This is a genomic window from Alteromonas lipotrueiana (assembly GCF_019249245.1).
In the GTDB taxonomy this organism is placed as follows: Bacteria; Pseudomonadota; Gammaproteobacteria; order Enterobacterales; family Alteromonadaceae; genus Alteromonas; species Alteromonas lipotrueiana.
Genome location: NZ_JAESDK010000018.1, coordinates 57,672 through 100,603, shown reverse-complemented (window position 1 = coordinate 100,603; position 42,932 = coordinate 57,672). Strand labels below are relative to the sequence as shown.

Here is a 42,932-nt window from a genome sequence, read left to right as displayed (position 1 = left end):
TGTCATCGTAAAACTCCTTTCAAATAGTTTAAAAGAAATTCTACGAATAAGCTGTTTCATTTTAGGGGGTAGTTACAGCTATCCTCTACATCAGTTACTTTCTTATTCGCTATTCTTTCAGGTCAGGTTTACAAAGTGTGCGGTTACACGCCACTGTTTAGAGGCGAATACCCGCGTAGTGAGAGACCAGCCAAGAGTAGGGGTCCCGCTTCTGCCATCTTGGAGGCGATATTTTTAGCACCCGCCAGATTGACTAACTCCACCACAAAATTTACTTTGCGCAAGACACACAAAAATATCAAAGTGTATCCGGCCGACTGATATTCGTAATTCTGTCAAAAACGCGCTTTATGTACAGTTTTGTAAATACAAAATCCTATGTATTCTGGAACAGAACTTTTAAATATAAAGGCTAGGTTTAGGTGGTTTGTGAGTTTTAGTCTTCTTATATTTCATAAGTTCTTCCATTTGTAATTTTTGTGGGGCGTTTATTTAACTGTCTCACACAATAAGGTAATTTTAGGTGAAGTAACTATGTATGAACTAAATATAAATGAAATAGAAAGTGTTAATGGTGGAGTTCTGGCTAATATTGGAATGGGTGTAGTAGGAGCTGCTTCTTCTATGGCTGGCTATGCCATGAGCAGTTGGGGCTCAGGCTTGAGTGGATCAGGATTTGCGGGTGCAGCTGCTGGAGGTTTTGTATGGGGCCCAGGTGGCTTTAATGCGGTCAGTGCTACGGCTGGGGCCGCCACGGCAGGCTATGTTACGTATCGCTTGAGATAGCGCAATTAATGATAAAATAAAGTTCTACTTAAAGAACTTTATTTTATCAAGGAGAAAAAATGACTAAAACAAAATATAAAAAGATAGCAGCTATACTAATTTCAAGCCTATCGGCGGTTTTAATAAATTCACTTATTACGTTACTCATTCCTGATTTTGATAATAATTTAAGTGTTGTTTTTGTTGCGATCATAGCTGCCAGTATAATGGGAGAGTTTTGGCCTGATGACTTTCAACACATAAGATAGTCCCGAATTCAGATAATAAGTGCACCATTCATTGTTAAACGGTGAGAAGAGATCAACTGCCTGTTGGTGGTACTCTGTAATCGCCAAAAAACATGAGTAGTTACCATGAGGTACAAGCAGTTGATCGAAGGACAACGATACCAGATCGAAGCCTAATTACGCGAGGGTTTCAGCTATCGGGAGATAGGGAAGCGGTTAAAGGTGAGTCACAGCACGATTAGTCTTGAAGTGCGTCGCAACAGAATTCGGAACAACCACTACCTGCCTGAAGCTGCTCAGGCTAAGGCAGTCAAACGACGATGTCAGGCTGCGAAATATAGTGTATCAGCGCTGACTATTAATTTCGTCGAGTTCGGGCTGAGCCAGAAGTGGAGCCCCGAACAGATTGCAGGCGTGGGCAAAATTATTGGTCATATCGTCAGTCATGAGTGGATTTACGGCTTCGTACAGCGCGATAAATTGCGCGGTGGAAAGCTCTACAAGCAGTTACGACATGGCCACCGTAAATACCGTAAAGGCAGCTACGCGAAGCGCGTTATTATTCCGAATCGGGTTGGCATTGAATGCCGTCCTGCCATAGTAGATAAGAAGAAACGGTTCGGTGACTGGGAAGCCGATACGGTATTAGGCAAGAACGGCACAGGTGCCATCGTGAGCCTGGTTGAACGAAAAAGTAAGCTGTACCTGATACGCAAAGTGCCAGCGAAAAGCGCAGAAGACGTGAGCAGGGCCATGATTGCCATGTTGTGGCGCTACCGTTGCCACGTTCGCACTATTACAGCGGACAACGGCAGTGAATTCTGTGACCATGAAATGGTTGCAGAGAAGTTGAAGACGGACATTTACTTCGCCAACCCGTATTCATCATGGGAACGCGGCCTGAACGAAAACTTCAACGGGTTGCTGCGGCAATATATCCAAAAAGGCACGGATTTATGGACAGTAACAGACAAGCAAATTGCAGACGCTCAACGGGCACTTAACCTTCGGCCAAGAAAGTGCCTGGGATATAAACAGCCAGCAGTGGTGTTTGATAAATTACGTGGTGCGGCTTAATTTAGCGAGTGGTGCACTTCGGGGTTGAATCCGCGAGTCACTTTTCATACCTCGTGTCTTACACAATAGCCAAAATGTTGCCTGCACGCGCACCTGTGCCTGTATTCGGCTCAGGGCTTCATGTCTGGCTTTCCCCGAATTACATTAAAGTGAGTGTTAACATACGAACACAGTATGGGGCTGGCAGCTCTGTAGCTATTCTTCAGCCTCTTTGAAATCCCCGAAAGCCGAACCCCCACGTGTAGGAAGACTTTAAGCTGCTGTGTTTGCCATTTGATCATCTGCCTGTAACGCATGGTAAATACTTCAGTTTATCTGGCAGCCAGAAAGTACTATCTACCGCCAACTGATCCTTTTTTAACCGTTATGCATTTATTAATGTAACTGGGATTATACGAAGTCGTTAACACGCTATGTATCTTTCAACGATAAAAAATCCCTGCGCAGAGTGCTTAAGGAGTAAAAAATGGAAAACTGGACTACAACCCCGTTTGAACCATGGGCGGGCTTAGCAGGCGGTATTCTTATTGGGTCGGCAGTGGTATTGCTACTGCTGACTCTTGGGCGTATCGCGGGGATATCGGGTATTTCTGCCGGCGCAATGACAAAAAGCGGATTCGAACGACATTGGCGGTTAGCATTTTTAGCCGGAATCATTTTGTCAGCAATACTCTACATTGCGCTAATGGGCGGCTTTGCGGTCCAGACTCAGTTAGGCTCAGGTTGGATGATAATTGCAGGGTTATTGGTAGGCTTCGGTACCCGATTGGGTAGCGGCTGTACTTCTGGTCATGGTGTGGCCGGAATCGGTCGGCTATCGCCGCGTTCGATAGTTGCCACGATGATATTTTTTGGTGCGGCGGTGATCACCACTAATCTCATAAGACACTTTTAAAAGTAACCGAGGAGCAAATTTATGAAAGCACTTGCCACCTCCCTGTTTTGTGGATTTATTTTTGGATTAGGCCTCATTATATCTGGGATGAGCAATCCGGCGCGGGTCTTAAATTTTCTAGACTGGAGTTCTAACTGGGACGCGACCTTAGCGTTTGTTATGGGAGGTGCGATTGCTATCGCAGCCCCGGGAATTTATTGGGTCCGTAAAAGACAGGGACCGGTATTCACAGATAAGTTTGATATCCCCTCGAGCACCAAAATCGACACAAAGTTAGTTTTAGGCGCCGCTATTTTTGGAATAGGCTGGGGCATTGGTGGATTTTGTCCTGGCCCGGGGGTCGTAGCATTGGCGACGTTACAGCCTGATGTAGTGTTATTTGTGGTTGCGATGCTTGCCGGTATGCTGGCCCAGCATTGGTTAAAATCGAAATCGTCTACATGAGACGGTTAAAACTCTTTTCGACGAAGGCATAGGAGAAAATAATGAAACTCAAACGCATCGAAACACCCGGGATTGCGCATTATGCATGGCTACTGGCTGACGAAGGCGAAGCCATGTTGGTGGATCCGGCTCGCCATGTACAAGATTATGTTGATGCAGCACGTTTGTTGGGAACGCGCATAACGCATATCGTTGAAACCCACCGTCAGGAAGATTTTGTGATGGGGTCGGCGTGGTTGGCCAGGCGCACCGGCGCAAAAATCTACAATGGTAATTTTGAAACCTTTGGTCACGGTGATGTTCGGTTAAAAGATGGCGATACTTTTCGTGTAGGTAAACTACTTATTCGTGCTTTACACACCCCCGGCCATACTCCTGAAAGTATGAGTTATGCGGTGTATGAAGACGAGAATGCCGAGACAGCCTGGGCTATATTTACCGGCGATACGTTGTTTTTTGGGGATACCGGACGCTCAGATCTCCCGGCTGAAGACAAATCGGTTGAAAATGCAGCTTGTATCTATGACTCGGTGCATAAAAAACTGGCGGGTCTCGGCGATACAGCATTAGTTCTACCTGCCCATGGTCCAGGCTCAGTGTGCGGTAGCGGCATGGCAGAGCGATCGTGGTCAACATTAGGCGATGAAAAAACTTACAATAATGTATTTACTCTCTCACGTGACGAATTTGCACAGAAGAAAGGAGGAGAGCGCATCCCCCGTCCACCATACTTTCGCACGATGGAGAAAGTTAATTTAGATGGCGGGCTGCCGCCTAAGCTCAGAAGCGGTGATGTGCCCCTACATACTGTTGACGATTTTGACAACGCAAGTAGGGGCGAGCGAATTTATGATACACGCTTGCCTGAAGGTTTTGCGGGAGGCCATATTAGCGGTAGCTATAGTATCTGGGAAGGCGGTTTGCCGGTATTTGGAGGATGGCTGGCCGAAGCCGACAGTCCTATTTATCTGGTTACCGAGGGAAATGTGAATATCGACTCTGCAGTGCGTCATTTGAGTAATATCGGATTAGATAATGTTCGAGGAGCATTGGCTGGCGGGTTTGAAGCGTGGCGGGATGCCGCACGTGAATGGGAATCGAGTGGATCAATTTCGCCACGGGCATTAAAAGACATGGACAACCCACAAGTATTAGACGTGCGAGAAAGTGATGAATTCGATAGCGGCCACATTCCCAATGCAAAACATTGTTATGTGGGATACCTGGAAGATAAGCTGGACGAACTTTGCTTAGATAAAAATCAACCGGTAATAGTGACCTGCGGTGTAGGCCACCGGGCCGGGGTGGGAGTGAGTATTTTATTAAGAGCAGGCTTTATGGATGTACGAAATTTGTTAGGTGGAATGAAAGCATGGAAAGGGCTTGATTTTCCAACCGAATAATAAGTACGACTGAAAGGGTAAGGCTAAGGTAACGTCCTATGGATAGGATAGCCTTTGTCTTGGCTGTCGGCTCTTGTCTAATGCTTTATCTACGTGAGTATTTCAGTTAAAAATCAATACGGCTTTAAATAACAGTTAACTGGCCATTAGCAGAATTTCTGCTTTTGGCCATGTCTAATAACTTATAACAATTTAGGACTGTTTCCTCCCATACATCGATGGGATACGTATCATTTTATCATCGATGCCAAACAGTCTGATCTAATCTGAGTTTTAGAATGAACACACATTATTAATAACAGTGAAAAAAAGGAAATTGTAAAATGTAATTTTCGATTTCTTTAAATCAGATGTTGACATTAAAGGGGGGCGGTGGAAAGCTGATTTGATCGATAGTTTATATAGGGATATATTATGAATATCAGATTATACTTAGTCATCGCTTGTGCCGGCTTTCTTTTTTCATGCGGCTCCTCGTCAGACGATAACCCCGCACCTCCACCTGCCGAAAAAGAACGAATACCTCTCTTGTTCAGTTTTTCAGAGAGCGCTCAAGGCTTTGAAATTGAAGTCGCGGATTATCAGGTTGAACATGAAGATAACGATAAAATAATTTCAAAAATATCTCAGCTGCCAGAACCATACGAATATAGAAAGGGGATTGAGTTTGGTTGGTTCAATTATTCGGCCGATATCAAAGGTTATATAAAAAAGCGTATTGATGTTTTGAGTCCATCAACTATGTACGACGTCAATTTCAAAGTCGACATTTTGACCATTGAATCCGAAGAATGTTCTGGAGCTGGCGGTGGTCCGGGTTCTTCTGTTCAAGTTAAGTCTTCCATATTACCAAGTGAACCTAATCGATTTATTTCAAATGAGGGCGACGTAGGCACCTACAGGGTCGATATTAATGACGGTCAAGGTGGCGGCGAGGATGTAGTTTACCTGGGAAGTATCGGGTTGCCAATTTCCTGTGAAGCTCATATAGAGTCCCCTACATGGGAAATTAAGACATTAAGTAATAGTGAAAGTTTTTCAATGAGTACGGGAAGCACCGGTGAAGCCTGGATATATGTCTCAATTGATTCAGGGTTTGAAGGTGCTACAACAGTGTATATTACCGATGTGGAAATTGAGTTTGAAGAGCGTTAAAACATGAGGGAATAAAAAACTGAGAAGAAGCACGGGACAGTCCTTCCTTGCATTCCTGTAAATACACAACAATTTGTTTTAAAAAAGATTTGTTCTCTTTATTTGCAGCGCTATGGCATTGACTATTAATACCTATAGGAATAGCTCGATAGGTTAATTAACAGGTAAGCGGTGAACACAAAAGTGTGTATGTTCAGCGCTTGACCTGGGCAAGTAGGGTGAATGGAAAACCAAGTCGTGCCGTAAACATACAAACACTGAAGCCTAAAAAAAGCTTCAGATAATTGTGGATGTCAGTAGTTATAAGAAGCTCGTCGAAAAGGAGCCAGGCGGGTACACCCAAAATACAGGTTGCGAGTACAGCTGAAAAAATACTGACAGTTAACGAAGTGCCACAGGTTTGGCATGTAATTGTTTCGTGTATTAATAGCTTTGTTTTCGTAGGCATCCCTATAGTACTTTTGCAACAAGGGCAGCGATTTTCATTTATACACATGGTTACGCTCCAAAAAAATGAGCGGACAGCCTGGCCGTACGCTATTATAGCTAGCGGATGACTAATTTGGCAGCGTCGTAAGGCTCCGCCAGCCATGGCTTGCGAAGCAAACCTTACCGTTTTATATGAGCGATACGCCTATACTGCTCCTACACCTACCCAGTAAAGCGCTACTATTCCCCCACTAATATCATTCGTTTTCGCAACAGTTAGATCTCTTACTTTATGTTTCTTTCATTAAAATTACCTATTCCGCTAATTATATTATTGGTTAGTGAAATATAATTTACAGCGGCTTATGGTCAAAAGTAACTGGACTCATGTTCAATATTTTAGTTAATTCTGGTGCTAAATCGCTTTGCGATGATAGCTATCGTAAAGTTCACGCAGATTTACGTGATATTGATGAAAACACAGTGTTAATAGAGGCTCATAACAGGAGCATGGGCAAGCTCATGAGACAGACCCTCCTTGCATCTGCTATCAGCTTCTTAGCTTCTGAATGAAGTTCTTCAGACCGTTTAATGTAGGGGGGGCCGCAAAAAACATAGGAAGGGGAAGTGCCTGTCCTAGTTACTCGTTATTTACTCCAGTTTCGCCATTTCCTATTTAGTCCCTGTCCTCACTGTACCCATGTGGCGGCCAGCTACAGTAAACTTTTTCTCTTAAGCAGCTTTTATATCAGTTAACCACGAAGCTGTAGCCGCAAACGGGTCGAACTATACGTTGCAATTGCAAAGCCAACGCAAGGCGAATTTTTTTCAAGTGATTGTGTTGTTTAACTGCTTATTTTGTTAACTTCATGTAAAGCAGTTTGGTGAGTGGTGGCTGCTAACGAAGTATTTTGTTGCTCTTGGATCGTCGTATTCGGATTTACTCACAAGGAAACTATCAATGACAATCACTAAAAGTACCAATCCTACACGGACTTTACTTGCACTTTCTATTGCCGCCTGTCTGGTAGGGTGCGGTGACAACGACAGCGACTCTTCAGATGAGCAGGACGGAGGCACGCCACCATCACCGCCAATAGTAAGCGGGCCAGTGCCTGCTTTTGATAGCGATGGTACGTTAAATGCCGATATCACATGGACCACCTATGGTGTGCCTCATGTTAAAGCCGATAATCTTGAAAGTATGGCTTACGGTGTAGGCTACGCATTTGCTCGAGACAACATGTGTGTCCTTGCTGATCAAATTTTGAAATACAATTCTCAGCGCGCAAAGTATTTCGGGCCCGACTTGCTGCCAGGTAGTGGTGACTCAGAGCACCTCATCAACGACTTTGGGTATCTTACTTTAGGCATCCGAGAGTTGGCCGAAGATAATTTACCGAGCCTTTCAGATAATTCGCAAGCTATGTTTCAAGGGTACGCAGCTGGCTACAACCGGTATTTAAATGACACCCCAATAGAAGAACAGGATCAAAGCTGTGCAGGACAGCCGTGGGTTCAGCCTATCGATAGCGTAGATTTGCTGACCTATTCTTTAGGTGTTGCCCTATTGCCCGGCGCGTCTAACTTTTTAGCGCCGATGTTCCTGGCGGCGCCTGAAGGCGAAAATTACCTACCAACCCCTGCGTCTGCTGCATCAAGTCAAACTACATCTGCAAAAACCGTGTCTGGTACACCACGTACTACGTTGAACATGACGCCAACCGTTACGCTGCCAGAAAGAAATCCCCAGGAAATGGGGTCAAACGGGTGGGGATTAGGCAGCGATAAAACCACTAACGGGAAAGGAATGGTCTTAGGTAACCCTCACTTTCCTCACACGGGTAACTTACGTTTTTGGAACTTCCATGCGCAAATTCCGGATTATCTGAACGTAACGGGTAGCTCGTTAATGGGATTACCTGGTGCAGTGAATATTGGGTTTAATGAAAATGTAGCCTGGACTCACACCTTTTCAACAGCCGAGCATTTTGTGGTTTATCAATTAAGCCTGGATGAAAACGATACATCAGGAATGAGCCATGTGGTAGATGGCGATAAAGAAATAATTCATGAAAAATCATTGCAAATCGAAGTCGCTACCGGCGATGGTCAAACCATAGCCCTCAACAAAACATCCTATTACACCAATTATGGGCCAATGATAGAAATTCCGGGTAACTTTGGGTGGGATAACGAAAGTGCGTTTGCCATTAAAGATGCGAACTTACCTAATTTTGATGTAGTGGATCATTGGCTGGCAATGAATATGGCGTCGTCTATGGACGAGTTTAAGCAAGCATTTAAAGATTATGATGGCGTAATTTTTAATAATACGATGGCAGCCTCAGACGATGGGCAAGTTTTTTATATCGACGACTCAACCGTGCCAAACCTTAATGAAACGGCCATCAATGAATTAACGACCAATCCTCGTCTTATACAAACCAAAGCTGCGGCGGGCTTTACCGTATTGCCCGGCAATAGCTCACAATTTGATTTTGATGGGCCTGTTCCGTATGAACAAGCACCAAAATATGAGGGTGCCGATTCGGTACAAAACTCAAACGATAGTTTTTGGTTAACAAATTTATCTTCGCCTATAACCGGTGTAAATCCGCTTTACGGAAATACTGAAAATCAACAATCACTGCGCTCAAGAATGGGACAAAAGTTTATTGAGACTGAAGCGGGAAGCGATGGCACCTTTACCCCACAAGAAGTAGAAGATCTATTGTTAAACAATCGCAGTTACCTGGCCGAAGACATTCTACCCAGTCTTTTACAAACGTGCACCGAGCAAAGCAATGCGCCAGTGAACGTTGATGGAGAAGATGTAGATATTTCTGATGCATGTGATGCCCTTGCGATGTGGGATAGTACAATGAACACATCAAGTGTGGGTGCACATGTGTTTAGAGAGTTTGCCTTTCAATTTAGTCAGGAACCTCAATGGGAAGTCCCGTTCTCTCCAGATGCTCCGGTCACAACGCCTTCTGGATTAGAGCAAAACGGGACTACCTTGCAGCAACTCGCAAAAGCAGTGCAGGTGATTGAACAAGCGGGCGTTGCTTTTGATGCCACTTTAGGTGAGGTTCAGTTTGTAGAGCGCAGTTTACCCGATGGTACTGCGTCGGGCGAAAAACTACCGTGGGGTGGTGCACACAACATTGAAGGTGGGTTTAATGTATTTGATAGCATCAGAGGCCGTGATGAAACGCTGCTTCCAAGACATCGTTATGAGCCAGTAAACACCGATACCATTATGAGTGCAGAGGGTAACGGCTACCACATTAATTATGGAACCAGTTGGGCAATGGTGATTAGTTTTACTGATGAAGGTCCGCAAGGACGGGGAATATTGACGTATTCACAATCTCGTCAATTTGGTAGCGAACACTTCTTAGATCAAACCAGATTGTATTCTGAGCAACCCACACTGCGAGATATTTACTTCACGGATGAAGAGATTGAAGCAAATACCATTGAGAAAATTACTCTGTCGTCACAATAAGAGGTTCACGTTGCCATAAACTAAGGCCAGACATAACCCGACACGCTAAGCAACGGGATGGTAAATGCCAGGGAAGGCAACTGTTCTGTTGGTGCTCTATTGGCGCTGCGGGGTTACCTGGCCGGTGACGCCTGGCCGGATTCTGATAAGGCTTGCGCCAGATCATAATTGCCCTGGGACAGCGCGATATCAGAAACAGAATTACCAGATGCATCCTGGTGCCGGGGGTTGGCCCCGCTGGCGATAAGCTCATTCACCAACTCCTGGCGATCAAACAGGCTGGCAAACATCAGCGCTGTCTGGCCTTGCTGGTTTTGTGCATCCACATTGCAATCGGTAAACATCAACTGCTTTGCTACGCTTAAATGGCCTTTAAATATTGCACCCATTAATGCGGTATTGCCACGCTTGTCTTCCTGACACGCATCGGCATGTGCAGACTCTATTAAATAACCCACGGTATCTTTGTGGCCATGGTAAGCCGCCAGAATAAGGGCTGTATAGCCTTTTTCGTCGGTAACATTCACATCCAGACCTGCGTTGTAAAATGCAGCAAGCAGTGGCTGATTGCCTGCCCGTGCAGCATCAAAATAACGGGCTTTTAATGTTTGCGCATCGGGCTCAGCGAAAGCTGTGGCTGATATGAATAACAGGCTAAGTGTCAACATTACGCTGCTTAAAAGACGGCTTTTCATTGTCGGTTACTCCAGGTTTTATCAAAAACAGGCCCTGCCATAAACAGCAGGGCCAAACGGTGTTACTTGTGCATGGCAGCCAGGCTTTCAGCTACCTTTTTAGCATGCTTGGCACGCTCAGCCTGTTCTGACATAAGCGCTTTCGCTTCTGCCTTCACATCACTCATCGAAACCTTAGCCAATTTTGCTACACCGGTACCGTACGCCTCATCGGCGTTGTACATGTAAGCACTGATAATGACGCGGATTTCTTTGTTATCCACACCGGCCAGTGTGCCACCCATATTTTCAATTAAGTGCTGCTGACCTTCTTTAGACAGGTTGCGATAAAAATCACCAGCCTGTTTGAAGTTTTGTTCCTTATAAAAAGGTATTTGCTGGGTCATACCTGCAAGCGGCTTCCTTGAGTAGCGGTATTGGCTATCTTCGTTCAAATCGACCAGACGGCTTGGCTGATAGTTCACATCGCGTTTGGAGTGCGTGGTGCGCAACTGGCCATGCTGTTCGTGGTTATTGATGCTCGCGTTTTTTGGTGTATTCACCGGAATACGGTAAGCATTTACACCTAAACGATAACGTTGTGTATCAGCGTAAGAAAACAAACGTCCCTGCAGCATACGGTCTTCTGATGGCTCGATACCAGGGATCAGGTTGCTTGGCGCAAAAGCAGCCTGTTCGGTTTCTTCAAAGAAGTTGTCAGGTACGCGGTTAAGCACCAGGCGACCGATTTTACGGGCTGAAACCAGCGATTCAGGCCAGATTTTGGTGGTGTCTAAAGGGTTAAAGTCGAAGTCGTCTAACTGCTCTGGCTCTAACTCCTGCAGATACAAGTCCCACGATGCGGTTTCGCCTTTTTCACCAATACGGGTATAGATATCAGTCGTATGTGGCTGGAAATCTTTGCCCTGCATTTTCACCGCTTCATCGGCGGTAAAGTTTTTAATCGGCTGGTTGGCCTTCCAGGTAAATTTCACATATTTGTAGTCGCCTGACTTATCGACAAATTTAAATGCATGAACACCCGAGCCATTCATGTTCAGATAGCTGGCCGGCGTACCAAAGTCAGAAAACAGCATGGTTAACGCATGAGTCCCTTCTGGCACATGAGAAAAGAAATCGAAAATTCGGCTGCCCTGCTGCACGTTAGTTACCGGTGAAGGCTTGAACGCGTGCACCATGTCAGGAAACTTCATCGCATCACGGATGAAGAACACCGGAAAGTTATTACCAACCAAATCCCAGTTTCCTTGTTCGGTATAAAACTTCACAGCAAAACCACGGGGATCGCGTAGCGTTTCAGGTGATTGATGGCCATGAATTACCGCAGAAAAACGAACAAAAACATCGGTTTTTTTACCTTTTTCCTGAAACGGTGCGGCCACAGTATCATCAGATAAATCTTCGTAGTTTTCATAATAACCATACACACCGGTTCCACGGGCATGCACCACACGCTCAGGGATCCGCTCACGGTCAAACGATGCCAGTTTCTCGATTAAGTGAGAATCCTGAAGAAGCACAGGCCCCCAGGGCCCGGCGGTTTGTGAATTTTGGTTGTCGCCCACAGGGGCACCGTTTTGTCGGGTCAGGGTATCGGCCTGAGCTGACATACTTAATATCCCTGCGGTAACGCAGGTAAAAAACAATTTTGAAAACACGGTCTTCATGCGAAGCTCCTCAATCAAGTGTTTATCTGTACGGTGAAAACCAGTCAATCCGCGTATCTTCCAAACTACTGATGCGCTTACATCCAGTGTTGTTTTATCGTTAGTCTGTTTGGAAAAATATATTAGGAAAAAGGTTTTTAATCTAAAAATTCTGTTTTTAGATGGACTGGATTATTGCTGATAAAAAAATTTGTTAACATCGGGAAAATACTATCCTTGTAATCTGTTTTCCGTATCAGGCTTATTCGCAGTATTGAACAATACCCTCATTGACCCGGTGAGCCGTGCACTACAAAGGCGTTCAGAGTTGTTTTTAACCCGGGGCCCGGGCGGGGGTTTTAGCCAGAGGGAAAGTGGCTGCCCTACTTGCAATTCCATTTGTGATTCGATTAGCGATGCAGTTCTAAACCCAACTTTTTCATACCAAAAATGGTTTAAAATCATCTGATTATAAGACTGTAAATTTTTTGTAATTATTACTAAATAAATAGTAAGTGTTGCGTAACTCTGCGCGCTGAGCTCAATTGGCTCATTTTGAAATGAGACTGGTTGTCCCTTGTACCCTATAGAGTTAAAAGCTTTCAATTATAATTCACGAATTTGCACGAGCTGGCTTAAGTTTTGCCATTTATATGTTAGCTGCATGCTGAACACACAATCAGCGACGTAATTTAGAACGCAAATTTATTGTTTAATTGAGGATTTGATTATGGAAAGAGAAGTGCGTGGAACACCCGCAGCTACAGCGGGTAATTTAACGACTCTGGATGGAGTGCGTGTTAGCTGGGGTGCCATATTTGCCGGGGTTGCCTCAATGATTACATTAAGTTGGCTCATGCTATTGCTGGGTTCAGCCATTGGGGTTGGTATTGCCGATGCAACGGATCTATCAGCAATGGGCAATGGGCTAGGTATAGGTTCGATTATATGGATCTTGCTAAGTACTATTATTGCAACATTCGCAGGCGGGCTAATTGCAGCAAAAATGGCTGGAATAATAGATGACCGTATTGGCGCGCTACACGGTCTGACTGTGTGGTCAGTTGGTACATTACTTATCGTACTGTTGAGCGCTTCTGGTATTGGCGGCGCAATGAACGCTATCGGAAATGCACTGGGTACAGCCAATGATGCCAGCGCATCGATTGTAAAGAGTTCTAGCGAAGGAAGCCTGATCCCCGAGTCTGTGAAAACAAGCGTGGCGGCGATTGTTAAGCGCCAGGCGGGTAGCATACTTAGCGAAACAGGTAAGGACGGAAGCGCGCCAAATTCAGGTGAAGTCACATCGGCTATCGAATCATTGAATGCTGAAGACTCAGCGGCTATTTCAAGCGCGCTTATCCAGGGTGATACTGAAAAGGCTCGGGAACAATTAACCCAAAGAACAAACCTTTCAGATGATGAAGTAGATTCAATCATCCAGGGAGCTGAAGATAAAATCGAGAGCTGGAGCAACAGTGAAAATGCTGAAGAAGCACAGAAGTGGGTGAGCCAACAAGTTGCTAGTATCAAAAGCTCTGTAAGCCAATCGGTAAGTGAAATGGCTGGTAGCGAAGTTTCGGCACAAGAAGTTAGCCAAACAGTAAATAACCTAGACTCAGACACTATGTTTGAAGCAGGTCAGTATCTTATTACTGGTCAACCTGAAATGGCTAAAGATGTGTTAGCAATCAACACTAACTTGTCTGAAAGCGAAATTGAAGCCGTTGTAAAAGGCGCTGAAAAAGAAGCTAAAGAACTGGTAGATGAAGCTAAAGCTGAATTGAACAAAGCTTCAGAAACCGCCGCTACCTATACGCAGGCAATCTTATGGTCAGCATTTATTGCTGCCGCCTTAGGCTTAATTGCTGGTTTAGTGGGTGGTCACCTGGGTGCCGGCACCGTACGCCGTGTATATTCAGTGAAATAATTATTTGCCCCCTGATTTAAGGGGGCATCTGACATATTGATAATTACGAGGGAAAAACATGAAAGTAGGTCTCTTAGGATTAGTTGTATTACTTTTACTAGTAGGTGCACTAGTGCAGAACGTTTTTGTAGGCGGGTTTGGCGGGGTTTTATTACTGGTCTTACTGATTTTGTTCCTGACCGGACGTTTATAAAATAAGTACTTAATGCAAAAGCCGTTTACACATGTAAACGGCTTTTTAGCGTTCAGGGCCTGTAAACACCAGCGTCAGGAAGCTAGAAATGGGTGTTCAGTTGCTCAGGCCTGATATAAGTAATAGTTTTTCCCCCGCGCAGCACCAAATAGGACAGTCACTCGTTGCAATAATAGAGCACCAAGTAGGAGCACCAAGTAGGACAGTCACTCGTTGTATTTTCAATTAGTTCAGGCGCTTGCCACTTGTTCATCTCCTGTGCCAGGAAGCCGTCCACAAACCCTCTTCAGCGACCACTATTTGGCTCATTTTTCAGGAATATAGGTAGGGAATATAGATAGGACAGTAAGATAGAATATCATCACCAAGAAGTCATACAAGTAGCACACAAGTAGGACAGTCACTCTCAACTAAAGAATAGGGCGGTAATACAAAGCAAAGAAAGTGACTGTCCTATTTGCGCTTTTTCGGTTACCGGCTATCTAATACTGGTCAGGTCAAGGTTCAGGTCAAGGTTCAGGTCATACCGCGTACTGCGTCCACCACCGGGCCGTTGCACAAGGCAACCTAACTCCACCAGCGCCGCTAGGTCGCGGGTGGCGGTGGCTTTACTGGTCGAAGCAATGCTTTTGTATTTACCGGCATTGATCCCGTGCTCAAACTCGTCAGGCGCTGCATCAAATAGCCTGTTGATGACCTTACGTTGCCTGTCATTTAAACCGGCATCCTGAAACACCTGCCAGAACCGGGCTTTGTCCAACGTACGCTGGAACTGGACGATGTTGCGTTGTACCGCTTCGGCCAGTACTTTTAAAAACCACTGAAGCCACGCCGTGACCTCGAGGCTGCCTTTTTGTGTAGACTCCAGCGTATCGTAGTAGCTGCTGCGGTGGCGCATGATAGCCGCGCTCATACTGTAGAACCGTACGCTGTTATGTTCATCCTGTGCCAGTGCGCGGTCAGCCACGGCGCGGGTGACCCGGCCATTCCCGTCTGAAAAGGGATGCAGCGTGACCAGCCACAAATGAGCCAGCCCGGCTCGCAGTAACCCATCTATGTCCTGTGACTCATGGTTAAACCAGTGCAGGAAAGCGTCCACCTCATACGGTAGCAGGTCGCTGGGCGGCGCTTCAAAGTGAATGATTTCCCGGCTGCCTCTTCGCGAGGCCACAACCATAGGGTGGCCGGGTTCATCTTCACACAACGCGCCTATGATCGCTTCTTTTGGCATGAACAGTGGCCGGGTAGGGAACAAGCTGACCTGCCAGTCAAACAGCGTTTGCTGAGTTAAGGGCGTATCGACATTCGCAACGGCGTCAGCCAGCATCGCCACCAGCTGGTCCGTTTCTTCGGTACCCGGCTCAACGCCAGAGTTATCCAAACCTAACCGCCGGGCAGCCGATGAGCGAACCGAAGATACATTTAATGTCTCACCCTCAATGGCACTGGTTTGGATGGCTTCCTGTACCAGTGTGTTCATCTGCGTTTCGAGCGCATCTTGGTGGTTAAGGTGCTCGGCATGGCCGGTGAGTTTTCCTTGTAACAGACGCACTTGTTTCAATAACGGTCCAAGTGTTTTACTGTCGTATCGAAAGTGTGGCCAGTCTGATTGTTGCCAGATGTACATAAGGTGACACTCAATGATTTCGATAATTGAGCCGATTATAAATCATTATTCGGCTCAAAAGTAGCCTTTGAATATCAATTTTTGAGCCGATTGTCGATTGTTATTCGGCTCATCGTATTTTTAGTTGTTCATTCAAAAAATATACAGCGAAATATACAGGACAGTCACTCCTAGCATTTCTCTTAGCAATGACGCCTGGGACTTAAACCGTCCTTCCCTTAAATGCCCGGTGTAAGCATCTTCTTTATTAGCCTGCCGGACAATGTATTCGTTGAGAGCGGGATATATAGGACAGTCAATCAACGTTAACGTATACAGAGGTAATTCAAAGCAAAGAAAGTGACTGTCCTATTCGCTTTGCCTTTTAATTTTACGGCAGCGCACAGGCTGCATCGATAACCAAGTATTATGTTTGTGAATATCATATCAGGACGTGACGACATTAGGTCTTGCATCAGACTTGCGTAAGATTCTGAAAAGGGCGCATCAAGGACTGCGCAGATACTGTACTTCTCGAAATTAGCCGGGGGCACGGTACAAAATTTTTCCCAGAACGATGCCGGATTTTTTCGCAGCGCAACATGAGCGGTTTGCCAAAAAATATTGGTTTCAAATGCCGTTGTTTATCCTTCCTTAATCAAAACCTTGTCTTTTGGAGTATAAAATTTAATCAGCTGAAACCGCTGTTGCGACCTATCCATTAGAGACTTTATATGCTGAACAAAAGTAAGAGAAGTAACGCCGGGAATAGTGAAAATTATTCCGCAGAAGAAATCGCCCGTTTTGATAAACTGGCTGAGTCCTGCTGGGACCCGGAAAGTGAGTATACGACTGCGCTGGAATTTAACCGCGCCCGCACCGTTACGATGCTACATGAAATTTGTCATCACTTTGGACGTTCTCACGATAAAGATAATGCGTTTCACGATTTAAACATTCTGGATGTGGGATGTGGTGGTGGCCTGATTTGTGAAGCCATGGCTACGGAAGGTGCTCATGTCACCGGAATCGATGCCAGTAGTATCAGTATTGAAGTGGCCACGCGCCATGCCAGGCAGCAGGGATTGGCTATCGACTATAAACATTGCCTGGTGGAAGAGCTGGGTAATGAACAAAAGTTCGATGTGGTCATAAACGCTGAAGTTGTCGAACATGTGCCGGATCAGCCTGCAATGATAAAGGACTGTGCCCGTCTGGTGAAACCAGGTGGTATGCTTATTCTGGCCACAATCAACCGTACATTTACCAGTTATTTGGTGGCAATTATCGGTGCAGAGTATGTTATGGGCTATTTGCCAAAGGGGACTCATTCGTGGCGTAAGTTTGTAAAACCTCGTCAGTTAGACAAGTGGGTAGGTCGTGACTTTTATAAAACCTTCAAGTGCGGCATGACGATGAACCCTTTAAATAAAAAATGGCGGCGCAGCAAAGGAATGCGAGTGAATTACATGCAGTGCTATCATTACTCGGAAAAATGAACCCACTCCAAAAAATGAAACTTTACGCGTTAGTGCGATAGCTTTACTAGCTTACGCTACCTTTCACGATGCTCACTCCTTCAGATTAGACGATAGGACCGCCACACGTTTTATCCGCTATAAGTTTCCTTATTTCATGAAATTCTTCGGTTTAGTTAATGAAGGATCATAGTAAGGCTTATAGGACCATCACTTTTACCTCCTCGTTGCATAGCTGGCGCTCCAGTTTACCAATGGACTGATAACCGCGCGATGTACGTTTTTTTTGCTCCAACCCTCTCGTCCCTGTGCAGTGCATACGTATTCAATCCAATTCTTGACAAAACTCTCTAGCTTGGTCGTCCCGGTTAACATATGGTTACGTGAACAAATTTTTAACAATTTAAAATTTATTTTTAACACTGGACAAAACTAGACGGGGCGGGACAATGAAATTTACATCTATAATTGCAGCAACTTTACTGGTAATGAGCACACAAACCAGCGCTAATTTGATCTCTAACGGAGATTTTCAAACCTGCGATTTTACTCATTGGGGGCTGGATACTGATGGGTTCGGAGAACCTGCAGATGCCAGTGGCTTTACCATAATTGATGAGGCAGGGCAGTGCGCGGCGCAAGTGAGTACGGGCAGCCCTTTTTCTACTCAATTTGCTAACACCTTGTTTACCGATCTGGATTTATCGAGCGTGTCTCCAGATGCGCTTCTGGATTTGCAATTTGACTGGACTTTTTCTGGTTTCGATCTTCAAACTGACGAATTCTCCGACGCTTTCAGTGTGGTACTTAACAACGGTGTGACCCTGGAGGAACTATTGTTCGTCTTTGAAGATGGAAGTGGCACATTTTCGACCCAGTTGGATGCAAGCTACGATGGGTTCTCACTCGATTTTGCTCTTCTGCCAGGCTTCAATGTCGAGTCGTATGCTTCAACCTTCACATTAGACAATGTGTCATTGACTGAGCGCGTTGAAGTAACTGCGCCACACACTTCATTGTTGCTCGCCTTTGGCCTGTGTGCTGTTGCACTGCGCCGCAAATTACAACAGTAATAAGGACCGTTGCAATGAAAAAGCTAACGTTTATTTGTTTGCCCCTGTTGGCATTAGCCAGTTTCCCTTCACAGGCCGATTGGCAAAACATTCAAGCCGCTGATACCAGTTATCCAAGCCGCCCGGCGTTTGACCGGAAAAATCGTGAGTACATTTCTACCATTCGTATTGAAAATACCAGCGACCAAACGATTACTGGCCCTATTCGGCTGCTGTTCGATGCCACCAGCCATACACTGCTTAATGCCAGTGGTGAAGAAAGCGGCGTGCCTTATCTTGAGTTACCCAACCCTGAACTAAAACCCGGTGATAGCACAAGCATCACAGCAAGGCTTGCACCCAAAAGAGCCGCTGTATCGTTTGATCTTCGCGTTCGGGCAAATATAAACGAGGAGTCTGGCACCGGACTGGAGTTAGCTGACAACCAAATTGCGGTGTTCTACAGCCGCGAGGACGGGCAATATGATGGTTGGGGGTTACATCTGTGGAATGGTCAGGCCTGTGGCAATTATGCGCCCGCCACCACCCAAAGCACGAATTTCAGTAATTGGGCCGACCCTTACCCCGCTGATGGGGTGCATCCGGAATACGGCGCTTATTACATTCTTTCGGTAGAGCCCGGTGCAGAGTGTTACAACTTCATCGTGCACAAAGGTAACGACAAAGCATTGGGTGATGGCGACAGCCGCTTCGAGCCCGAATTTGGCAACCAGGTATTTACCTTTAACGGACATCCTGAGCTGTGGTACACCCCGGTGACCAGCCGGCCACAATTTCTTGATGGTGCAAGAGCGCACTGGATGGACAACGATACCCTTTTATGGCTTACGGACTACAGCGATGCTGCAACGGTTACTTTGTACCATTCAAACGATGCCAGCCTTGATGTGCCCAATGCCGGGGTATCATTACTAAACGTTGATGCGTTGGACTCTGCCAATCAACTGCCGTTACAGCAGCAAAATCCCGAGCAATATCACTATGAAAAGAACCCGCATCTGAATGGCTTTACGGGTTTTGAGGTGCAGGTTACAAAGCAGCAAGCTAAGTCCATGCTAACCGGTCAGCTTGTTGCCGTGGCAGCCGACGCGAACGGTAATATTCTCGATGCGACACGGGTACAGACCCCAAGAGTGTTAGACTATTTGTACACACGAACTGCCAATGATGCCGATGAAGCCGAGCTGGGTGTAAGGTACCAGGGTAGTAATGTGAGCGCATCGGTGTGGGCGCCCACGGCGCAATCGGTGAACCTGAAGATATACAATAAAGCAAAGGTGCTGCAAAGCACAGTTGCGATGACCTTAGAGCCAGGCTCTGGGGTGTGGCATTACACCGGCGACAAAGCCACCTTAGATCGCCAATTTTATCGTTACGAGCTCTCGGTCTATCATCCTCTGACTCAGAATATTGAGCAACTTGAAACCACCGATCCTTACTCTGTGTCGTTGTCGACCAATGGCAGGTTTACCCAATTTGTGAACCTGAGTGACGACGACTTGAAACCTGAAGGGTGGGATAACCATATTGTTCCGACGGTTTCTGATCCCGAAGACATTACTATTTACGAAAGCCATATCCGTGATTTCAGTATTCTTGATGAAAGCACCAGCCCGGAATACCGGGGAAAATACATGGCATTTACCGAGTCCAACTCGGTGCCGGTGCAGCATCTACAGACCCTGCAAAACGCAGGTCTGACGCACTTTCATATGCTCCCTGCCAATGACATTGCAACAATTCCTGAAGATGCACAGAGCAGGGTAGATATTACTGCCACTGTCGGCCGACTGTGCAGCGTTAATGCAGCAGCACCGGTGTGCGGCACAGAAAATGACAACGCTACCTTATTAGACGTGCTAGAAAGCTATTCACCAGGGACGACTCAGGCCCAGGCGCTGGTCGAGTCAATGCGCGCTTATGACGGGTTTAACTGGGGATACGATCCCCACCATTTTGCGGCCCCAGAAGGCAGCTATGCCACCGACCCTGATGGTACAGCGCGCATTGTTGAAATGCGTGCCATGAACCAGGCGCTGCATGAAATGGGTCTGCGAGTGGTGCTGGATGTGGTCTATAATCACACCGCCTCGTCAGGGCTGTATGATAATTCGGTACTGGATAAAGTGGTACCTGGGTATTATCAGCGTTTAAGTGAAATTACAGGACGAATTGAAAACTCGACCTGCTGCGAAAATACGGCCACTGAGCACGTGATGATGGCCAAACTGATGAACGACTCATTGGTCAGCTTTGCCGAACACTTTGGGTTTGATTCATTCCGCTTTGATTTAATGGGGCATATTCCAAAGCAAGCCATACTGGATGCGCGCGAAGCAGTGCGAACGGTGGACCCTGATACCTATTTTTACGGCGAAGGCTGGAATTTTGGTGAAGTGGTTAACAACCGTCGTTTCGAACAAGCCGCACAGCTGAATATGGCCGGTACCGAAGTTGGTACGTTTTCAGACCGGCAGCGCGAGGCAGTGCGCAGTGCCGCATTGTTCACCAATGGCGGCAGTTTACACGACCAGGATACGATCAGAATCGGCCTTGTAGCCAATGTGGGAAGCTATCAGTTTGTGGCCGCCGATGGCACCTATCTTTCAGCCTATGATTACGAATGGAATGGTCAGCCGGCAGGTTACAGTGATGACCCTGCGGATACGGTAAATTATATTTCGAAGCACGACAATGAAGCGCTGTGGGACGAGCTTCAATACGGCCTGCCGCAGGGTATGCAAGTTGCCGACAGAGTGCGGGTGCAAAATGTGGCGTTGTCTATTCCTTTGCTTAGCCAGGGTATTCCTTTTTTGCATATGGGATCTGACCTGCTTCGTTCTAAATCAATGGATCGCAACACCTACGATGCGGGCGATTGGTTCAACAGAGTGGATTTCACCAAGACAATGAGCAATTGGAATATTGGTTTACCTCTTGCACAAGATAACCAGGCCCGGTGGCCAGAAATCAGTCAAATTTCGGCCAATCCCAATTCGCAATTTGGTGCACAAGATATTCAGCTAACCTCGTCACTGTTTAATGAATTTTTGAATATACGGGCAACCAGTAAGCTGTTCAGACTGCCTACCGCAGAGGATGTATCGCAACGCATTCGTTTTCATAATACGGGTAAAGGACAGGTTCAGGGGTTAATTGTGATGAGCCTGGACGACGGCATTGGCCTGGAGGATATTGATCCGCACAATGATGCTGTCGTGGTGGTGTTTAACGGAACACAGTCAGAGCAGCAATTTTACATCGGCAACGCCACTGGCTTTACCTTGCACCAAAACCAACGAGCGTCGGCAGACGAGCGGGTACAGAGCGCGTCGTTCAACAACGGCAACTTTAGCGTGCCGGCGCTGACCACTGCGGTCTTTGTTAAGCCGCAGCTATCAGCACAGGGGGTTGGTTTGTCGGCACGGCCTCCTTACGGTGACGAAACGGTGTATCTGCGTGGCAGTATGAACGATTGGGACACTTCCCAACCTCTGGCCTATGTCGGTAACGATACTTATCGTGCAGAGGTTGAATTAGTGACAGGCGTTTATGACTTCAAACTGGCTGATGAATTTTTCGATGTCGCCAATATCGGTGGAGGCTTTACTGTATCAGCCGGCCAATCGGCAACACTTACTAACGGCGGTAACAACCTGACCCTTAACGTGATAAGTGATGGCGCATACACGTTTGAGATCGATGCCAGTAATGCAGATAGCCCGGTGCTGACCATAAGTTCAGAAGATCCCAATGCAGTCCCCCCTCCCTATGGCGATACAACCATTTATATACGCGGCATTATGGGTGACTGGGGGACGTCGAGACCCATGGAGTACGAAGGCGCGGGCGTGTATTCCATCATCTTTGCCGTGGATGCCGGAACCCATGAGTTTAAAGTATCTGAAGCCAACTGGTCTTCACCCAATCTGGGAAGTAACGGTGGCACCATCAATGTTGGTGAGACCCTTGTCGTGGAGCAGGGGGCTGGCAACATCCAATTGCATGTTAGCGAAACCCAGCTTGTTCGCTTTGCCATAGACGCCAGTAATCTCAGTGCCCCAGTGGTGAGTGTAGAGACCGCACAGTAGCACAGAGCGTTTGGGCGGGTTGAACACCAGACTTGACCCGCCTTACGCTTCATCGTGTTGGATAGTGGTTATTAATAAAGCCATGAGCAGTAGCCAGCAAAAGGGCGTTAAACATGGTCGAAGATTAGCTTTGCGTAACGGTGAAAACAGGGCTTGGTCGGTCAAAACGGCCGATGCAGATTTGAAGGTTGTGCGCTAATAAGGCGTGCAAAGTAATCAAGACACAAAAAAACACTTACGTCGGTTTATTGTAATCTCTTTCATTGATGAGAAAAGAGATGGTACCAGTGGGCGGACTTTAGACTGGGCCGACACTCGGACGCCACGCCCGAAGGCAACGGATTTTGAAAGTATTGCGCATTAAAATATCAATTAAAATCAGCTTCTTAAATTTATCTTTCCATGCTTTGCAAAATCTTTGCATGCATATCTTGTCATATTTAAGCGTGTGTGTGCCGATTGAAAGTATATAACAGTGTTAATATATAAAATTTCCATACGATCAAAATTTAAAAATGCTCAAAGGAAAATCCTGTCTATAACGATTTTTTCTCCAAGAGGTAGTCAATTCATTCCCCTGACTTTTGCGCCGCCCCTTAAATTTTATTTTTCCTATATCTTAGACAGAGCAGTACAATCATTGACATCACGCATTTAATTTAATACTTTTAGTCCTGTCGTTTTCAAGGGTCCCTGATGAAAGTAAATCAAAGCAACACAAACAACAGCAAGGTGGTGATTACCGCCCTGATGCTGTTTGCACAGTTGTTTTTGTTTGCCTCAGATGCTTTTGCTTTTGATAGCTTTCTCGAAAACGCTTCAGAATCCCATCATGAAGTGTGTGTTCAGGACACCAATGTTTGTCAGCCAGATTATGATTCTGTAGATAACGCTGGTCCCGACAACTGTGACCACTGCTGCTCCTGTCACGGGCATTTTACCCATATCGTATTATTCCAAAATAGCGATAGCCAGTTAGGAAAACTTGGCGAGACGGCACTTGCTGCTCACCGCACATCCCCTCCGTCTCACCTGCAACCCGGTATCGATCGTCCTCCCAGAGCCTAAATCCTAGTCATTTTTTACCCCTTTAGTTACTGACCAGGATTTACAATATGAACTCATCTTTTTCGCGTACCTGTGAGCGTATGTGCATAGTGGTCGTGGGTAGCGTGTTGCTATTCATATCACCCGCTACCCTGAGCAAAACGATTACGCTCGAACAAGCTTCACGTTTAACATTGCAGCAACACCCAGATTTACGGCGATATCAGTCGCTGCTCACTGCTACAGAGGCAGATAAAAGGCTGGCTAATCTCACGCCGGCTTATAATGTGGGCGTTGAAGCAGAAAACCTGCTCGGCTCAGGAGATGCATCAGGCATTAATGATGCTGAGCTGACGGTCTCACTCTCTTCTGTCTTCGAGATGGGAGGCAAGCGCAATGCAAGGGTATCTTTGGCTGATGCCAATTTATCTTTATTGCAGTCAGAACGCTATGTCGCGTCGCTCGAGCTGTTAAGCGAGCTGACCCGACAATATGTAAAAACACTCGCGGCAAAAGAACGGCTCACATTGGCGAAAACGTCTGTTTCTCTCGCTGATGAAGCCTTATCTATCGTCGAACAGCGCGTAAAGAAAGGCGCAACCAATAAAGCTGAGTTTCTGCGCGCCAGAGCCGCACTCAATCAGGCTAAAGTCGACAAAGCATCCGCCGCAACGGCTTTGGCTATTGCCAAGCAGTCACTTGCACTGTTTTGGCAGGGAGATGCTGAGGCGATTGACACAGTATCAGGCTCGCTGAGTAAGCTTCCTCCAAAACGGCAGTATTCAGCTGTGTATCAACAGTTTCTTGAATCAGCAAATGTGGAGCGACTAACTCAAACTATCAATATAAAAGAAGCTGAACAAAAGCTGGTAGAGAGTAACGCCAGTGCTGATATTTCATGGCGTATTGGCGTGCGGCGCACTCAGGCGGTTCAGGATACGTCTGTTGTCGCTGCCATATCCGCGCCGCTTTTTGCTGAACGAAGAAACCAGGGGGCTTTGCAAGCTGCATTGGCGCAGAAAGAAGCAGCGGTCTTTGCCAGAGACAGTCAGATGCTGAAGATAAAAGCATTGCTCTTTAGAGCGCAGCAATATCTGAATTTCTCCGTTGATGCTGTAAAGCATATCAACGACACCGTTTTGCCCGACCTTGAAACAGCCACCACACTCGTGCTCGAAGGTTACCAGCGAGGGGCATACAGCTACCAAGACTGGATTGCATCCAGAGATGCGTTAATACGCGCTCGTGCAAAGGTCATCGAATTAAGCGAAAGCGCGTTAGTGAACCAGTCACTCGTTGAACAGTGGACCGGATTATCCGGTCAGGCTTCTCCTACTCAAGAATTCCGGAATACCCATGAATAGACTATTCGTTATCATCTCACTACTACTTTGTCTGACTGATGCCAATGCCGCAGCAAGTGGCAAACAATCCCATGCTGCTGAATCGAAAACATTTACCAATAGCAGCGTATCCCTGACATTACGCATTCAGGATACGAAAGAGGGGGCATATTTACTGGCAGAAAGCGCTGATCGCTCGCAATCGCTGTCCCCCGACAGTCTTAACGTTATTCTCAATCGTATGGGGGGACGTCAGGAAAATATCCGTTTTGAAGCCTATGAAAATGGCCTCAGGTCCACAAGCTTCATCGCTGAACCGCACTCATTTCTCGCGAATATTACCCTCTCACTGGGAGAAAATAGCTTTTCGTGGGAGTGGAAAAAGCACGAAGCCCGAACTGAGATTGATGACGCATATTCCAGTCAGGCTGGCGTTACTACAAAAATGGCTTCGGGCGGTGAAATAAAACAGCACACCGAGGTTTATGGTCAGCTGACTATACCGCCACAGCAGCGTGCCAAGGTTCACGCCCGGTTTACGGGAATTGTAGAGCAGCTCTTTGCTGATATTGGCCAGACCGTGAAAGCCGGTGAGACAATGGCGCAGGTGCAGTCGAATGACAGCCTCCAGTCTTACGATGTGAAAGCACCAATCAATGGCATAGTCGTATCGCGCAACCTGAATATCGGAGAACTAACCGGTACGTCACCACTTTTTACGATTGTTGATACCTCCGTTCTCTGGGCGGAATTAAAGGTGTTTCCATCCCAGCGCAGACAGGCTGCTGAAGGTAAATCTGTTCACATTATCGCAAATGGTCGTCAACTCGACAGTACCATTACCAGCATTATTCCTTCCCACGAAGAGCAACCCTATCAGCTTGCGTTAGTAAAAGTAATGAACAGGGAGGGTCTACTCTCTCCCGGCGATTTAGTCACAGGCATTGTCGATTCGCAACGAAAAACGGTACCGGTAAAAATCGAAAATCGCGCCATTCAAACTCTTAACAATAGGCCTGTCGTGTTCCTGAATGAAGGCAATGCTTATCAGGCTACACCTGTGACCTTAGGTCTGCAGGACGACAACTTTTCCGAGGTCGTCGCAGGGTTATCCGCCGGACAAACGTATGTTGTCGACAATAGCTATTTAATCAAAGCGGATATACAAAAATCCGACGCATCGCACGCGCACTGATGGGGGAGAGATAAATGATTGATAATATTGTTCGCCTGTCAGTCGAGCGACGCTACCTGCTTTTAACAATGGTACTTGTCATCATCGGCATAGGTATCTGGAGTTATCAGCGGCTACCGATAGATGCCGTGCCGGATATTACTAATGTTCAGGTTCAGATAAACACGGAAGCGCCTGGTTATTCACCCCTTGAAGCCGAGCAACGGATTACCTTTCCGGTTGAAACTGCGTTGTATGGTTTGCCGAATTTGTCCTATACGCGCTCTATTTCACGCTACGGACTTTCTCAGATTACCGTGGTATTTGAAGAAGGAACTGACATTTACTTTGCGCGGAACCTTATTGATGAGCGATTGGCAACGCTTAAAAGTGTTCTGCCGCCTGGCCTTGAGCCTGAGATGGGACCGATAGCGACTGGCCTGGGCGAAATCTTCGTTTACACGCTGGAGGCGAAAGAAGGGGCTAAAATGCCAGATGGCTCGTCCGTTACGCCTATGGCGCTTCGTGAAGTTCAGGACTGGATAATCAAACCACAACTCGCTCAGGTTAAGGGCGTGGTAGAAGTGAATACCATAGGGGGGTACGACAAGCAGTATCACGTGATGCCACATCCTGCGAACATGCTTGAGATGGGCGTGACTATGTCAGATATCCGCAAAGCGTTGGTAAGCAACAATGACAATGCTGGAGCCGGGTATATAGAGAACAATGGAGAACAGCTGTTAGTTCGCTCACCGGGACAGTTAAAAACCATTGAGGATATCAAAAACGTTGTTGTAGGAAGTAAAGGTTCTGTGCCTGTTTTAGTCAAAGATGTGGCCGAAGTAGGCTTGGGCAAAGAGTTGCGCACAGGTGCCGCAACCCGTAATGGCAAAGAAACCGTGATGGGCACTGTGATGATGCTGGTCGGGGAAAACTCGCGTGAAGTAGCAGCGATCACCAATGAAAAATTTAAGCAAATACAAACTTCATTGCCTGAATGGGTTAAGGCAGAGGTGGTATATAACCGTACTACGCTGGTCGATAAAGCCATCAAAACTGTACAAAAAAACCTGCTGGAAGGCGCACTGCTGGTTATTGTTATCCTATTTTTACTGTTAGGAAACATCCGCGCTGCCCTTATTACAGCAGCTGTTATTCCTATCGCGATGATGATGACTATTACCGGCATGGTTCAGCGGGGGGTCTCTGCCAACCTGATGAGTCTCGGGGCGCTGGACTTTGGTCTGATTGTGGACGGCGCTGTTATCATCGTGGAGAACTGTATTCGAAGGCTCTCAGAAGCGCAAAAACAACAAGGTGGCATACTGGCGCTTAAAGCACGCTTACAGGAGGTTAAAGACGCCACTATTGAAGTTATTCGGCCCAGCTTGTTTGGCGTGGGTATCATCACAGCGGTGTACTTCCCCATATTTACCCTTTCTGGCGTAGAAGGAAAAATGTTTCACCCTATGGCAACAACCGTAGTAATCGCACTGCTTTGTGCGATGGTATTGTCACTCACAGTTGTGCCTGCTGCGATCGCCGTATTTATGCGCGGAAAAATCAGCGAAAAGGAGAGCATCATTATCCGCGGGGCGAAAGCCATTTATCGACCTGCGCTTGAGTGGGTGCTTAAGTTCAAATCGCTTATTCTGGCAGGCGCGCTGGGTCTCGTTGTGGTTTGCTCATGGCTCGCCTCAACATTAGGCTCTGAGTTCATTCCACAGCTTGACGAGGGTGATATCGCGCTGCAGGCATTGCGTATTACAGGCACGGGATTAGAGCAGTCTGTTGAAATGCAGGAACTCCTTGAAAAAACCATTATCGACTTTGAAGAAGTTGACAAGGTATATGCCAAAGTGGGGACGCCAGAGGTGGCCACCGACCCCATGCCACCCAATGTCGCCGACACATTCGTCATGCTCAAGCCCCGCTCTGAGTGGCCCACTCCGGACAAGCCTAAATCACAGCTCATTAAAGAGCTTGAGAAAGCAGTCACTGCGCTACCGGGCAATAACTACGAGTTTACGCAGCCTATCCAGATGCGCTTTAACGAGTTAATTTCCGGTGTCAGAGCCGACGTAGCAGTCAAAGTGTTTGGTGATGACCTGGATACGTTGCTGGCATCAGCAAATTCGGTTGCATCACTAACTCAAGGTTTACCTGGCGCTGCAGATACCCGGGTTGAACAGGTAGCTGGTCTGCCTATGTTATCGGTTATTCCCAAACGTGAAGTGATGGCGCGCTATGGCCTGAACATCGACGACATCCAGTCTCTGGTTTCGACCAGTATTGGTGGTCAGCAGGCAGGCTTGATCTATGAAGGTGACCGGCGCTTTAAACTGGTGATTCGCCTTCCGGAGCAACTACGACGTGACGTTCAAAAGTTGAAGGTACTCCCAGTCCCGACCTCCAATGGGTATGTGCCCCTTCAGGAAGTAGCCTCATTAGAAGTTAAACCCGCGCCAGCACAAATCAGTCGGGAGAATGGCAAGCGCCGCGTTGTCGTTACAACCAACGTTCGCGGGCGTGATCTAGGGAGTTTTGTCACAGATTTGCAAGCTACGTTGCGTGCAGAACTGGAACTACAGGATGGCTACTGGTTGGAGTACGGTGGAACGTTCGAACAGCTTGAATCGGCCAGTAAGAGGCTGTCCTGGGTGGTCCCAGTGACGCTGGCTCTCATCGTTGGCATTCTTATACTTGCGTTTGGTTCTGTGAAAGATGCCCTGATCATTTTTACCGGTGTGCCGCTGGCACTGACTGGGGGCGTACTTGCGCTGTGGATACGAGGTATGCCGCTGTCCATTTCTGCCGGTGTAGGGTTTATCGCATTGTCAGGCGTTGCAGTATTAAATGGCTTGGTCATGCTCGCCTTTATCAGGCAATTGTGGATTGAAAAAGGCGATCTCTACACCGCTGTAATTGAGGGTGCAATAGTCAGACTTCGTCCCGTTTTGATGACTGCCTTGGTAGCAAGTCTTGGTTTTGTGCCCATGGCGCTCAACACAGGTACCGGAGCTGAGGTTCAAAGGCCGCTCGCGACGGTGGTTATAGGCGGCATTATCTCATCGACTTTACTTACACTGTTCGTTCTCCCGACTTTATACCAACTGGTACATAGGAAAGCGGATAAACAGTAATACAACGTAGCCCTGGGTCAAATCCAGGGCGCTACAGGAGGGTTTATGGCGCACTCACATTCCCATAGCTCAGAAAAAATTGGCTGGGCTTTTTTCCTCAATTTTGGCTTCACCATCATTGAGTTTATTGGAGGATGGTTAACAAATAGTACCGCCATTATGGCAGATGCCGTGCATGACTTAGGTGACACACTCTCGATCGGCAGTGCCTGGCTTCTGAACAAACTCGGTACAAAAAGCGCAACGAAAGAATTTACCTATGGCTATCGACGGCTGAGTTTACTCGGGGCGCTGATAAACGGCATTGTTTTAATAGTTGGCTCTGCCTGGATCCTTTACGAAGCAGTGCCACGTCTGAGTAATCCAGAGATGCCAGAAACAGAAGGCATGATTGCGCTGGCTATACTTGGCGTACTGGTCAATGGTTTCGCCGCTTTTAAATTACAGGGTGGTAAATCGTTGAATGAAAAAGTACTGAACTGGCATTTACTGGAAGACGTTTTAGGTTGGGTAGCGGTACTGATTGTCGCTATTGTTATGCAATTCAAAGAATGGCCTGTTCTGGATCCGATTCTGTCTATTGGATTTACGCTATTCATTCTGTTCAACGTTATCCGAAACCTCATCAGTACCGTGAAGCTGTTTTTTCAGGCGTCACCAGACAACAGGCTGTTGCAAAACGTAACTGATAAGTTGCTTGAACTTGATGCCGTGAGCGAACTGCATCACCTGCATATCTGGTCACTAGATGGTGATCATCATGTCGCGACCGTTCACGTCGTTAGTCAGTTTGAGTCCAAGGCTGAGTACCTTAAACTAAAAGAAAGTGTATCTAACGCGCTGCAAGAGTTTGAGTTATCGCATACCACTATTGAAATTGAGCTGACCAGCGAAGAATGTCGGGATGCTAGTTAATTCGATGATGCAGTATTAATTAATGGGGGCTGGTACAACTTTTAGCCCCTAAATCGTTAGCTCTGACAACGCAGTAGCCGAATGTTTATTTCAGTTACTAAAGCGTGAGCGAACTAAGAAAAAGGTCTACTCAACCAGAGAAGATGCAAGAAGCGACATCTTCGATTACATCGAGATGTTCTATAACAGTAAACGAAAACATGGTTCCAACAATCTACTGTCACCAGTAGAGTATGAAAATCGTTACGAAGAACGACTGGGAAGTGTCTAGGTTAGTAGTGGCGATTCAGAATGTAATGATCCCGCACCCAATAGTTAAGGTATAAATACGCAACAATCCATAAAGCCATTAATTGAATCAGGGATGGATTAACATCGCCAAAAACGAGGGAACAATGAGTGATTTTTTAACGCAATGGCAAGAGACTGCTCACACTACCTTGGCACTGTTTTAGATGGCTATTTGGGCTTTCGCGCTTGGTTACCTAATAAGCTCAATGAGCCAAGTCTTTGTCAACAAAAAGCGAACGCAAAAACCTATGGAAAAATTGGAGCCAAGAGTGCCCGCCTACCTCTAGTCTAAGGGTACTGCACTCTAAGGCCTATGATGGTTCAATTTGACGTCATTATGGCTTTGCCGGTTTACGTAAATGCGGGTGGTTCAATTAGGGAGTACATAAATCATGATGAATTGTATGGGAGAGACGATGGGGGTTGAAATGATGATAGGTATGGGTTTGATCTGGCTACTGGTAGTGATGGTCCTAATCGGGGCAGTGGCTGCGTTGTGGAAATACTTACGTTCAGATAAAGCGCGTGATGAATAGAATTAAACATTTGTCTGCAAGCCCGCAAGCAAATGCCATTTCTTTTCCTTTTTAGTAAATGTTGTCTGGAAAATGTGGTAGGCCCCTTTTATAAAACCTGGTCACAATGGACCCCATGTACGCAGTGCTTATCTGTACTCAGGCAAGTTTTGGAAATGGCGTAATTAGCTTACTTGGATTCTAAAGAAACAAGTATAGAACGAGTGCGAAAAAATATGAAGATTTTATTGGATGGAATATATAAAAGTTAAAACATGAAACCAACAAGAAAAAGTGATTTAAAAAAGGCCAGAACGCTTCAAATATTAAATGTCATCTATGATGCAATTGAAGTCATAGTAGCTTTAATCGCAGGAATAATTGCTAATAGTTCAGCGCTCATAGGGTGGGCATTGGACAGTACAATAGAGGTGTTAAGCGCTACCACGCTAGGCTGGCGTCTACACGGCGAACTTAAGGGAATTGATAAAAAACAAGTAAATAGACGGAAGAAAATCACTCTCTACGTGATTGCCGTATCATTTACTTTGGTCTGCATATTTATATCTTATGATTCCGTTACAAAACTTCTTAGTCAGCAAACGTCAAGCTGGAGCACTATGGGGTTAATCATTTTAGTTACTTCTTTGCTTATCAACCCGATTTTTATTCATTTCAAAAGAAAATATGGCCGCAAGCTGGATAGCCCGGCGTTACTCGCCGATGCTAAAGATACCTTTATCTGCTTATACCAAACGATCGTTGTCCTTGCCGGTTTGCTATTGGTAAATTGGTTTGGTTGGTGGTGGGCTGATCCTGTGGCGGCATTGCTCATTGTACCTTATGCAGCAAAAGAAGGTTGGGAAGCTTACACTAAAGCAAGAGACATCAGTATTGATGAGAAGTAATACCCGCATCACCTTAAATAATTCATTCTCTTAGCACTGACTTGTTTCGTCACGTATCAACCAAGTGCTTCAGGCTCAGGCATCATGATACAGCACAGAATGTAATGATCCATGCACCGATGGTTGAGATACAAATACGCAGCAATCCATAAAGCCATTAATTGAATCGGAGATTGATTAACATTGTCTTAAAGGAGAGAACAATGAGTGAGTTTTTAACGCAATGGCAAGAGGCGGCTCACACTACCTTGGGTCTGTTTTGGATGGCTTTTTGGGCTTTCGCGCTTGGTTACCTAATAAGCTCAATGATCCAAGTTTTTGTGACCAAAGAGCGCATGCAAAAGTCCATGGGAAAAGCCGGCCCTAAAAGTGTGGCATTGGGCACTTTCTTTGGTTTTATTTCCAGTTCATGTTCCTTCGCTGCGTTATCGACGACGCGTGCCCTATTTGTAAAAGGTGCAGGCTTAGTTCCTTCGCTTGCTTTCATGTTGGCGTCCACCAACCTGGTGGTGGAATTAGGCATAATCATTTCTATTTTTCTTGGGTGGCAGTTCGTTGTAGGAGAATATGTCGGTGGTATTCTGCTTATCCTGGCCGTGTGGCTTTTGGTCAAACTGACGTGTAAAAAAGAGCTTGAGGAAAAAGCGCAATCACACGCGAAAAAAGCAGAGGGAGGCGACAGCCAGGCAAATAGTAAGGAAAAAGGCTGGAAAGATAAAATAATGAGTAAAGCATGATGGCACCAAGTTGCCAGCCGCTACACGATGGAATGGAAGATGGTATGGAAAGATGTAACCATTGGATTTACTGTAGCCGGTATCATTGCGGTATTTGTTCCCACTGAATTTTTTCAATCACTTTTCATCGGAGCCGGGCAAGAATCGAACACCTTTTGGCAAATTCTTGCACAAACCATCGTTGGCCCCGTCGCGGCTTTTTTTACTTTTATCGGGTCCATGGGCAACATTCCATTAGCGGCCGTGCTATTCGGACAGGGGGTAAGTTTCGCTGGAGTTATGGCGTTTATTTTTAGTGATCTCGTGGTATTTCCAGTGTTGCGTATTCAGGCGCAGTACTATGGCTGGAAAATGGCCATCTATATACTGATTGTATTTCTATGTGCTCTTGTGGGCGTCTCGCTCGTCATGCACTACGGACTCGATCTCTTGGGGCACTTACCAGATGCCTCCGGGTTTCAGTCGATGACCGATCGGGAGTTCTTCAACATTGATTACGCTTTTTTCTTGAATGTGGCCTTTCTTACATTAACCGGCGCATTCATCTTTTGGCATTACTCCAAAAAAGAGAAATCGACCTCAGGCAGTAAAAGCCTTGGCGATTGGGTATTGCTGACGCTTTCGATAATCGCGTATGTATGGCTTGCAATTGGTATTGCTGTGCTTCCATTTTTATAGTTTACAAGCGCAACTTCATGAATTTGTTAACTTTCATTTTGAGTTTTAATATTAGAAGTTGTTCTAAGTTTTAAATCAGTCCCATAAACGAGCAAAGTTTCTTTCATTTAAAACAAGGAGCCAGTGAAAGACGCTTGGAACGCCTTTCACTGGTATTGCGACAGTACAATATCCTCAGCTTCAATATCGCGACTGCTCTTCATTTGAATTGTTAGCCCATTTCTCAATTAGATCTTTGCTCATATTAAAAGGCTAAGAACTTCGGCCGTGTGGGGGATTTATAAAAATCAGCTGCCATTATCAAATATAGCTAGGGAAAGTGACTGTCCTATTTGCTTTCACAGTGAAACTATGGCTTAGTCGGTCGCAGAGAACGCTGAAGATTCGAACGTTGTGGGCTCATAAGGCGTTCAACGTATTTCAGACACAAAAAAACCGACTTACGTCGGCTTATTGTTATCTCTTTCATTGGTAAGAAAAGAGATGGTACCAGTGGGCGGACTTGAACCGCCACGCCCGAAGGCAACGGATTTTGAATCCGTCATGTCTACCAATTCCATCACACTGGCTTGGATAGCTGTGCTATCGCTACGAAAAGCATTATAGCGATGTGTTAATGACATACAAGCTTTTTTCTTGCAAAGTCAGTTAACTGCGCACCTTTTGAACAAGGTGGGTCGGTTTTATTCACGTTTCGCCGTTGTATCTTATTGAAACTGTGGCAGACTCAGGATATTAACCCCGATAGGACACCCCGGTGACATCACATTCAGCCGCAGATACCGAACAACTTGCCCGAGCTAGCTTTTTTAAACGCTTGCTCGCGATGATTTATGACACTTTGGTGGCAATAGCGGTAGCGATGTGTGCAGCAATGGTGTTAATTATTACTATGGTGATTTTGCTTAAAAACGGAGTGTTAAGTTTGCAGGGGTTTACTGAGCCCGCCGAACTGATTCAGGCCTCTACCGGCTACAAAGCATTTATTCAGCTTTGGGTCGCTCTTTGGGTTGCCGGATTTTTCCTATGGTTTTGGAAAAAAGGCGGACAGACTATTGGCATGCGGGCCTGGCGATTACGAATCTACTCGACTACCGAAACACCGGTTACATGGTCACGGCTGGTTTTGCGCTTAATTTTTTCATTGGGTGGGGCAGGGACGCTGCTGGTACTGTTTGATTTCAAACACCGGCTGGCACTGCAGGATCGCGTTGCACATACCGAAGTATTGCAACTAAGCGCCCAGGCAAATCATCATAAAAGCTGGTAGCTTAATTATTTTGCCAGCCTTTATGTTGCATAAACTATTTACGCAACATAAAAGCAGAGACCGCGGCAAACAACAGGCTGGGTAATAGCGCGGCCAAAAACGGAGGCAAGCTGTATACCAAACTTAAGGGGCCAAAAACTTCGTTTGTGACAAAAAAACCGAACCCGGTCAATACGCCCATAATTACGCGTGCACCCATTGTCACACTGCGCAAAGGCCCGAAAATAAATGACAACGCAGTTAACAGCATTACGCTGATGGAAACGGGTTGCAGCACTTTACGCCACCAGGCCAGCTGATAACGACCACTGTCTTGAGAGTTGTTATCCAGATATTGAATGTATTCAGATAAGCCGGAAATTGACAATGTTTCTGGTTTCACTGCCACAATACCAAGTTTGTCTGGCGTGAGCGATGAGTTCCACTGGCGCTTTTGCTGGTTCTCAACGCTGACTTGTTCTTCAGTAAAGCGAGTGATGGTCACCTCTTCGAGCCACCAGGTTTGCCCGTCAAAGTGGCCTTGGGTCGCAAAGATGATATTTTGCAGGGTCAGGTCATCGGCAAAGTCGTGAATGCTAACATCGCGCAGCTGTTCTCGGGTTACCACCTGACCAATACTAACAAAGTGTTCGCCATCTTTAGCCCACACCAGCTCATCAGAGGAAAACAATGAGCCTCCAGTGAGTGCTTCGGTACGAATTTGTTTGGCTTTGGCTTCACTGTATGGGGTCACCCATTCGCCAATAGCCATAACAAATAAAATCATCACTACCGCCGATTTCATGGCTGAGTTAATGATATTCCACCGGCTGAGTCCTGCGGACTGCATCACCACTAATTCGCTGTTGCTGGCCAGCACACCCATACCCACTAGCCCGCCTAGCAGCGTTGCCATTGGAAAAAACTGTTCTAAATCACGAGGCAGACTTAGCAGTACATATACCGCCGCCAGCATAAGATCGTAATCACCTTCGCCCAGCTTACGCAATTGCTCTACAAACTTTATCAGCGCACTTAGGCCAATAAGCACTGACAATGTCACCGCAATTGTGCTTAACAAGGTGCGAGCAATGTATAGGTCAATAATTTTAAACATTACTTTTTCCCTAACACCCAGGCCCGAAGTTCGGTACCGGTTTTACGGTCTCTGACAATCAGCGTGACGCCGATAATAAGCATAATGCCGTGTACCCACCATAAACCTAACTGAATAGGCAACTTACCATCGGCTAATACTCGCCGGCTTGCCAGCAACAGCAAAAAGTACCCCAGGTACAGTAAAATTGCCGGAATCATCTTACCAAAGCGTCCCTGACGCGGATCGACGGAACTCAACGGAACCGCGATTAATGCTAAAAATGGAATAGATAACGGTATCGCCAAACGCCACTGCAATTCCGCCCGGGCCTCCACAGAGTTATCATTCCACAACTCCATGGTTGGCAGCACGCTTACTTTGCCACGCGGCTCCTCCGCGGGTTCATCGGCTATCTGAATCTGGTATTCGTCAAACTCTACCTTACGATAATTTTGCTGGGTCTGAATACCTTCGTACTGCACCCCGTCTTGCAACACCAGGCTGCGGGTACCGTCTTCATTATTTTGAATTGAGCCGGCATCAGCATAGACAACCCGAACCTGGCTTTGTTCGTCTTCTGGCTGGTTTTGCGACAAAAAGACCCGCTGAAGCTTATTGTTTTTTGAGTCTATGTCATGAACAAAAATGACCGCTTTTTCGTTGCCGGTTTGCTGAAAGCGCCCGGGAATTAAGGCCGAGAATCCCGCTTCGTTGCGTGCTTTTTCACGCAGTAAGTATTCACTTTCAGCAGCAGTAGGAGCCAGATACAACGTGATAAAACCGGTTAGCACCATTGTAAAAAGCGACAAAAAAAGCATGACGCGGGTGATGTACCATTCGCTGACCCCGCAGGCTCGCAGCACAGTCATTTCGCTGTCTACATACATACGCCCGTGCGCCAGCATAATGCCCAGATAAGCACTAATGGGCAGTATTAAAGACGCCAGGATGGGGGCATAGAGCCCTAAAAAACCCATTACTAAGCCGGCGGGTATATCACCATCAGACGCATCGCCTAATACTCGAACAAACCTTAACGCGATGAAAATGGCCATTAAAATGAAGAAAATTGCGAGCTGTGACTTCAGCGTTTCCTTAATCAGGTAGCGAAATATCAGCATGTGAGCCCTACTGGAAAAAGTGGTATTATAGTGAAAGAACACGCAAATTTGAGTAAACTAAACGTTTTTATACGTTTACTTCTTTAACTGCGTGCCTGATTGCATGGAAATTGCGCATTACACCGTTATACAGCGAAAAAGTGCTGGACTAGCAACTTAGCTGTATCTGTATGCTCTATGCAAGTTAAGCTGTGTATTAAAACACAAAAGTAGCGTAAAACGTTATGTGATTTTTGTATTTCTGCAAACACGAAATGGATAATAGCGAGGTGTCATCGTGGAGTTTAGTGTAAAAAGTGGTAGCCCTGAAAAACAGCGCAGTGCGTGTATTGTCGTCGGGGTGTTTGAGCCACGCCGCCTGACCGCGGTAGCTGAGCAGTTAGATGAGATAAGCGAAGGTTATATCAGTAATCTGTTGCGCCGCGGTGACCTGGAAGGCAAGGCCGGACAAATGCTGTTGTTACATCATGTACCCAACGTTCTGAGCGAACGGGTGTTATTGGTAGGTTGTGGCAAAGAGCGTGAGCTAAACGAACGCCAATACAAACAAATCATCGCCAAAACCATCAAAACCCTGAACGAAACCGGTTCAATGGAAGCCGTGTGCTTTTTAACCGAACTGCATGTTAAAGGTCGTGATACTTACTGGAAAGTGCGCCAGGCGGTCGAGGCCACCCAGGATTCGTTGTATACCTTTTTACATCTTAAAACGAAAAAAGGTGAGCCACGTCGCCCCTTACGTAAAATGGTGTTCAATGTTCCTACCCGCCGCGAATTAACCGTAGGTGAACGTGCTATAGAACACGGGCTGGCGGTAAGCGAAGGTGCAAAAACAACCCGCGATGTGGCTAATATGCCACCTAACATTTGTAACCCAGCCTATTTGTGGGAACAGGCGCAAAAGCTGGCGACGAATTATGAATCGGTTTCCTCAGAGTTAGTAGATGAAGCTCAAATGGCCGAGCTGGGGATGCAGGCGTACCTGGCGGTAGGCCGGGGTTCTGAAAACGAATCCATGATGAGCATTATTCATCATCGTGGTGGTCCTGCTGATCAGGCGCCTATTGTACTTGTGGGCAAAGGTCTGACTTTTGACTCGGGCGGTATTTCTATCAAGCCAGGTGATGGCATGGACGAAATGAAGTACGACATGGGCGGCGCCGCTGGGGTATTGGGCACTATGCATACCATTGCCGAATTGAACCTGCCGGTTAATGTCATTGGTGTACTGGCCGGCTGTGAAAACATGCCTGACGGTAAAGCGTATCGTCCGGGCGACATTTTAACCACAATGTCGGGCCAGACTGTTGAAGTGTTAAATACTGATGCAGAAGGCCGGCTGGTATTGTGCGACGCGCTAACCTACGTTGAACGCTACGAGCCCGAACTGGTGATTGACGTGGCCACCCTAACCGGCGCCTGCATTATTGCGCTGGGCTCGCATGCCAGTGCAGTAATGAGTCAGCACAATCCTTTGGCTCACGAGCTGATTAGTGCATCTGAACAAAGCTCAGACCGCGCATGGCGTTTGCCATTATGGGACGAGTATCAGGATCAGCTTGAAAGCCCGTTTGCCGATATGACCAATTTGGGCGGACGCCCTGCTGGCTCTATTACTGCGGGTTGTTTCTTGTCACGATTCACCAAAAAGTATACCTGGGCGCATATTGATATCGCCGGTTCTGCCTGGCGTAGCGGCAAAAACAAAGGTGCTACAGGGCGTCCCGTTCCAATGCTGTCACAGTTTTTGATGAACCGTGCCGGTGTTAGCCACGAGGACTAAGGTGTAATGCCCCAAGTCAGTTTTTATCAATTACAAGATAATAAAGATGCAGGTCCGGTCAGGGCCTGCGAACTTATTGCCAACGCTTTTGCAAACAAACAGCGGTGCGTAGTGCTCTGTGTCAGTCAAACTCAGGCAGAGATTCTGGACGACTTATTATGGCAACTGCCCGCCGATCGCTTTGTGCCTCATAATATGGCTGGTGAAGGCCCGCCTGCAGGTACACCGGTTGAGTTGTGCTGGCTACCCGAGCAGCTAAGTCGCCGTCATGTGTTGGTAAATCTTAGTGAAACTGTGCCTCAGTCGATGGGGCAATTTCAGCAAATCATAGACTTTGTGCCCATGGCTGACGAAGCCAAAAAAGCGGCGCGAATTCGTTATAAACAATTTCAGCAGGCTGGCTGCCAGATGCAGTTTAAGTCAGCGTAATATTGAGAGTAAGTATGGATAAAACCTTCGAACCGAAATCCATTGAGCAGCAGTGTTATAAGCAATGGGAAGCCTCCGGCATGTTTAAAGCATCTGGCCACGGAGAGCCCTATTGCATATTGTTGCCACCGCCTAATGTGACCGGCAGTCTGCACATGGGTCATGGTTTTCAACAAACTATTATGGATGCGTTAACCCGCTATCATCGCATGAAGGGCGATAACACATTGTGGCAGGTGGGTACCGACCATGCCGGTATTGCGACGCAGATGGTAGTTGAACGTCAGCTAAATGCTCAAAATAAAACCCGTCACGATTTAGGCCGCGAAAAATTTGTCGAAAAAATCTGGGACTGGAAAGAACAAAGCGGGGGCACCATTACCCAGCAAATGCGTCGGTTAGGCACCTCGCCCGACTGGGATCGCGAAGTGTTCACCATGGACGACAACTTGTCGTCTGCGGTTACCGAAGTCTTTGTTAAACTGCATGACGAAGGCCTGATTTATCGCGGTAAGCGTTTGGTAAACTGGGATCCGGTACTGCACACCGCCGTGTCTGATCTGGAAGTGCTGAACGAAGAAGAAAATGGCCACATGTGGCACATGCGTTACCCACTGGAAGATGGCTCTGGAGAGCTGGTGGTAGCAACCACCCGCCCAGAAACCATGCTGGGCGACACGGCGGTGGCTGTGCATCCTGAAGATGAGCGTTATCAGCATTTGGTTGGCAAACAAATTAAATTGCCGATTACCGGCCGGTTAATTCCGGTTATTGCTGATGATTACGTAGACCCGGAGTTTGGTACCGGCTGCGTCAAAATAACCCCTGCGCACGACTTTAACGACTATGACATGGGTAAGCGGCACAACTTGCCGATGATCAATGTACTGACCGCTGATGCTAAAATTAACGATGAAGTCCCTGAAGCCTATCGGGGACTTGACCGCTTTGATGCGCGTAAACAGATTGTCAGCGATCTGGATGCTAGCGGGCATCTGGTCAAAGTTGAGGATCATAAGCTTAAAGTGCCACGCGGCGATCGTACCAATGCGGTTATTGAGCCCTTTTTAACCGACCAGTGGTATGTGGCGGTTGAATCTCTGGCTAAGCCGGCTATTGAAGCGGTAGAGTCGGGTGAGATTCGGTTTGTACCTGAAAACTGGAACAAAACCTACTATCAGTGGATGCACAATATCCAGGACTGGTGTATCTCACGTCAGTTGTGGTGGGGCCATCGGATCCCAGCCTGGTATGACGACCAGGGCAACATTTACGTTGGCCGTACCGAAGATGAGGTACGCAGCAAACATAGCTTGTCTGATGAGGTGAAGTTGCGTCAGGATGAAGACGTTCTGGACACCTGGTTTTCATCGGCGCTATGGCCGTTTGCGACAATGGGCTGGCCTGAAAAAACCGAAGAACTGGAGACTTTTTTACCTTCTTCGGTGTTAGTTACCGGCTTTGATATTATTTTCTTCTGGGTTGCCAGAATGATCATGATGACCAAAAAGTTCACCGGTCAGATTCCGTTTAAAGACATTTATATTACCGGGCTTATCCGTGATGAAAGCGGCGATAAAATGTCGAAGTCTAAAGGTAATGTACTTGATCCTATCGACCTTATTGATGGCATTGATATTGACGCATTAGTGAACAAGCGGACGTCGGGCATGATGCAACCGCAATTGGCCGAAAAAATTGCTAAGCGTACCCGTAAGCAATTTCCGAACGGCATTCAGGCTTACGGCACTGACGCCTTGCGCTTTACCTTTGCGGCAATGGCGTCTACCAGCCGCGATATCAATTTTGATATGAACCGGGTTGAAGGTTATCGCAACTTTTGTAACAAAATCTGGAATGCATCACGCTTTGTGCTAATGAACACCGAAGAGCATGATACTGGCCGTGATGGAGGCGAAATGGAGCTTAGCCTGGCCGACCGCTGGATAGGCGCTCAGTTCCAGAAAACGCTGAAAGAGTTTGAAGATGCGCTGGCCGATTATCGCTTTGATATTGCCGCCCAAACCGCCTACGAATTTACCTGGAATCAGTTGTGCGACTGGTACTTAGAGCTAACTAAGCCGGTGTTAAACAGTGAAACCAGTAGCGAAGCGCAAAAGCGCGGTACTCGCTACACGCTTATTAATATTTTAGAAAGCACATTGCGTTTATTACACCCCTTTATGCCATTTATTACCGAAGAAATCTGGCAAAAAGTGGCGCCGCTCAGCGCAGTAAAGCAATCTGAAAATGGCGAAACTCAAAGTATTATGGTGCAACCTTTCCCACAACAGGATAGCAGCTTGCAAGATACTCAGGTACTTAGCGACATTGAGTGGGTAAAACGGTTTATTGTGGGTATCCGTAATATTCGTGGCGAGATGGACATTTCACCTAACAAACCCCTGGATGCGTTGTTACGCAATGTAAACGACGACGATGCGCGCCGTCTTAATATTGCCCGACCGTTTATCGACCGGTTGGCACGTCTTGACAGCATTACTGTATTGGAAGCTAAAGAAACCGCGCCCGCCAGTGCGACGGCATTGGTACAGGATATGGAAATTCTTATTCCTATGGCCGGCCTGATTGATAAAGAAGCAGAGCTGGCACGTATTAAACGTGCGATGGAAAAAGCCGAAAAAGATCTGAGTCGAACCGAAGGTAAGTTGTCGAACAAAAAGTTTGTTAGCAATGCACCTGATGCGGTAATTGAAAAAGAACGCGGCAAACTGGATGAAGCTCAAAAGCAACTGGCAAAGTTGCGTGAGCAATTTGAGACCATTAGCGCACTGTAACCTATCTTACGCTGTGTTCAGACAACATAAAAAACCCTGGCCTAAGCCAGGGTTTTTTGTAGGTATCAGGGCCGGTTTTCACCTGGCACATGCGCCAGTAAATACATGCCACCCCATACGTGCTTTGTCGATGTACCAACGGGCCAAATACAAAGGCGAAAATACAAAGGCGAAAATACTTACAGCAGGCCAAACCATTACTTAGACATTAAATCAGCACCAAAAAAATGCTCAGTGAAAGCAAGGTTAATAAAGGGTATCCACACTGACATGTGTACTTAAGGCCAGCGCCATTAAGACAGCAAAAACCGTAGGAGGTCTCATCAAATGTTCTGATTTTAGCCGAAACCCTATCACCCTGATATCTGAATAATTACCACATTGTGCTTCTACACTGCAAAGCTACTCACACTGTAAAAGACGAAAGCGCAACAGCCGCGGTTAACGCGAGATGTTCAAAGGTGCGCTTCCACCAGGTACTGCATTCAGATACCGTTTTAGCATTGCGGCCAACGCATCACGTTTAATCGGCTTGGTAAGATAATTGTTCATTCCCGCTTTTAAAGCTAAGGCTTTATCTTCTTTCATTGCATTGGCCGACAAACCAATTATAAGCAAGTCGGTATAGCCTTTACTGCGCAATGTCTGGGTGGCTTCATAACCATCCATTACCGGCATTTGTACATCCATCAACACCAGATCGTATTGGGGGGAATTGGCGATTTTTGTGACCGCCTGTTGACCGTCTTCGGCAATATCAAAACTAATTCCCAAAGACGTCAGCATTTCACCGGTTACCAATTGATTAATATTGTTATCTTCAACCAACAGCGCATGAGCTTCAAACTTTTCGGGTTGTTCAGTCAGCCTGCTAGCATCAGGTAAAATGGCTTCAGACTCACCGGCCATTGCCAGCACAAACTGAGAAAATTGCATGGGGGTGAATGGATGCACTAATAGCGGGTAGGGCCACTGCCTGGCTATTTTTTCGACCAGCTGGCCAGGCTGAGTATCCACAACTAAGCCTACCTGAATATCGCGAGCGACCAATGAATTT

General features: G+C 46.5%; 29 protein-coding genes, 1 tRNA gene and 3 pseudogenes (1 of these 33 only partly in view). 26 read left to right on the top strand and 7 right to left on the bottom strand.

Going from position 1 to position 42,932, the window contains the following annotated elements; translation table 11 throughout:
* Positions 1-534 precede the first annotated feature (534 nt).
* The 9 genes and pseudogenes from JK130_RS12685 (at position 535) to JK130_RS12645 (ending at position 9,930) form a co-directional block, all read left to right on the top strand.
* Complete coding sequence (locus tag JK130_RS12685) at positions 535-786, top strand: hypothetical protein (RefSeq protein ID WP_218354696.1); 252 nt, start codon at positions 535-537, stop codon at positions 784-786.
* Between the two features lie 59 nt (positions 787-845).
* Positions 846-1,034: a hypothetical protein gene (locus JK130_RS12680; protein WP_218354695.1), complete on the top strand. Its 189-nt coding sequence runs from the start codon at positions 846-848 to the stop codon at positions 1,032-1,034.
* Positions 1,035-1,139: 105 nt separating this feature from the next.
* Positions 1,140-2,090 (top strand): annotated as a pseudogene (locus JK130_RS12675) (IS30 family transposase).
* 466 nt (positions 2,091-2,556) lie between these two features.
* On the top strand, positions 2,557-2,985 hold the full coding sequence (locus JK130_RS12670) for a YeeE/YedE family protein (RefSeq protein WP_218354694.1): 429 nt from the start codon (positions 2,557-2,559) through the stop codon (positions 2,983-2,985).
* Positions 2,986-3,006: 21 nt separating this feature from the next.
* Entirely contained in the window at positions 3,007-3,429 is a 423-nt protein-coding gene (locus JK130_RS12665) for a DUF6691 family protein (RefSeq protein ID WP_218354693.1), read from the top strand.
* Between the two features lie 41 nt (positions 3,430-3,470).
* The gene (locus JK130_RS12660; protein ID WP_218354692.1) at positions 3,471-4,832 is read left to right on the top strand and encodes an MBL fold metallo-hydrolase; all 1,362 of its coding nucleotides are present in this window, start codon (positions 3,471-3,473) and stop codon (positions 4,830-4,832) included.
* Positions 4,833-5,246: 414 nt separating this feature from the next.
* Positions 5,247-5,987, top strand: coding sequence for a hypothetical protein (locus JK130_RS12655; protein ID WP_218354691.1), 741 nt, complete (start codon positions 5,247-5,249; stop codon positions 5,985-5,987).
* Between the two features lie 816 nt (positions 5,988-6,803).
* Positions 6,804-6,989: a hypothetical protein gene (locus tag JK130_RS12650; protein WP_218354690.1), complete on the top strand. Its 186-nt coding sequence runs from the start codon at positions 6,804-6,806 to the stop codon at positions 6,987-6,989.
* A gap of 388 nt (positions 6,990-7,377) precedes the next feature.
* Positions 7,378-9,930: an acylase gene (locus JK130_RS12645; RefSeq protein WP_218354689.1), complete on the top strand. Its 2,553-nt coding sequence runs from the start codon at positions 7,378-7,380 to the stop codon at positions 9,928-9,930.
* Positions 9,931-10,043: 113 nt separating this feature from the next.
* On the opposite strand, the gene JK130_RS12640 is transcribed toward JK130_RS12645, so the two are convergent.
* Both JK130_RS12640 and JK130_RS12635 read right to left on the bottom strand, forming a co-directional pair.
* Positions 10,044-10,625 (bottom strand): ankyrin repeat domain-containing protein, encoded by a 582-nt coding sequence (locus tag JK130_RS12640; RefSeq protein ID WP_218354688.1) that lies wholly within the window; start codon positions 10,623-10,625, stop codon positions 10,044-10,046.
* Between the two features lie 62 nt (positions 10,626-10,687).
* The gene (locus tag JK130_RS12635; RefSeq protein ID WP_281420723.1) at positions 10,688-12,235 is read right to left on the bottom strand and encodes a catalase; all 1,548 of its coding nucleotides are present in this window, start codon (positions 12,233-12,235) and stop codon (positions 10,688-10,690) included.
* 766 nt (positions 12,236-13,001) lie between these two features.
* On the opposite strand from JK130_RS12635, the gene JK130_RS12630 reads away from it, so the two are divergent.
* Complete coding sequence (locus JK130_RS12630) at positions 13,002-14,201, top strand: hypothetical protein (RefSeq protein WP_218354686.1); 1,200 nt, start codon at positions 13,002-13,004, stop codon at positions 14,199-14,201.
* Between the two features lie 671 nt (positions 14,202-14,872).
* Here JK130_RS12630 and JK130_RS12625 read toward each other — a convergent pair.
* On the bottom strand, positions 14,873-16,021 hold the full coding sequence (locus tag JK130_RS12625; RefSeq protein ID WP_218354685.1) for a Fic family protein: 1,149 nt from the start codon (positions 16,019-16,021) through the stop codon (positions 14,873-14,875).
* A gap of 713 nt (positions 16,022-16,734) precedes the next feature.
* Here JK130_RS12625 and ubiG point away from each other — a divergent pair.
* From ubiG to JK130_RS12565, 12 genes and pseudogenes are all read left to right on the top strand, one after another.
* A complete protein-coding gene (ubiG, locus tag JK130_RS12620) occupies positions 16,735-17,499 on the top strand; it encodes a bifunctional 2-polyprenyl-6-hydroxyphenol methylase/3-demethylubiquinol 3-O-methyltransferase UbiG (RefSeq protein ID WP_218354684.1) in 765 nt (254 codons plus the stop codon).
* A gap of 428 nt (positions 17,500-17,927) precedes the next feature.
* Positions 17,928-18,551, top strand: a complete 624-nt coding sequence (locus tag JK130_RS12615) for a hypothetical protein (protein WP_218354683.1) — start codon at positions 17,928-17,930, stop codon at positions 18,549-18,551.
* A 14-nt stretch (positions 18,552-18,565) separates the two neighbouring features.
* Positions 18,566-22,642 carry a pullulanase-type alpha-1,6-glucosidase gene (pulA, locus tag JK130_RS12610; RefSeq protein ID WP_218354682.1) on the top strand — a complete coding sequence of 1,359 codons (4,077 nt, stop codon included), beginning with the start codon at positions 18,566-18,568 and terminating at the stop codon, positions 22,640-22,642.
* A gap of 696 nt (positions 22,643-23,338) precedes the next feature.
* Positions 23,339-23,710, top strand: coding sequence for a hypothetical protein (locus tag JK130_RS12605; RefSeq protein WP_018983690.1), 372 nt, complete (start codon positions 23,339-23,341; stop codon positions 23,708-23,710).
* A 47-nt stretch (positions 23,711-23,757) separates the two neighbouring features.
* Positions 23,758-25,053 (top strand): TolC family protein, encoded by a 1,296-nt coding sequence (locus JK130_RS12600; protein WP_018983691.1) that lies wholly within the window; start codon positions 23,758-23,760, stop codon positions 25,051-25,053.
* On the top strand, positions 25,046-26,227 hold the full coding sequence (locus JK130_RS12595) for an efflux RND transporter periplasmic adaptor subunit (RefSeq protein WP_218354681.1): 1,182 nt from the start codon (positions 25,046-25,048) through the stop codon (positions 26,225-26,227). The genes JK130_RS12600 and JK130_RS12595 overlap by 8 nt, the downstream gene beginning before the upstream one ends.
* Positions 26,228-26,241: 14 nt before the next feature.
* Positions 26,242-29,352 (top strand): efflux RND transporter permease subunit, encoded by a 3,111-nt coding sequence (locus tag JK130_RS12590; protein WP_218354680.1) that lies wholly within the window; start codon positions 26,242-26,244, stop codon positions 29,350-29,352.
* A 45-nt stretch (positions 29,353-29,397) separates the two neighbouring features.
* Positions 29,398-30,267 (top strand): cation diffusion facilitator family transporter, encoded by an 870-nt coding sequence (locus tag JK130_RS12585; protein ID WP_218354679.1) that lies wholly within the window; start codon positions 29,398-29,400, stop codon positions 30,265-30,267.
* A 64-nt stretch (positions 30,268-30,331) separates the two neighbouring features.
* A pseudogene (locus JK130_RS12580) lies at positions 30,332-30,538 on the top strand (IS3 family transposase); the annotation flags it as partial.
* A gap of 412 nt (positions 30,539-30,950) precedes the next feature.
* Entirely contained in the window at positions 30,951-31,094 is a 144-nt protein-coding gene (locus JK130_RS12575; RefSeq protein ID WP_015067955.1) for a hypothetical protein, read from the top strand.
* A 254-nt stretch (positions 31,095-31,348) separates the two neighbouring features.
* Positions 31,349-31,981, top strand: a complete 633-nt coding sequence (locus JK130_RS12570) for a cation diffusion facilitator family transporter (protein WP_218354678.1) — start codon at positions 31,349-31,351, stop codon at positions 31,979-31,981.
* A 203-nt stretch (positions 31,982-32,184) separates the two neighbouring features.
* A pseudogene (locus JK130_RS12565) lies at positions 32,185-33,396 on the top strand (permease).
* Positions 33,397-33,880: 484 nt separating this feature from the next.
* Here JK130_RS12565 and JK130_RS12560 read toward each other — a convergent pair.
* Positions 33,881-33,965, bottom strand: a tRNA-Leu gene (locus JK130_RS12560).
* 188 nt (positions 33,966-34,153) lie between these two features.
* On the opposite strand from JK130_RS12560, the gene JK130_RS12555 reads away from it, so the two are divergent.
* The gene (locus JK130_RS12555) at positions 34,154-34,666 is read left to right on the top strand and encodes an RDD family protein (protein ID WP_343210999.1); all 513 of its coding nucleotides are present in this window, start codon (positions 34,154-34,156) and stop codon (positions 34,664-34,666) included.
* A gap of 34 nt (positions 34,667-34,700) precedes the next feature.
* On the opposite strand, the gene lptG is transcribed toward JK130_RS12555, so the two are convergent.
* Together lptG and lptF are read right to left on the bottom strand one after the other, a co-directional pair.
* A complete protein-coding gene (gene lptG, locus JK130_RS12550) occupies positions 34,701-35,762 on the bottom strand; it encodes an LPS export ABC transporter permease LptG (protein WP_218354677.1) in 1,062 nt (353 codons plus the stop codon).
* Complete coding sequence (gene lptF, locus JK130_RS12545) at positions 35,762-36,865, bottom strand: LPS export ABC transporter permease LptF (protein ID WP_218354676.1); 1,104 nt, start codon at positions 36,863-36,865, stop codon at positions 35,762-35,764. Before lptF ends, lptG begins: the two co-directional genes overlap by 1 nt.
* A 277-nt stretch (positions 36,866-37,142) precedes the next feature.
* Between lptF and pepA the strand changes: the two genes are divergently transcribed.
* Genes pepA through JK130_RS12530 form a run of 3 tightly spaced genes read left to right on the top strand, consistent with a single transcriptional unit; the run spans position 37,143 to position 41,875 of the window.
* Entirely contained in the window at positions 37,143-38,648 is a 1,506-nt protein-coding gene (pepA, locus tag JK130_RS12540) for a leucyl aminopeptidase (RefSeq protein ID WP_218354675.1), read from the top strand.
* A gap of 6 nt (positions 38,649-38,654) precedes the next feature.
* Entirely contained in the window at positions 38,655-39,077 is a 423-nt protein-coding gene (locus JK130_RS12535) for a DNA polymerase III subunit chi (protein ID WP_218354674.1), read from the top strand.
* 14 nt (positions 39,078-39,091) lie between these two features.
* The gene (locus JK130_RS12530) at positions 39,092-41,875 is read left to right on the top strand and encodes a valine--tRNA ligase (RefSeq protein WP_218354673.1); all 2,784 of its coding nucleotides are present in this window, start codon (positions 39,092-39,094) and stop codon (positions 41,873-41,875) included.
* A gap of 441 nt (positions 41,876-42,316) precedes the next feature.
* Here JK130_RS12530 and JK130_RS12525 read toward each other — a convergent pair whose 3' ends face one another.
* A protein-coding gene (locus JK130_RS12525; protein ID WP_218354672.1) for a hybrid sensor histidine kinase/response regulator crosses the window boundary here: on the bottom strand, positions 42,317-42,932 show its 3' portion. It continues 2,084 nt past the right edge of the window; 616 of the gene's 2,700 nt are visible here — the last part of the coding sequence; its start codon lies off the right edge, out of view; it ends in the stop codon at positions 42,317-42,319.

Coding starts and splice junctions, on each gene's coding strand:
- JK130_RS12665 (WP_218354693.1), top strand. CDS start 3,007: ATGAAAGCACTTGCCACCTCCCTGTTTTGTGGATTTATTTTTGGATTA.
- JK130_RS12615 (WP_218354683.1), top strand. CDS start 17,928: ATGAAATTTACATCTATAATTGCAGCAACTTTACTGGTAATGAGCACA.
- JK130_RS12630 (WP_218354686.1), top strand. CDS start 13,002: ATGGAAAGAGAAGTGCGTGGAACACCCGCAGCTACAGCGGGTAATTTA.
- JK130_RS12575 (WP_015067955.1), top strand. CDS start 30,951: ATGATGAATTGTATGGGAGAGACGATGGGGGTTGAAATGATGATAGGT.
- JK130_RS12655 (WP_218354691.1), top strand. CDS start 5,247: ATGAATATCAGATTATACTTAGTCATCGCTTGTGCCGGCTTTCTTTTT.
- JK130_RS12650 (WP_218354690.1), top strand. CDS start 6,804: ATGTTCAATATTTTAGTTAATTCTGGTGCTAAATCGCTTTGCGATGAT.
- JK130_RS12535 (WP_218354674.1), top strand. CDS start 38,655: ATGCCCCAAGTCAGTTTTTATCAATTACAAGATAATAAAGATGCAGGT.
- JK130_RS12590 (WP_218354680.1), top strand. CDS start 26,242: ATGATTGATAATATTGTTCGCCTGTCAGTCGAGCGACGCTACCTGCTT.
- JK130_RS12600 (WP_018983691.1), top strand. CDS start 23,758: ATGAACTCATCTTTTTCGCGTACCTGTGAGCGTATGTGCATAGTGGTC.
- JK130_RS12640 (WP_218354688.1), bottom strand. CDS start 10,625: ATGAAAAGCCGTCTTTTAAGCAGCGTAATGTTGACACTTAGCCTGTTA.
- JK130_RS12530 (WP_218354673.1), top strand. CDS start 39,092: ATGGATAAAACCTTCGAACCGAAATCCATTGAGCAGCAGTGTTATAAG.
- JK130_RS12685 (WP_218354696.1), top strand. CDS start 535: ATGTATGAACTAAATATAAATGAAATAGAAAGTGTTAATGGTGGAGTT.
- JK130_RS12670 (WP_218354694.1), top strand. CDS start 2,557: ATGGAAAACTGGACTACAACCCCGTTTGAACCATGGGCGGGCTTAGCA.
- ubiG (WP_218354684.1), top strand. CDS start 16,735: ATGCTGAACAAAAGTAAGAGAAGTAACGCCGGGAATAGTGAAAATTAT.
- JK130_RS12605 (WP_018983690.1), top strand. CDS start 23,339: ATGAAAGTAAATCAAAGCAACACAAACAACAGCAAGGTGGTGATTACC.
- JK130_RS12635 (WP_281420723.1), bottom strand. CDS start 12,235: ATGTCAGCTCAGGCCGATACCCTGACCCGACAAAACGGTGCCCCTGTG.
- JK130_RS12595 (WP_218354681.1), top strand. CDS start 25,046: ATGAATAGACTATTCGTTATCATCTCACTACTACTTTGTCTGACTGAT.
- JK130_RS12660 (WP_218354692.1), top strand. CDS start 3,471: ATGAAACTCAAACGCATCGAAACACCCGGGATTGCGCATTATGCATGG.
- JK130_RS12645 (WP_218354689.1), top strand. CDS start 7,378: ATGACAATCACTAAAAGTACCAATCCTACACGGACTTTACTTGCACTT.
- lptF (WP_218354676.1), bottom strand. CDS start 36,865: ATGCTGATATTTCGCTACCTGATTAAGGAAACGCTGAAGTCACAGCTC.
- lptG (WP_218354677.1), bottom strand. CDS start 35,762: ATGTTTAAAATTATTGACCTATACATTGCTCGCACCTTGTTAAGCACA.
- JK130_RS12680 (WP_218354695.1), top strand. CDS start 846: ATGACTAAAACAAAATATAAAAAGATAGCAGCTATACTAATTTCAAGC.
- JK130_RS12585 (WP_218354679.1), top strand. CDS start 29,398: ATGGCGCACTCACATTCCCATAGCTCAGAAAAAATTGGCTGGGCTTTT.
- pulA (WP_218354682.1), top strand. CDS start 18,566: ATGAAAAAGCTAACGTTTATTTGTTTGCCCCTGTTGGCATTAGCCAGT.
- JK130_RS12570 (WP_218354678.1), top strand. CDS start 31,349: ATGAAACCAACAAGAAAAAGTGATTTAAAAAAGGCCAGAACGCTTCAA.
- JK130_RS12625 (WP_218354685.1), bottom strand. CDS start 16,021: ATGTACATCTGGCAACAATCAGACTGGCCACACTTTCGATACGACAGT.